Raw genomic sequence first — 57,058 nt, forward strand, 5'->3', positions numbered from 1 at the left:
GGCGCCAGGAACGCGCTAGGCGCGATGCAGAATGACTTCGAGCACGAAGCGGCTGCCCACGTATGCCAGCAGCAGGATCGCAAAGGCCGCCATCACCCAACGCAGCGCCACACGCCCGCGCCAGCCGCGAAAACGCCGACCGATCAGGATGCCGCCGAACATCGCCCACGACAGCACGGCAAAGATGTTCTTGTGGTCGAAATGGAAGGCGCTGTGGAACAGCTGTTCGGAGAACAGCACGCCCGAGGCGATCGTCAGCGTCAGCAGAATGAAGCCCGCCCCGATCAGCCGGAACAGCAGTTTCTCAAGCGTGAGCAGCGGCGGCAGCAAATCCAGCCAGCGACTGAACCAGCTTGCCTCCGGGCGGTTGATCGTGTGCAGTCGGCGCTCCGCAGCCAGCATGAGGATCGCGTGGAATGCCGCCAGCGTGAACAGCCCGTAGGCCACGTTGGCAATAGCGAAGTGCAGCTTGAACAGCGGGCTGGCCGCATAGCCGAGAATTTGCGTGCCAGGGAAGGCCACCGGCAGCAGGCTTCCGACCAGCGCCACTGGCATCACGAGCAGGCCGAGGCCGGCCAGCGAGAAGAAGAGGCTTTCGATCCAGAAAATGCCCACGCCCAGCCACAGCATGGCCGACAACGCATAGGCAAAGCCAAATACCATGGCACTGGCCGGGAAGATCGTCTCGTGCAGCAGGAACCCGTGCGCGATCAAGGCGGCCAGCAAACCCCAGCGCCACCAGGCCGGGACAGTGTCGGCGGCCCCCGGAGGCGGCGGAACGAGCACCGTGGCGCCCGGCGATTGACCGCCTGCCGCCATGGCTCCGGCCGGGGCCTGGGCGCCCAGTCCACCGCGTCGCGCCCACGCTACCGAAGCGAGGGTGCCGTAGAGAAGCGCCGTCAGCGCATACAGTACAATTGCCATTTGCACAGTTTACCGCAGCGCACCCCGGTTTTGGCTGGGGCCCGCCCCCGCCGAAAGCCTCGTTGGGCGGGAACGCAACATGCGCGCAATAAGCACATTCCTAGCCGGTGCAAGCGAAACGCGCGCCGGCCTCCTCTTCATCCCGTCCCCAATTCCGGATCCCTGTCACTGTCATGCTGGATAACCTGACCCAACGGCTCGCGCGCGTGGTCAAGACCATGCGCGGCGAAGCGCGCCTGACCGAAGCCAATACCGCCGAGATGCTGCGCGAAGTCCGCCTGGCACTGCTTGAAGCCGACGTGGCGCTGCCGGTCGTGCGCGAGTTCATTGCCCGCGTCAAGGAAAAAGCGCTCGGCGAAGACGTCATCACAAGCCTTTCGCCTGGCCAGGCGCTGGTCGGCATCGTCCAACGCGAACTGACGGCCATCATCGGCGGCCAGGAAGCGCTGGAAGGCGTCGGCAGCAACATCATGGGCGGCCGCGCGGCAGAGCTGAACCTCAACGTCACGCCGCCCGCGATCATCCTCATGGCCGGTCTGCAGGGCGCGGGTAAGACCACCACGGTCGGCAAGCTCGCCAAGTGGCTCAAAGAGAACAAGAAGAAGAAAGTGCTGACGGTGTCGTGCGACGTGTATCGCCCCGCCGCCATCGCGCAGCTGAAGACCGTTTCCGAGCAGGTGGGCGCAGAGTTCTTCCCCTCGCAGCCGGACCAGAAGCCGGTGGACATTGCCGCCGCAGCACTGGATTGGGCCAAGAAGCACTACCACGACGTGCTGATCGTGGATACGGCCGGCCGCCTTGGTATCGACGAGGCGATGATGCAGGAGATCGCCGCGCTGCACGCCACGCTCAAGCCGGCCGAAACGCTGTTCGTGGTCGACGCGATGCTCGGCCAGGACGCCGTCAACACCGCCAAGGCCTTCAACGACACCCTGCCGCTGACCGGCGTGGTGCTGACCAAGCTCGACGGCGATGCGCGTGGCGGCGCGGCGCTGTCGGTGCGTCACATCACGGGCAAGCCGATCAAGTTCGTCGGTGTGGCCGAAAAGCTCGACGGGCTGGAGCCGTTCTACCCCGACCGCATGGCCCAGCGGATTCTGGGCATGGGCGACATCCTTGCGCTGGTGGAAGAAGCCCAGCGCGGTGTCGACATGGAAGAGGCGCAGAAGCTTGCGGCCAAGATCAAGAAGACCGGCGGCTTCGACCTCGAAGATTTCAAGGCCCAGATCGGCCAGATGAAGAAGATGGGCGGCCTGGGCAGCCTGATGGACAAGCTGCCGGCGCAGTTCGCGCAACAGGCGCAGGGTGCCAACATGGACCAGGCTGAAAAGCAGGTCCGCCGCATGGAAGGCATCATCAACAGCATGACGGCTGCCGAGCGCGCCAAGCCCGAACTCATCAAGGCGAGCCGCAAGCGCCGCATCGCCGCCGGTGCGGGCGTGCAGGTGCAGGAAGTCAACCGTCTGCTCAATCAATTCGAGCAGATGCAAGGCATGATGAAAAAGCTCAAAGGCGGCGGCATGATGAAGATGATGCGCGCCATGGGCGGCATGAAAGGCGGCATGAAGGGGCTGTTCGGCGGCCGCTGAGCGGGCTACCCTCCTTACTGAATCGCACCCTTGATCGACACACCGAACCGTTTCACCGAACCGACACGATGCTGAGCGCAGAACAGGCCCGCGAACTCTGGGCCAACTCCGAAGAAATCGTCAGCGAAGACGCCGTGCGCGGCTCGCTGGACCGCATGGCCGAAGAGATCACCGAGAAGATCGGCGACACCTTCCCGATGGTGCTGTCCGTGATGGGCGGCGCGGCCGTCTTTACCGGCATGCTGCTGCCCAAGCTGGCCTTCCCGCTGGAGTTCGACTACATCCACCTCTCGCGCTACAACAACAAGACGGTGGGCGGCGAGATGCAGTGGCGCGTGGCGCCGCGCGAGTCGGTCAAGGGCCGCACGGTGCTGGTGCTGGACGACATTCTCGACGAAGGCGAAACGATGGCCGCCATCCGCTCGCGCATCATCGACATGGGCGCAGCCGAGTTCTACTCCGCCGTGCTGTGCGAGAAGACGCTCAGCAAGTCCAAACCGCTGTACCCGGACTTCTGCGGCTTCAACGTGCCAGACCGCTACGTGTTCGGCTGCGGCATGGACGCCAAGGGCTACTGGCGCAACCTTCCGACCATCCGCGCGCTAAAGAACACCTGAGGCGGCACCGCGGCAAACAAAAAAGGGCGACATCTCAGTCGCCCTTTTTGTTGCCCGCGCGGGGTTCAGAGTTGATGCGCGAAGGTGCGAATGCCCTTGAGGAGCATCTCCACCGAGATCGCCACCAGGATCAGCCCCATCAGCCGCTCGAACGCCATCACCGTGCGCTCACCCACGAGGCGCTGGATGTGCGTGGCACTCAGCAGCACCACAGCGCACACGGCCATCGTCGCGCACAGCGAGCCGACCCACGTCCACATGCGCCCGGGCGCCTGCGACACCAACAGCATCACCGTGGCCATCGCCGACGGCCCGGCGATGGCCGGGATCGCCAACGGCACGATGAAGGGTTCGCCGGTGGGCTGCGACTCGGCCGCACCTTCACGCGGGAAGATCATCCGCAGTGCGATGAGGAACAGCACGATGCCGCCTGCAATCTGCAGCGACATGTCGGTCAGGCTCATCATGCGCAGGAAGCTCTCGCCAAAGAACATGAAGACGAGCAGCAGCACGAATGCAATGCCGACCTCGCGCAGCACGACGCGGTTCCGGCGCTCGGGGGCCACCGGCCGCAGCGCCGAGATGAAGATGGGAATGTTGCCGAGCGGATCGGTGATCAGCACCAGCAGCACGGTCGCCGAGAGAAAGGTGTATTCCATCGCCTGATGTCGATCAGGCGCCGCGACGGTATGGGCGTTCACGCAGCCATTTGGTGGCGATCCATTTCTCGCCACGCTCGACCGGCAGGCCGGCATGCAGCGTGTCTTCGTCCAGCGTGCCGTCCGGGCGCTTGTAGACGAAGAAGACGGCGTTGCCCTTGACCGGCGCCACCTCCAGTCCGAGCTTCGGAAAGCCAGTCGCGCCGCCCGCCTGCACGCTGTTCAGGTAGATGACCATGGTGGCCACGCGCTGGCCGCCCACTTCAAGCTGGCGCGCCTCGCCGCTACGGCCCGGGTTGAAGAAATCGAAGTGCGGCTGGTATTCGCCGCCGGGCTGGTAGTTCAGCACCTGGAAGCCTTCGCCGTGTTCGACCGGTACGCCCACGGCCTGTGCGATGCGCGCTTCGATCTTGGCGATCAACGGATGCTCGCCGACCTGGAACATCCCGCCCTGGCTTGTGCGGGCCGAGATCAGGTTTTCCTCGCCCGTATCGGGGTTCACGACGGGCGAGCGCTTGAGGCGGTTGCGCCCGATCGCGATCAGCTCGTCACACTCTGCGTCCGACAGAAAGTGCTGGAACAGCACGATGCGCGGCGTCTCGAGTGCAAACAGGATCGGAATGTCGCCGTCGGCGGTATGCACGGCATTGCTGTTTTCAACCGCCTGGTCGGCAGCAGGTGTCGGCGCGGGCGCCACAACGGGGGCGGGCGCGCGAGCGGTCAGCGCCTCATCGACGACACGGCGCGCGAAAGCGCGGTCGTAGCCGGATTGCACCATCGACGCCACCAGGGATTCGGCCTCGAAACCTTCGGTCACGTGACGCTGCAGCCAGTCGCGCAGCGCGTCAGACATCGTCGCGTACGGTTGGGGGGTGGACATGCGGGATGGAGATGCGGGCGAACGAGAGATGGCCCTATTGTAGGCCCACCGTTCGCCGACAGAAGATCAGGAACCGCCTGCCGGACCGCCAGCAATACGTAGTGGCGAGAAAGGATTGCGCGCCGGCACTTCAGGCAATGCCTTGGCACGCGCAGCGGGGACAACGGGCTCGGCCGGCGCAGACACCGTCATCGCGCTCGACTCCTGATACTGCCAGCGCTTCCACGCAGCGAGCACGGCATTCGGATATTGCGGCTGGCCCCGGCTGCCGTTGTAGCGGCCCAGCGCCAAATACAGATTGCCGCCTTCCATGTCGAGGTAGTGACGCAGGATCGTGCAGCCGTAGCGCAGGTTGCTCTGCAGATGGAAAAGCTTGCGCGAGTCGTTGTCGCCGATGCTGCGCGTCCAGAACGGCATCACCTGCATCAGGCCCATCGCACCGGCACTGCTGATGGCGTATTTGCGAAAGCCGCTTTCCACCTGGATGAGGCCGAGTACCAGCGCCGGGTCCAGGCCAGCGCGCTTGGCTTCGTAATACGCCGTCTCGATCAGTTCGACGCGTACCGACGCCTGCGGAATCTTGCCGGACATGCGCACCGACATCTCGGCCAGCCAGCGCAGGTAGCCGAGTTGCTCGTCATTGCTGGCAAATACCGGGCGCAGCGGGCGGCTGTCGGCCACGGCAGCAGACAGCGCGCTGCGCACGGAATCCGCCAGGTATTCCTCTTTCTGGGCGCCTGCCCACGCCGCCTGCGTGCCCGCGAGCAACGTCCCCGCGCACAGCGCAGTGGCGATCAGGCGAGCAGAAAACAGGCGGCGCATGCAGGTCGGTCCTGTTGTTGCGTTATTGCGCGAGACGCGCCTTCAGCGTCGCCAGCACCTCGGCCGGTGCCACGGCGGTCGCGGCTTCGTCGCGGCGGCCCTGGAATTCCAGCTTGCCTTCCTTCAGGCCGCGGTCACCCACCACTACGCGGAACGGCACGCCGATCAGTTCCCAGTCGGCGAACATCGCGCCGGGGCGCTCGCCGCGGTCGTCCAGCATCACATCGATGCCAGCGGCAACGAGTTCGGCGTGCAGGCGATCGGCTTCCTCGCGCACGGCGTCGGAGCGGTCGTAGCCCACGGGGCAGATCACCACCTGGAACGGCGCGATCGAGGCCGGCCAGATGATCCCGCGCGCATCGTAGTTCTGCTCGATGGCCGCACCCAGGATGCGCGTGATGCCGATGCCGTAGCAGCCCATCACCATCGGCTGCGTCTTGCCGTTTTCATCGAGGAACGTGGCGTTCATCGCCTCGGAGTAACGCGTGCCCAGCATGAAGACGTGACCGACTTCGATGCCGCGGCAGATGGCCAGCGTGCCCTTGCCATCCGGCGACGGATCGCCTGCCACCACGTTACGCAGGTCGTAGACCTCGGGCTCGGGCAAGTCGCGGCCCCAGTTCACGCCGGTGAAGTGGTAATCCTCTTCGTTCGCGCCAACCACGAAATCGCTCATGGCGGCCGCCGTGCGATCGGCCACCACCCTCACGGGCAGCTTGGTGCCGATCGGGCCGAGATAACCCGGCCGCGTGCCGAACACGCGCAGGATTTCGCCTTCGGTGGCAAAGCGGAAATCGGCCAGGCCGGGCACCTTCGATGCCTTGACCTCGTTGAGTTCATGATCACCGCGCAGCAGCAGCAGCCAAATCTGGGGCTCGCCGCCCTCGACGTCAGTGGCCAGCACGATGGATTTGATCGTGCGCTGCAGCGGAATCCCCAGTTGCTCGGCAACAGCCTCGCACTTTGAGCGACCAGGCGTATGCGTCTTGGTGAGCGCCTCCACGGCGGCACCACGCGGTTCGGCCGGAGCCACGGCTTCCGCAGCCTCGATGTTGGCGGCGTAGTCCGAATCCGGGCAATAGATGATGGCGTCTTCGCCGGTGTCGGCAATCACGTGAAATTCGTGCGAACCCGAGCCACCGATGGCGCCGTTATCAGCGGCCACGGCGCGGAATTCCAGGCCGAAGCGCTGGAAGATGCGCGTATAGGCGTCGTACATCTTCTGATACGACACCTTCAGGCCTTCGGCGTCGCGGTCGAAGGAGTACGCGTCCTTCATGGTGAATTCGCGGCCGCGCATGATGCCGAAGCGCGGGCGGCGCTCGTCACGGAACTTGGTCTGGATCTGGTAGAAATTGACCGGCAGCTGCTTGTACGAGCGGATTTCGGTACGGGCGATGTCGGTCACCACCTCTTCCGACGTCGGCTGCATGACGAAATCGCGCTCGTGGCGATCCTTGAAGCGCAGCAGTTCGTCGCCCATCTTGTCCCAGCGGCCGGTCTCCTGCCACAGCTCGCCCGGCTGCACCACCGGCATCAGCACCTCCACCGCGCCGGCGGCGTTCATTTCCTCACGCACGATCTGCTCGACCTTGCGGATCACACGCAGCCCCACGGGCATGTACGTATAGAGGCCCGCGCCAAGCTTCTTGATCATGCCGGCACGCATCATCAACTTGTGCGAGACGATCTCCGCGTCGGCGGGCGCTTCCTTGAGCGTGGAAATGAAGAATTGGGACGCTTTCATGCGACTGACAATAAGGGATGACGCGGCCAACCAAAGCCGCGAAAACAAGGGCAAAAGCCACCGGAATCAGGAGATGAGACGAGGCGCCTAGCGCACATTCGCGCAATCGACGCCCCTCCCCCAGGAGGCGCGAGTGAGCGGCAACATTTCGGCTTCTGTGACAGCCGAGCGACGGGCCGCTCTATAATCGGCGTAATTCTAAAGTATTCGAGGTGCAGTCATGCTCGATCGTGAAGGCTTCCGCCCGAACGTCGGCATCATCCTCATCAACGCAAGAAACGAGGTGTTCTGGGGCAAGCGCATTGGCGAGCACTCCTGGCAGTTTCCACAAGGCGGCATCAAGTACGGCGAGACGCCCGAACAAGCGATGTTCCGCGAACTGCACGAAGAAGTCGGCCTGTTGCCAGAACACGTCCGGATCGTCGGTCGCACGCGCGACTGGCTGCGGTATGAGGTGCCGGACAAGTTCATCCGCCGCGAAATACGCGGCCACTATCGGGGCCAGAAACAGATCTGGTTCCTGCTGCGCATGGTCGGTCGCGACTGCGACATCCAACTGCGCGCCACCGAGCATCCGGAATTCGATGCGTGGCGGTGGAGCCAGTACTGGGTGCCGCTCGAGGCCGTCATCGAGTTCAAGCGCGAGGTGTATCAGCTGGCGCTGTCGGAGCTTTCGCGCTTCGTGCAGCGGCAGGCGCGCGCACCGCTCTCGCCCTACGGGCGCGGCGGGCAGCACCGTGAGCGTGACGGACGTGATGCGCGCGATCACCGTGAACGTTCCGGCGGCCAGAGCGGCCGGAACGAGCCGTACGCCCAGCCGGCCCTGACCGTCACCACCACGACGGTCATCGTTGAAACGGTGAGCGTATCCGCGCCGACCGCCCCCTCCCCCAACCCTGACGACACGGCTCCCAAGGACAATTCGTGAATCTGATGACGACGACACGTGGAGCGCACCGCGCTCTCGTGCCGCTCGCGCTGGCGGCTGCGCTGGCGTTGACGGCATGTGGCCATAACCGCACCGGCGACCTCGAAGACAAGCTGTTGATGGACCCGTTCAACGACAAGCCCTTCAAGGAAGACGCTGTGACCTTCCCGGCCCCGCCGGTCGATCGTGATGCCGTGCCGTTCGATGTGGGCGGCCGCACTGATTCGCCGCTGCGTTTTGCCATCGATCCGAAATCGGTGTCGATCGGCAAGGACAACGTGGTGCGCTACACCGTGCTGATCACGAGCAAGACCGGCGCGCGCAACGTGAACTACGAAGGCCTGCGCTGCGACACAGCCGAGCGACGCATCTATGCGACGCTGCGCAATGACACCAACCAATGGATCAGCAACCGCGCGGTGGACATGAACGAAACCGCGAATACCGAGTCCGCCAGCATGAATGCGTACAAGCCCGCCACGGATTGGCAGCGCGTTGGCAATGGCGGTCCGACGGACTATGCGTCGGCGCTGATGCGCTCGTACTTCTGCGACGTGCGCTCGGTAGCTGGAGATGGAAAGGCCTCTACGCTGGTGCAACGGTTGGGACAGGGCGGCCGGTATTTCGGGCCCTGAGCGGCAAACGTCGGCGTACTGCATTATCTGCCTCAAACACAAAGGCCAACCCTGCAAGGTTGGCCTTTTGTTTTGACACGCCGCCGAGCGACTGAATCAGAGCAGCACCAGGTTGTCCCGGTGCACCAGCTCCGCGGCGCTTACGTAGCCAAGCACCGACTCGATCTCGGAGGATGCCCTGCGCGCGATGAGCCGGGCCTCGGCCGACGAATAGTTCGTCAGCCCGCGCGCCACTTCACGGCCCGCCGTATCCACGCAAGAAATCACCTCGCCGCGCGCGAATTCGCCCTGCACTTCCGTCACACCGATCGGCAGCAACGACTTGCCACCGGCCGTGAGTTTTTCCACTGCACCGGCATCCAGCACCACGCGACCGCGCAGTTGCAGGTGATCGATCATCCATTGCTTGCGTGCCGCCATCCGCCCCGTCGGCGCGCGAAGTTGCGTGCCGATGGCCTCGCCATTCGCCAGCCGCGCAAGCACGTCGGGCTCGCGCCCCGAAGCGATGATGGTGTGCGCACCCGATTTGGCCGCACGCTTGGCCGCCAGAATCTTCGTCAGCATGCCGCCCTTGCCGATGCTCGAACCGGCGCCGCCGGCCATCTGCTCAAGATCTGGCGTGCCAGCCTGTGCCTCGTCGACAAAGCGGGCGTCCGGGTCTTTGCGCGGGTCAGCGGTATACAGGCCGCGCTGGTCTGTCAGGATGATCAGCGCATCACCTTCGATCAGGTTGGTGACCAGCGCGCCCAGCGTGTCGTTGTCGCCAAACTTGATCTCGTCGGTGACGACCGTGTCGTTCTCGTTGATGATCGGCACGACACCGAGGCTCAGCAGCGTGAGCAGCGTGGAACGTGCGTTGAGGTAGCGCTCGCGATCGGCCAAATCGCCATGCGTGAGCAGCACCTGCGCCGTGCGAATGCTGTGCCGCGCGAACTCGGATTCGTACACCTGCGCCAGCCCCATCTGCCCCACGGCCGCTGCGGCCTGCAACTCATGAATCTCCTTCGGACGCTTGGCCCAGCCCAACCGCTGCATGCCCTCGGCGATGGCACCGGAGCTGACCAGCACGACTTCCTTGCCCGCCGCCCGTAACGCCGCGATCTGCGCGGCCCAGCGGGCAATGGCGGCCTGGTCGAGGCCACGGCCATCGTTGGTAACCAGGCTGGAACCGACCTTAACGACAAGGCGGCGCGCATCGGCAATCAGCGAATGCAGGGCCATGGTGGGCGTGTCTCCGAAGGGTGTTTGTTGTGTTCAGGCTTGACCGTCGTGGTCGACGTTGTGCAGGCTCGGGTCCAGACGCTGGTCGGGCGCGGCCGCTGCGGCGTCCTCTTCGGCGCGCAGCTCGTCGAGGTATTCCTGGATCGCGTGGACAAGCGCCTGCGTGCCGTCGTGCGTCAACGCAGAAATGCGATGCACCGGGCCCTTCCACTTGAAGCGCTTCACGAAGTCCTTCACGCGCGCTTCGCGTTCGTCCTCGGGCACCATGTCGAGCTTGTTCAGCACGAGCCAGCGCGGCTTGTCGAAGAGTTCAGCGTCGTATTTCTTCAGTTCGCCGACAATCGCCTTGGCTTCGGCCACCGGGTCCACGCTTTCGTCAAACGGGGCAAGATCCACCACGTGCAGCAGCACGCGTGTGCGTTGCAGGTGGCGCAAGAACTGATGCCCCAGACCGGCGCCTTCCGCTGCGCCCTCGATCAGGCCTGGAATGTCGGCCACCACGAAGGACTTCGACGGGCCCGTCCGGACCACGCCCAGATTCGGGTGCAGCGTCGTGAACGGGTAGTCGGCAATCTTCGGGCGCGCATTGGAAATGGCGGTGATCAGCGTCGACTTGCCGGCATTCGGCATGCCGAGCAGGCCCACGTCGGCCAGCACCTTCAACTCGAGGCGCAGGTTGCGGCGCTCACCGGCCTTGCCGTCGGTCTTCTGGCGCGGCGCGCGGTTGGTGCTCGACTTGAAGTGGATGTTGCCCCAGCCGCCCTCGCCGCCCTGCGCCAGGCACAGGCGCTGCCCGTCGACGGTCAGGTCGGCGATCAGCTCTTCCGTGTCGGCGTCATAGATGGCGGTGCCCACAGGCATGCGCAGCGTAATGTCGTCGCCAGCGGCGCCGTAGCAGTCGGCACCTCGGCCGTTTTCGCCGTTGCGCGCGAGATGCTTCTTGGCAAAGCGGTAGTCAATCAGGGTGTTGATGTTGCGGTCAGCCACGGCCCACACGCTACCGCCGCGCCCACCGTCGCCGCCATCCGGTCCGCCAAACGGGACGAATTTCTCGCGGCGCATCGAGGCGCTGCCGTTGCCGCCGTCACCAGCGATCACTTCAATCCGGGCTTCGTCGATGAACTTCATGGAGGGTCTCCGCCCGTGCGGCGTGCGCACGGCAGGTAAAAAGAAATCGGCGCCGCTCGCGCCATTGCTAACAGAACGCGCCTGGAAACAAGCGCCAAGAAGCAGCGTACCGCCCAGGATCAGGGTCGCGTTTTGTTAGCAGCCAGAAACGAAAAAGCCCCGCACGGGTGCGGGGCCTTTTGACTACAAGGCTGAATCAGGCCGCCGGAACAACGTCGACGAACTGCTTCTTGCCTTCGCCGCGGTTGGCGAACTTCACGTGGCCATCGACCAGCGCGAAGAGGGTGTGGTCCTTGCCCATGCCCACATTCACGCCAGCGTGCGTGCGGGTGCCGCGTTGGCGAACGATGATGCCGCCAGCGTTGATGGCTTGACCACCGTACACCTTCACGCCCAGGCGCTTCGACTCGGAATCGCGGCCGTTCCGTGTGGAACCGCCGCCTTTTTTCTGTGCCATGACTGAACTCCTATCCGGTTACGTAGACGACGCAGCCTTAGGCCACGATCGAGTCGATACGCAACTCGGTGTAATTTTGACGATGCCCTTGGCGCTTTTGATAGTGCTTACGACGGCGCATCTTGAAGATGTGCACTTTGTCGTGACGACCGTGGGAGATGACGGTGGCTTTGACGGCAGCCCCGCTCACCAGCGGCGCACCAACCTTGAGTTGGTCGCCGGCGCCCACTGCGAGCACCTGGTCAAGCGTGATTTCTGCGCCAACGTCCGCCGGTATCTGTTCTACTTTCAGTTTTTCGCCAGCAGCAACCTTGTATTGCTTACCGCCGGTTTTTACGACCGCGTACATTGTCGGACCTCGATAAAAGAACTAAAACGTGACTCTTGTGCCACTTGCCGCCCGCATACGCAGACGACGGACACAGAGAACTCGCAACTATACAAGAAAAACCCAAGCAAATCAAAGACTAATCGCCTGATCGGGTGCTGCGCCCGCGCAACGGCCCGCCACGTCAAGCCTGGGGCGCCGCGCCATCGGGCAAACCGCCTGGTTGCTCTATAATCTCGCGGTTTTTTGCGCAGCATCGCTTCCCGCGCAAGTCGACCATCAGCCACACGCCTTCTGTCGGAATTCGCCTTGACCCAGACCTCCGCCTCCGTCCTGCTCGCTCCTGTCGCTGAAGACATGCGCGCCGTCGATGCCGTGATCCGCCGCCGCCTAGGCTCGGAGGTGGTGCTGATCAATCAGATTGGCGAATACATCATCAGCGCCGGCGGCAAGCGGCTGCGCCCGGTGATCCTGCTGCTGGTGGCAAATGCGCTCGGCTACAAGGGCGAGCATCAGCACGAGCTGGCTGCCGTGGTCGAGTTCATCCACACGGCCACGCTGCTGCACGACGATGTGGTTGACGAATCCGACTTGCGCCGCGGCCGAAAAACCGCCAACGCCGTGTTCGGCAATGCGGCCAGCGTGCTGGTGGGCGATTTCCTGTACTCGCGCGCCTTCCAGATGATGGTGCAGGCCGACAGCATGCGCATCATGCAGATCCTCGCCGACGCAACCAACATCATTTCCGAAGGCGAGGTTCTGCAACTGCTGAACATGCACGACCCGGACGTGACGGAAGAGCGCTACCTGCAGGTCATCCGCTACAAGACCGCCAAGCTGTTCGAGGCAGCCGCCCAGATCGGCGCGGTGCTTTCGGGCGCCGACGCCGCCACCGAAGAGGCCGCTGCTGAATACGGCCGCCGCATCGGCACCGCGTTCCAGATCGTCGATGATCTGCTCGACTACACGTCCACCGCCGACCAGATGGGCAAGAACGCTGGCGACGACCTGCGCGAAGGCAAGCCGACCCTGCCGCTCATCCATCTGCTGTCGAACGGCACGGAAGAACAGCGTGCACTGGTGCGCCAAGCCATCGAGCAAGGCGGCACGGAACATTTCGATGCGATCTTCGCTGCCATTCAGACTTCCGGGGCGCTGGAGTACACGCGCCAGGCCGCCGAACGCGAAGCCGCTGCAGCCGAAGCAGCTGCAAACGCATTACCCCCTTCCCTTTTCCGCCAGACGCTGATAGACTTGTGTGCTTTCTCGCTGCAACGTCAGTCCTGACACGCACGAGATCTGCGAAGAAGCATCGGGGTGTAGCTTAGCCTGGTAGAGCGCTACGTTCGGGACGTAGAGGCCGGAGGTTCGAATCCTCTCACCCCGACCAGAAATTCCCTTGTCGATCAAGGACATCAAGCCCAGCAATTGCTGGGCTTTTTTGTTTCTTAACGACCCTCTGCTGGGGAGATCTACGCTAGCGGCATGCGCTACGGCCGCGCGCATCGGCACGCCAAACCCCTCTGTTATAGTGGGCGCTTCGCCGTCCTTCCCCTCCCGCTTTGGACTCTTGGCCGCTCTGGGCACAAATTGGCGCCGTCGTGCTGCTGTTGTGCTGCTCCGCCTTCTTCTCGATTTCCGAAACCGCGATGATGGCGCTCAACCGCCATCGCCTGCGGCATCTTGCCAAGTCCAACGTATCGGGCGCGCGCAATACGCAGCAATTGCTCGGTCAAACCGACAAGTTGCTCTCGCTCATCCTGATCGGCAACAACCTGATCAACACCGCTGTGCCGGTGCTGATTACGACGCTGGCGATCCATTACTTCGGCAACAACGGAACGACGCTGTCGATCGCCACGGCCATCGTCGCGTTTCTCATCATCGTGTTCGCCGAGATCGCCCCCAAGATCGTGGGCGCGACCTACCCAGAACGCGTTGCTTTCCCGGCCAGCTTCATCATCAAGCCGCTGATGCAGATTTCGACGCCGCTGGTCGCGGTGGTCAACGCGTTTGCCATGGGTGTGCTGCGATTGGTGCGGATCAACACACGCAAGGCGCCTGAGCAGCGCATGTCGACCGAGGAACTGCGCACGCTTGTGCTGGAATCAGGCAACTTCATTCCGCACAAGCACCGCAGCATCCTGCTCAACCTGTTCGATCTGGACGCCATCACCGTGGACGACGTGATGACGCCGCGCGCGCGGGTGGAATCGCTGGATCTGTCGCGCCCGATTGAAGAGGTCATCCAGCAGCTCGAGACCTGCTACCACAATAAGCTCCCGGTGTTCGAGCAAGACAGCGATCAAGTGATCGGCATCCTGCATGTGCGCAAGGTCCTGTCACTGCTGGGGCACACCGAACTTACGCACGACGATTTCCGCGGCCTGCTCGCCGAGCCGTATTTCGTGCCGAGCGGCACACCCGTTTTCCGCCAGTTGCAGTACTTCCAGGAGAACCGCCGCCGCATCGGCCTGATCGTCAATGAATACGGCGACATGCTGGGGCTGGTGACGCTGGAGGACATCATCGAAGAGATGATCGGCGAGTTCACCACCACGCTTCCGAACGCCGGCAAGCTCGCCTGGGACAAGGAAGACACTTATCTTGCGGATGCGGGAATGTCGTTGCGCGACCTGAACCGGCGCCTGGGCCTGAGCCTGCCAACCGACGGCCCGAAGACACTCAACGGGTTGCTACTGGAAGTGCTGGAAGAGATTCCCGAGGCGACGGTCAGCGTGAAGATTGCGGGCTGCGTGATGGACATCGTCCAGATGGACAGCCAGTCCATCCGCACGGTGCGGCTGCACCAGCCGCCGCAGCCCAAGCGCAGCTGACGCCACACTCGAGAGCAAACGCTTCAGTTAGAACCGTTTTCTGCCGATGTGGCACAAATGCAAGCTGCGCTTTGATGCGCGCTTTACAAATGCAGGGGCGGTCGGCAAACTGCCCCGGTTCCGGGCACCACCCCCCACGAATGGGTGGGGTACCGGCGGCAGAACATAAAACAATCGCCTTGGGGGGCGAGCGCACGCTGGAGGCGGTGGGGCCCGGCGCGCGCTGAAATGGTCAGCTTCAGCCTGACGGACTGGACTCATGACACTCGGACTCGCTCTAGCGCAGAGCAGGCGGATCGCGCCCACGCTACTCACCCAGCTCGAACAGAGCGCGCGTGAAAAACGCACGCAGCTGATCGACGAGCTGGTGGGCAGCGGGATCATGAGTGCGCACGACCTCGCCGTGTTTGTCGCCGGCAAGTACCAGATGCCGCTGCTGGACCTCGCCCAGTACAAGCTCGATACCGTACCGGCCGTGCTGTCGGCCAATAAGCACTTCGCACAGTTGCGCTTGTTGCCGCTGGGCCGTCGCGAAAACCGTCTCATCCTCGCCACGTCCGACCCAAGCGATCCGAAGCCAATCGAAGAGCTGCGTCAGAAGATGAACGTGGCTATCGAAACGGTCATCGTCGAGCACGACAAGCTGGTACGCCAGCTGAGCCTCTCCAATGAGGCGCCGGCCGAAATCAAGTCGCTCTTCCCCAAGCAGGAAGCCACGCAGATCGAGTACGACCCGGGCGCTGCTGCAGCCTCGCGTCGCACCACCACCGATGGCATCGACGATGCCCCCGTGGTGCGCTTCCTGCAGAAGCTCTTTACCGAGGCCCTGTTGCGCGGCGCGTCGGACTTGCATTTCGAGCCTTTTGAAACGTTTTACCGCGTGCGTTTCCGCATCGACGGCATCCTGGCGCAGGTCGCACAGCCGCCGCTGGATATCCGCGACAAGATCGCGACCCGCATCAAGGTGCTCTCGCGCCTCGACATCTCAGAAAAGCGCGTGCCGCAAGACGGCCGCATGAAGCTGCTCATCACCGTCCCGAAAGACCGCAAGGACAAGGACAACAAAGAGACGATCGAGCGCGCCATCGACTTCCGGGTGTCGACGCTGCCGACGCTGTTCGGCGAGAAGATCGTGATCCGGATTCTAGAGTCGTCCACCGAGCGGCTCGATATTGATCAACTCGGCTACGAGCCGGAGCAAAAGCAGTTGCTGCTCGACGTGATCAAGCGGCCGTACGGCATGGTGCTCGTGACGGGGCCAACCGGCTCGGGCAAAACGGTGTCGCTGTACACGTTCCTGAACAGGCTGAACCAGGGCGACATCAACATTTCCACGGCCGAAGACCCGGCGGAAATCCAGTTACCCGGCATCAACCAGGTCAACGTGAACGACAAGGCGGGGCTGACCTTTGCGGCGGCGCTGAAGTCGTTCCTGCGGCAGGATCCGGACATCATCATGGTGGGCGAAATCCGGGATCTGGAAACGGCCGACATCTCGATCAAGGCTGCGCAGACCGGTCACCTCGTGTTTTCCACGCTGCACACCAACGATGCCCCGACCACGCTGACCCGCCTGATGAACATGGGGGTGGCGCCGTTCAACATCGCGTCATCGGTGCTCCTGATCACGGCGCAGCGCCTGGCGCGCCGGCTGTGCAAGGAATGCAAGAAGCCGGGGCCGCTGCCCAAGGAAACGCTGCTCGACGCGGGCTTTACCGAAGCGGACGTCGACGGCTCCTGGCAGCCGTATCACCCGGTCGGTTGCGAAACCTGCAACGGCAGCGGCTACAAGGGCCGGGTCGGTATCTACCAAGTCATGCCGATCACCGAAGCGATCCAGGAGATCATCCTGACGCATGGCACTGCGCTGCAGATCGCCGAGCAGGCGCGTAAAGAGGGCGTACTGTCGCTGCGCGAGTCGGGCTTGCGAAAAGTGAAGCAGGGGCTGACTTCCCTAGAGGAAGTGCTGGCCACAACAAACCAATAACCTTCTCGATCAATCGTTCCCATACCGGGGGGTAGGAACCAACCATGGCTACACGAGCACCTGCCGCAAGATCGGCCCCAAAGAGCGCGGCGGCCGCGCCAGCGCGAAAGACCGCCAAGACAAAGGCGCCCACGCAGTACATCTTCGAGTGGGAAGGCAAAGATCGCAAAGGCAAGATCTTCAAGGGCGAGATGCGCGCCGAGAGCATCACCGAGGTGAATGCCGTCCTGCGCAAGCAAGGCCTGTCGATCACCAAGTCCAAGCGCCGCCGTGCGGCCCGCGGCAAGAAGATCACGCCGAAGGACATCGCCTACTTCACGCGCCAGCTCTCAACCATGTTGAAGGCCGGCGTCCCGCTGCTGCAGTCGGTCGACATCATCGCGAAGGGCCACGCCAATCCGAATTTCACGCAACTGCTGACGGAAATCCGTTTCGATATCGAGTCGGGCAGCAGCATGGCGCAGGCCTTCCGACGCCATCCGCAGTACTTCGACACGCTGTACTGCAACCTGATCGACGCGGGCGAACAAGGCGGTATTCTGGATGCGCTGCTCGAGCGGCTTTCGCTGTACATGGAGAAGTCGATCGCGCTGAAGGCGCAGATCAAGTCGGCGATGATCTATCCGATCTCGGTGCTGACGGTGGCCTTCTTGGTGACCGTAGTGCTGATGGTTTTCGTGGTGCCGTCCTTCAAGAGCGTATTCTCAAGCTTTGGCGCCACACTGCCCGCGCCGACTTTGGTCGTGATGGGCATCTCCGACTTCTTCGTGCAATGGTGGTACATAATCGTCTTCGCGCCCCTCATTGCCATTACGCTATTCGTCCGGGCATTTAAGCGCTCGGAGAACGTCCAACGCTCCACACATCGCTGGATTCTGCGCATGCCGATCTTCGGCAGCATCATCCGCAAGGCCACCATCGCCCGCTGGACGCGCACCCTGGCCACTATGTTTGCAGCCGGCACGCCGCTCGTGGAATCGATGGAGTCGGTGGCTGGCGCAGCCGGCAACTGGATTTATTACGATGCCACGATCGAGATCCAGCAAGCCGTGCGCATCGGTACCAGCCTGACCAACGCCATGCAAGCCACGCATGTGTTCGACAACATGGTGCTGCAGATGACCCAGATCGGTGAGGAATCCGGTGCCCTCGACAGCATGCTGCTCAAGGTGGCCGAGTTCTACGAGCGCGAGGTCGATGACGCCGTGGCCAACATATCCACGCTGATTGAACCGCTCATCATCGTGATTCTCGGCGTGCTGATCGGCGGCATGGTCGTGGCGATGTATCTGCCGATCTTCAAGCTGGGTCAGGTGGTCTGATGCCGGAGTTGTTTGTCATTCCCACGCTGGCGCAACTGCCAGCGTGGTTTGTCATTGCGGCCGGCGGGCTGGTTGGCTTGCTGGTCGGCAGCTTCCTCAACGTGGTGATCCACCGCCTGCCGCGCATGATCGAGCGAGAGGAAGCCAACTACATCGCCGAGCTGCGCGAAGAGCCGCTCCCTCATCCCGACGCGTACAACCTGATCGTGCCGCGCTCGGCGTGCCCGTCGTGCGGTCATCAGATCAAGGCGATCGAGAATATTCCCGTGATGAGCTGGCTGGCGCTACGCGGCCGCTGCAGTGCCTGCAAGACACCTATCTCGTGGCGCTATCCCGCTGTGGAACTGGTGACCGGCCTGCTGACGGCGGCCTGCCTGTGGCACTTCGGCCCGACCTGGGTGGCAGTCGCGTCGGCTGTGCTGCTGTGGTTCCTGATCGCCGGCACGATGATCGACGCCGACACGCAACTGTTGCCCGACGCCATCACCCAGCCGCTGCTCTGGCTTGGGCTGGGCGTGAATCTGTTTGGCATGTTCACGCACCTGTACGACGCCGTGATTGGTGCGATGGCCGGCTACCTGTTCCTGTGGTCGATCTACTGGGCCTACAAGCTTCTGCGCGGCCGTGAAGGCATGGGCTACGGCGACTTCAAGCTGATGGCTGCACTCGGCGCGTGGTTCGGCTGGCAGGCGCTGCCTCTGCTGGTGCTGCTCTCGTCGGTCGTGGGACTGGTGTTTGGGCTCGTGCGGATTGCGCGGGGTGCGACTAGCGAATCGCCGTTCTCGTTCGGGCCATTCATTGCCGGGGCTGGCGTGATCGCCCTGCTGGCCGGCCCGCAATTGCTCATGATGGCGGGCTTCGGTCCCCTGCTTGCGCCATAGGGGCATGGCCAGCATGCGTGTGATCGGCCTGACCGGCGGCATCGGCAGCGGCAAGAGCTACGTGGCGGACCGCCTGGCGGAGCGCGGCGCCGCCATTGTCGACACCGATGCCATTGCCCACGAGATCACCGCGCCGGGCGGCGCCGCCATTCCCAAGCTGGTCGAGACCTTCGGCGCCGGCATCCTGCGCGCAGACGGTGCCATGGACCGCGATGTCATGCGCGCCCTCGCCTTCTCGGACGCCACCGCCAAATCGCGACTGGAGCAGATCACGCACCCGCTCATCCGCGAGATTGCGCTGGCGCGCGGGGCCGCCGCCCAGGCATCGGCCGCGCATCCGTACCTTGTCTACGTCGTCCCCCTGTTGGTGGAATCCCTCGCCGGGCATCAAAGTTGGCGCACGCTGGTCGACCGCATTCTGGTGGTCGACTGCCCGGTTGAGTCGCAGATTGCCCGCGTGATGGCCCGCAACGGGTTGCCGCGCGCGCAGGTGGAAGCCATCATCGCGCGCCAGGCTTCACGCGAGGCCCGCCTTGCCGCCGCCGACGACGTGATCGACAACAGCGGCACGCTGGCCGACCTGCTGCCGCAGATCGATCGTCTGGACCTAACCTACCGGTCGAATTGAAACGATCTGAAAGCGGCCGTCACAACCCTTTGCATTGTGATGAACGAGGGTCTCGCATAGAATGCGGGCAGATCGAGGCCAAATGGGCTTCGGGGCCGCATATGCCAGCGGGCCAGCACACCGGGCACCCAAGTTTTGATCCTGTACGAATATCCCTTCAACGAACGCATTCGGACGCTGCTGCGCCTCGAAGACCTGTTCGAGCGGCTGGATTTCTTTCTCGTGCAGGAACATCCGCTGCAGCACCATGTAGCGCTGACCACCCTGTTCGAGGTGGTGGACGTAGCCGGGCGAGCCGACCTCAAATCCGATCTGCTGAAAGAACTTGATCGCCAACGCCAGACGCTCACCGCGCTGCGTGCCAACCCGCAGATCGATCAGGACGCGCTCGACGCCGTCATCAGCGAGTTGGAAACCGCCTCGGGCAATCTCACTGCCACGCACGGCAAGGCCGGCCAACTCATCGCCGACAACGAGTGGCTGACGAGCATCCGCAGCCGCGCAATCATCCCCGGCGGTACGTGCGAGTTTGATCTGCCGGCGTATTTTGCTTGGCAGCATCACCCCGCCGAGCGCCGCCGCGCCGACATCATCAAATGGGCCCAACCGCTGGTGCCGCTGCGCGACGCCACGATGATCGTGCTGCGCCTGCTGCGCGAATCAGGCCAGAGTGGCAAGGTGATTGCTAACGCTGGGAGCTATCAGCAGATGCTGTCGGGCCGCGTGTACCAGCTGATGCAGGTGCGCCTGGATGAGTCGGCGCTGGGGTTCATTCCCGAGATCAGCGCCAACAAGTACATGCTCTGGGTGCGCTTCACCCAGCAGGATGGCGACCTGCGACCCAAGCCGGTCGATGCGGATATCCCGTTCCAGCTGAAGCTCTGTAATTTCTGAGCCGCACCATGAATGTGAAGACCGTCAAATGCCCCAGCTGCGGCAAGCCCGTACCTTGGGTGCCGGAGAGCCGCTACCGTCCCTTCTGCTCCGAGCGCTGCAAGCAGATCGACCTGGGGGCCTGGGCCGCCGAGCAGTACACCATCCCCGTGGTCGAAGAAGACGACCTGCCCGACGCACCTGGCGGGGATACGACCGGCAAGCTCAACTAGCCGTCGCTTCCTCGCGCATCCATTCGAAGACGGGCAACGTTGCCGGCAGCACCGGATCGACGCTGATCGGCAGCGTCTGCCAGGCGAAATCCTGGCCTTCCAGCGGGCGCAATGTCCCATCCCAAGCCGTTACCTTGCAGAAGTGCAGGCGAACGTACGCGTGCGGGTAGTCGTGCTCGATGGTGTGCCAGGGCACGCAAGCGCGTAGCGTTACGTCCAGCTCTTCCTTCAGCTCACGCGTGAGCGCGGCTTCCACCGATTCGCCCGCTTCAAGCTTGCCGCCAGGAAATTCCCAGTAGCCCGCGTAAGGCTTGCCTTCTGGACGCTGGGCCAGCAAGAACTGGCCGTCCGGCTGCACCAGCACGCCAACGGCCACTTCGGTGATCTTGCGGCCGTCGGGCGTGTGCGTGGGTGGCACTTGCGTCAGATTGTCAGTCGACATGCTGCCGCCCATGCTTGCCGCCCCAGTCGCGGGCAAATTGCCATGCCACGCGGCCCGAACGCGAGCCACGCTCGAGCGCCCAGACCAGCGCGTCGCCACGTGCAGCGGCGATGTCCTCGTCGCTGCAGCCGAAATGCCGGAGCCAGTGGCCGACAATGGTCAGGTATTCGTCCTGCTTGGGCGGGTAGAACGACAGCCACAGCCCGAAGCGCTCCGACAGCGAAATCTTCTCTTCCACCACTTCGCCCGGATGGATTTCGCCGTCAGACGTGTGCTGATAGGTTTCGTTGTCCTTCATGTATTCCGGCAGCAGATGGCGCCGGTTGGACGTCGCGTAGATCAGCACGTTGTCTGATTGCGTTGCCACCGAGCCGTCCAGCGCAGACTTCAGCGCCTTGTAGCCCGATTCGCCTTCTTCAAACGAAAGATCATCGCAGAAGATCGCGAAGCGCTCGGGGCGCGCCGAGAGCTGCTCGACGATATCGCCCAGATCGGCCAGATCATCCTTGTCGACTTCGACCAGGCGCAGCCCGTCTTTCACGAATTCGTTCAGGCACGCCTTGATGAGCGATGACTTGCCGGTACCACGTGCGCCCGTGAGCAGCACGTTATTGGCCGGCAGCTTGCTGACGAACTGGCGCGTGTTGGCGACGATGGCGTCTTTCTGGCGTTCGATGTTGTGCAGATCGCTCAGGTGGATCGGCGGCAGTTGGCGGATCGGCGCGAGATAGCCGATATTGCCGAACAGGCTCTGACGTTTTCGCCAGCGGAAGGCAACGGCCTCGTTCCAATCCGCCTCGGTCAGTTCGGGCGGCAGCCATTGCTCGAGCCGCCCAAGAAAGCGGTCGAGCCGTGCGGAAAGGTCGGACGACATGGCGGCAGACTCCGGATTACGAACGGTAGTCCGCGTTGATCGACACGTAGTCGTGCGAGAAATCGCACGTCCACACGGTGGCGGTGGCGTCGCCGCGGCCGAGCGCGATGCGCACGGTGATCTCCGCCTGCTTCATCACACGCTGGCCGTCTTCTTCGCGGTACTCGGGGTTGCGGCCACCGTCACGCGCGACCCACACGTCGTCGAGCCACAGATTGACGCCGTTTACGTCAAGGTCCGTCACGCCAGCGTAGCCCACGGCCGCCAGGATGCGGCCGAGGTTGGGGTCCGAAGCGTAGAACGCGGTCTTGACCAGCGGCGAGTGCGCGACCGCATAGGCGATCAGGCGACACTCCTCAACGTTGCGGCCGCCCTCGACCTGGATGGCCATGAACTTGGTCGCACCCTCGCCGTCGCGCACGATCTTCTGCGCAAGCTCTTGCGCGAGGCCCGTCAGCGCATCGCGCAGCGCCGCGTAATCAGGGTGCGATTCGGAATCGATGCGCGGCGTGCCGGCGCGGCCCGTCGCGATGACGACGAACGAGTCGTTGGTCGACGTATCGCCGTCCACCGTCACGCTGTTGAACGAATGATCGGCGGTGTGGCGCACCAGACCTTGCAGCACAGCTTCGTCCACATTGGCATCGGTGGCGATGAAGCCCAGCATCGTCGCCATGTTCGGACGGATCATGCCCGCGCCCTTGCTGATGCCCGACATGCGCACCGTCTTGCCCGACAGCGTGCACGTGGCGGACGCCGCCTTGGGTACGGTGTCGGTGGTCATGATGGCCTCAGCGGCGGCCAGCCAGTTGTCCGGCTTGGCGTTCGCCTCAGCAGCAGGCAGTCCGGCGATGATGCGGTCGACCGGCAGCGGCTCCAGAATTACGCCCGTGGAGAACGGCAGCACCTGCTCCGCCGACACGCCCAGCAGTTTGGCCACGGCATCGCAGGTCTGGCGTGCATGCGCGAGGCCCGGCGCGCCCGTACCGGCATTCGCGTTGCCCGTGTTCACAACGATCGCGCGCGCCCGCTTGCCGCTCGCCAGATGCTCGCGGCACACCTGCACTGGCGCCGCGCAGAAACGGTTCTGCGTGAACACACCAGCGACCGCCGAGCCCTCGGCGATACGAACGAGCAGCACATCCTTGCGATTGGCCTTGCGTACACCGGCCTCGGCCCAGCCGAGTTCCACGCCGTCGATCGGCAACAGTGAGTCAGCGGCGGGCGCGACGAGATTCACAGCCATGGAGCACACCTTTCAAATGAGGATGCCCGCAGTGCGGGCATCGTGAATCAACAGAAAACGGAGCGAAGCAGCGTCAGACGAGTTTGCCGTGGCACTGCTTGTACTTCTTGCCCGAACCGCAGGGGCACGGGTCGTTGCGGCCAACCTTCGGCACTTCGCCGGCCAGTGCGGCAGCGGCGGCAGATGCCGCCGAACGCGGTGCGGCCATGGCCGGCGTTGCGCCATGGATCTCCGCATCGCCGGCGGCCACTTCGGCGAGTTCACTGAACTCGTCGTGCTTGTACTGCAGGTTGCTCAGCGCGGAAAGATCTTCTTCGATCTGCTCGGAAGCCTGCTCCAGCTCTTCCTGCGACTGGATACGCACCGTGAAGACAATACGCGTGACTTCGTTGCGGATGGTATCGAGCAAGCGGCCGAACAATTCGAACGACTCGCGCTTGTACTCTTGCTTCGGGTCCTTCTGCGCATAGCCGCGCAGGTGGATGCCCTGTCGCAGCATGTCGAGCGCAGCCAGGTGCTCACGCCAGTGCGTGTCGAGGCTTTGCAGCATCACCGAACGCTCGAAGCCGGCGAACGACTCGCGGCCCACTTGCGCCACCTTGCCTTCGTACACCGCTTCGGCAGCCTCCAGCACCATCTTGAGCAGGTCTTCGTCTTCGATCGACTGCGCGTCTTCCAGCGTCTTCACCAGCGGCTGGTCGACACCCCAGTCTTCGCGCAGAATCTTCTCCAGGCCGGCAACATCCCACTGCTCTTCCATGGTCTCGGCCGGCACATACGTGCGGAACAGCTCGGTGAACACGGACTCGCGCAGGTTCTTGACCAGATCGCCCACGTCCTGCGCTTCGAGAATCTCGTTACGCAGCTTGTAGAGTTCCTTGCGCTGATCGTTGGAGACGTCGTCGTACTGCAGCAGTTGCTTGCGGATATCGAAGTTGCGGCCTTCGACCTTGCGCTGCGCCGATTCGATCGAGCGCGTGACGATACCGGCTTCGATCGGCTCGCCCTCGGGCATCTTCAGGCGATCCATGATCGCGCGCACGCGGTCGCCCGCGAAGATGCGCAGCAGCTGATCGTCCAACGACAGATAAAAGCGCGACGAACCCGGATCACCCTGACGGCCGGCACGGCCCCGCAACTGGTTATCGATCCGGCGCGACTCGTGACGCTCGGTACCGACGATGTGCAGACCACCGGCGGCCTTCACCTGCTCGTGCAGCGATTGCCATTCGTCCTGCAGTTGCTTCACGCGTGCGGCCTTCTCTTCCTCAGAGAGCGATTCGTCCGCCATCACGAAAGCAGATTGCTTCTCCACGTTGCCGCCCAGCACGATGTCGGTACCGCGACCGGCCATGTTGGTGGCGATGGTGATCGCCTTCGGCCGGCCCGCTTCCGCGATGATGGCGGCTTCGCGCTCGTGCTGCTTCGCGTTGAGCACCTGGTGCGGCAGCTTGACCTGGTTCAGCAAGTTCGACAGCAGCTCGGAGTTTTCGATGGACGTCGTGCCCACCAGCACCGGCTGACCACGCTCGTAGCAATCGCGAATGTCGCGAATGACGGCGTCGTAGCGCTCCTTCGAGGTCTTGTAGATCTGATCCTGCAAGTCCTTGCGCTGCGGCGTGCGGTTGGTCGGGATCACCACGGTTTCAAGGCCGTAGATCTCCTGGAATTCGTACGCTTCCGTGTCCGCCGTGCCGGTCATGCCCGACAGCTTGTTGTACATGCGGAAGTAGTTCTGGAACGTGATGGTCGCCAGCGTCTGGTTTTCCTGCTGGATCTGCACGCCTTCCTTGGCCTCCACGGCCTGGTGCAGACCGTCGGACCAACGGCGGCCCGACATCAGGCGACCGGTGAATTCATCGACGATCACCACTTCACCGTTCTGCACCACGTAGTGCTGATCGCGGAAGAACAGGCTGTGCGCACGCAGGGCTGCGTACAGGTGGTGCATCAGCGTGATGTTCTGCGGCGCGTAGAGCGACTCGCCCTCGCCAATCAAGCCGGCTTGCAGCAAGATCTGCTCTGCCTTCTCGTGACCGGATTCGGTCAGGTAGACCTGGTGCGATTTCTCGTCGACGTAGTAGTCGCCCGGCTTCTCGACGCCCGTGCCATCCGACTTCTCTTCGCCGATCTGGCGTGTGAGCTGCGCGGGGATGCCGTTCATGCGGCGGTACAGGTCGGTGTGATCTTCGGCCTGGCCAGAAATGATCAGCGGGGTACGCGCTTCATCGATCAGGATCGAGTCCACCTCGTCGACGATCGCGTAGTTCAGCGGACGCTGCACGCGCTGGCCGGCGTCGTACACCATGTTGTCGCGCAGGTAGTCGAAGCCGAACTCGTTGTTGGTGCCGTAAGTGATGTCCGACGCGTAGGCGGCCTGCTTCTGGTCGTGGTCCATGGTGGTCAGGTTGACCCCCACCGACAGGCCCAGCCAGTTGTACAGGCGGCCCATCCACTCGGCATCGCGCTGTGCCAGGTAATCGTTGACCGTCACGACGTGCACGCCCTGGCCGGAGATGGCGTTCAGGTACACGGCCAGCGTCGCGGTCAGCGTCTTGCCTTCACCCGTGCGCATTTCGGCGATCTTGCCGTCGTGCAGCACCATGCCACCGACCAGCTGCACGTCGAAGTGCCGCATCTTCATCACGCGCTTGCTGGCCTCGCGGCACACGGCGAACGCTTCGGGCAACAGCGCATCGAGCGTCTCGCCCTTGGCAAAACGTTGGCGGAATTCCTCGGTCTTGGCCTGCAGCTCGGCATCGGAGAGCGCTTCGAACTTGGGCTCGAGCGCGTTGATCTGCGCCACCTTGCGGCGGTACTGTTTGATCAGCCGTTCATTACGGCTGCCGAAAATCTTCTTGAGAAGGCCCGTGATCATCGATGGCTAGGGCTGGTGAGCCACCCGGAAAGCGCGTCGAGGAGACCGCGAAACATAGGCAGCACAACGGCCCGGAAAGGGTTGGCGCAAAGGCGGGAGTTTAGCATGTGCAAAACTCCCGCTTGATGGCGGCAGACGCGCCGGATGTGGCAGGAACGCCGCACTCTGACGCCGCACCGAACGCCGTTCGGGCGGCTACACACTCACGCTGAACTGGGGACGGGCGCCCCCGATTGCAACCCGGGCCAGATCAATGGCCGGCCGCCGCCATGCTCTTTCCGATATCGGCCGCCGCAACTTTCGGCGCGGGCGCATTGGCCGCCATCTTGGGTTGCCCCGCGTTCTCCAGGAAAGCCACCGGATTCTGCGGGACGTCATTGACATGCACCTCGAAGTGCAGATGCGGGCCAGTGGCGCGGCCTGTGCGGCCGATCAGCGCGATGCGCTCGCCCGCCTTCACGATGTCACCGACCTTCACGAAGACCTTGGACGCATGCGCATAGCGCGTTTTCAGACCGTTGCCGTGGTCGATGTCGATCATGTTGCCGTATTCGTGGTGGAATTCGCTGGCCACCACCACGCCGCCAGCAGCCGCCACGATGGGCGTGCCGACGGGCCCGACAAAATCGACACCATCATGCTGCGTGCGCCGGCCCGTGAAAGGATCGATCCGCGTGCCAAACCCGGAGGAATCGTAGCCCGTGGCCACCGGGCGCACGGTGGGCATCATCTTGGCGTGGATCTGCCGGTCCATCAGGGTGCTCTCCAGCACGCTGAGGTAATCGGTGCGCTGGTCGGCCGAGCGCGTCAGGCGGTTCAGCTCGGACTGAATTTCCGGCATCGACATCGGCCGAGAGAATGCACCCTCCGGCCCGCCGCGGCTCGGCTGCGATTTGAAATCGAACTCGCGCGGCGGCACACCTGCCAGCCCTGACACACGGGCGCCCAGGGCGTCCAGGCGCGCGATCTGCGCCTGCATTTCGCCAATGCGCGCAGCCATCAGGTTGAGGTTTTCGCGGGTGACACGCTGGTCAGCGCCGGCAACCGCGGAAGCGGTTGCGCCAGGCAGCAGGCCTTGCTTGGCCGCCAGCCACGTCCCACCGACGGACAGAGCCGCCACGGTCAGCAGTGCCGCACCAATAGCCACGAAGACGCCGCGTCGCGACAGGTGCGTCGCGCCGGCCTTGCGTGGGTGAATCAGGATGATCTGCATCGCTCGTTTTCCGGACAAAAAAGCTGCCCACCGGCACGAAAGCGCGATGAAGCGCCCTACAATGCCGGCATGCGAATCTTTGTTCATCCCGCTCTCAAGACGCCTGTGGCAAAACCCGTCCAGGACTGGCTTTCGGGTGCCGGTTCGGTCGGCCCGCTGATGCAGGCGGCCAGGCAATTGGCGTCGTTGGAAGCGGAGGTGTTGTCGCTGTTGCCGCCCGGCTTGGGCGGTGGTGTGGCCATCGGCGGCATCAAGAACGATGCGCGCGATAGCCGGGAAGCGACTCTGGTGTTGCTCGCCGCACATAGTGCGGCTGCGGCGCGCTTACGGCAGGTGGTACCCACCTTGCTGGAGCGTCTGCAGCGCCGGGGATCGCAGATTACCGCAATTCGTGTACGGGTACAACCGCAGGGCGGCAGCGACAGTTTATGGCCACAAGAGACCGAAAAGCCGCCTAAACGCGCCAAGATGACGGCAGTTGGTGTCAACAGTCTGGCGGCGCTCGCCAACGAACTGCCCGATTCACCGCTGCGCCAAGCGTTGGCGGAAATGATTGCCCGGCACGTTCCACCTGCCGCCGGCCCCAAATAAAAAGCGCCCCGCGGGGCGCTTTTTTTCATGCAGACAACCGCGTCAGCCGTTCAAGAAAACGCAGGTTGCAACTGGGGCAGGAACGCGCGCGGCGCCTCTTCCGCCTTGTCGAATGTCACGATCTCATAGGCCGTTTCGTCCGCCAGCAGCGCGCGCAGCAGTGCGTTGTTCAGGCCGTGGCCCGACTTGTGCGCCGTGTACGCGGCAATCAGCGGATGGCCGACCACATACAGATCGCCAATCGCGTCGAGAATCTTGTGACGGACGAACTCATCGCCGTAACGCAGTTCGTCGTTGTTCAGCATGCGGTGCTCGTCGAGCACGATGGCGTTGTCGAGGCTGCCGCCGCGTGCCAAGCCGACCTCGCGCAGCATTTCAACTTCGTGCGCGAAACCGAACGTGCGGGCGCGGGCAATTTCGCGCGTGTAGCTGGTATCGGCAAAGTCGATTTCGAACGTCTGGCCGGTTTTATCGACGGCCGGATGGCGGAACTCGATGGTGAACGACAGCTTGAAGCCGAAGTATGGGTCGAGGCGGGCAAGCTTGTCGCCCTCGCGGATTTCCACCGGCTTGATCACGCGGATGAACTGCTTGGCTGCGCCCTGCTCTTCAATGCCCGCCGATTGCAGCAGAAACACGAACGAGGCTGCACTGCCGTCCATGATGGGGATTTCTTCGGCGTCGACGTCGACATAGAGGTTGTCGATGCCGAGGCCGGCGCAAGCGGACATCAAATGTTCGACGGTCGACACGCGAGCGCCGTCCTTCTGCAGCACGGACGCCAGGCGGGTATCGCCGATGGCGCTGGCGGTGGCGGGAATCTCGACGGCCGGGTCGAGGTCAACGCGCGTGAAGACGATGCCGGTGCCTGCGGCTGCCGGGCGCAACGTCAACGTCACCTTACGGCCCGAGTGCAACCCGATACCGACGGTCTTGACGAGGGACTTGATGGTGCGTTGTTTCAACATGGCCGCCCTCAACTCACGAAATTTCTACGATTGTTTTTATCTATGCAGTCTGCATAGGTGATAACCCTAAGCATACCATTTTCACATCCCTGCCTTCAAAACGACTTTTGTATCGGGATGTTAGGCGTCCTCATACTTTGCTCAACCTTAGCCCACGCACATTCAGCGCCACGGACCAGTCAGTTGCGCGGCGAGGCGGCATAGCGGGCGGTACTCCGCCTTTCGGGGGAGCCGCGCGGGTGGCGTCAGAGTATCGCCAGGATCGATTCGGCGCTGCTGACGGCGAACTGTCCGGGCGCTTCCACCTGTAGCGCTGTTACCACACCGTCCTTCACGACCATCGCGTAGCGCTGTGAACGCACGCCCATGCCGCGCTTGGAGAGGTCCTGCTCCAGGCCGAGCTTGATGGTGAACTCAGCACTACCGTCACCCAGCATGCGGATTTTGTCGTCCGTGCCCTGCGCGCGGGCCCAGGCCCCCATCACGAAGGCATCGTTGACGGACACACACCAGATCTCGTCGACGCCCTTGGCGCGCAGCGCGTCGAAGTGGGCAAGGTAGCCGGGCACATGCCGCGCCGAGCAGGTCGGCGTGAACGCGCCAGGCAGCCCGAAGATGACGATCGTCTTGCCCTCGGCCAGGAGCTGGACGGAGAAAGCGTTGGGGCCGAGCGCGCAGCCGTCCTTTTCCACTTCAAAGAACTCGTAGAGCGTTGCGTCGGGCAGCGGTTGACCAGGCTGGATCATGATCGTCAGGGAGCGTGCGCGGATATCGCGATCATAGAACTTGCCACGCGAGCGCGCAGCCGGTTCGAAAAAACAAGACCGCCCGCGTGAACGAACCACGCGGGCGGTCTTGGGAGACAACACCATCAGGCCGCTTGGGTCGGAACGCACCGCGCGCGGCACAACGAACGGATACACCCGCCGGGCGGGGTGAACCCTTCCGGGGAGGCGGCCAGAGGCCAACCTGCCCGGCGGCAACGACTGTGTCCGGTTCGTCGAGCGCTGTCGACTGGCGAGTGGCGGGCCATCACACAACGGCGATCGCGGGAGGGGAGCCGTGAATCGCGCGCGGCGTGTGGTGCCGCAGGCAGTCGGACGTGCGCGAGCGCTATCGAACCAACGCAGGCCCGATCAGTCCGCCTGCTTGCGCAGGAATGCCGGAATGTCGTACGTGTCGACGCCCTTCTCTTGCAGTGCTGCCACGTGAGCCGATGCCGACTCACGCGAGCTGCGCCACACGGCCGGGGTGTCGAAATTGCTGTAGTCCGGCGCAGCTGCCACCGAGTGACCGGCGCCACCGCCGAAAGCCACTGGCTGGTTGTCGGTACCGGTCTTCAGCAGCGTCATCGTCTGCTGCTGTTGTTGCTTGTTTCGAGCGGCGCGGCCCAGGCCCGTGGCAACCACGGTCACGCGCAGCGCGTCGCCCATGGCGTCGTCGTAGACCGTACCGAAAATGACGGTGGCATCTTCCGCGGCATAGCTGCGGATGGTGTTCATCACTTCCTTGGTCTCGGACAGCTTGAGCGAGCGGCTGGCCGTGATGTTCACCAGCACGCCACGCGCACCCGACAGGTCCACGCCTTCCAGCAGCGGGCTGGCCACGGCTTGCTCAGCGGCCAGACGCGCACGGTCGACGCCGGACACGGTGGCCGTGCCCATCATCGCCTTGCCTTGCTCGCCCATCACGGTCTTCACGTCTTCAAAGTCGACGTTCACCAGACCATCAACGTTGATGATTTCCGCAATGCCGGCCACCGCGTTGTGCAGCACGTCGTCGGCGCACTGGAAGCACTTGTCCATCTCGGCGTCGTCGCCCATGACTTCGAAGAGCTTTTCGTTCAACACGACGATCAGCGAATCGACGTTGCCTTCGAGGTCGTTCGCGCCATGTTCGCCAACCTTCGAGCGGCGTGCGCCTTCGAAGTCGAACGGCTTGGACACCACGCCCACGGTCAGGATGCCCATTTCCTTGGCCACCTGTGCAACCACCGGTGCTGCGCCCGTGCCCGTACCGCCGCCCATGCCGGCAGTGATGAAGACCATGTGCGCGCCGCGCAGTGCGTCAGCGATCTGCTCACGGGCTTCCTCTGCGCAGTGCTTGCCCACTTCCGGCTTGGCCCCAGCGCCCAGGCCGGTGCTGCCGAGTTGCAGCACGCGCGATGCGGTCGAGCGCTTGAGCGCCTGCGCATCGGTGTTCATGCAGATGAATTCCACGCCTTGCACGCCGCGGTTGATCATGTGCTGCACGGCATTACCGCCCGCGCCGCCGACGCCGACCACCTTGATGATGGTGCCGTCCTGCATTTCCGTTTCAATCATGTCGAAGTCCATCATTGCCTCCAGAAGTGATCAGTCCCAGACGATGCAGCCTCCCCGCCGCAACTCCTGGTTCCTGAACAAAAAACATCAAAACAAGAAACTCAACTTGCTCCCCCCAGGGAGCACATCGTCAACGCCTGGCACACGCGTGCTCAGAAGTTGCCGATGAACCATTCCTTCATGCGCGTCCAGATCTGCTTGGCCGACCCGGACTGCACGACGACCTTGCGCCCGCGCACGCGCTGCACGCGGCCTTCCTGCAGCAGGCCCATCACCGTGGCGTAACGCGGGCTCTTCACCACTTCGTGCAGATTGCCGCGGTACTCGGGCACGCCCACACGCACGGGCTTCAAGAACATGTCTTCACCCAGCTCGACCATGCCCGGCATCATCGCGGTACCGCCAGTGAGGACCACGCCGCTGGAGAGCAGTTCCTCATAGCCCGATTCGCGCACCACTTGGTGCACGAGCGAGAACAGCTCTTCCACACGCGGCTCGATCACGGCAGCCAGCGCCTGGCGCGAAAGCGTGCGAGGGCCGCGATCACCAACGCCCGGCACATCGATCATCTCGTCCGGATCGGCCAGCACCTGCTTGGCGATGCCGTACTGGATCTTGATGTCTTCAGCGTCCGGCGTCGGCGTGCGCAGGGCCATGGCAATGTCGTTGGTGATCTGGTCACCGGCGATGGGGATCACGGCCGTGTGGCGGATCGCGCCTTCGCTGAAGATGGCGATATCGGTCGTGCCGCTGCCGATGTCGACCAGCACCACGCCGAGTTCTTTCTCGTCTTCGGTCAGCACCGCCAGGCTCGACGCCAGCGGCTGCAGGATCAGGTCGTGCACTTCCAGGCCACAACGGCGCACGCACTTGACGATGTTCTGGGCGGCACTCACCGCGCCCGTCACGATGTGCACCTTCACCTCAAGCCGAATGCCGCTCATGCCGATCGGCTCGCGCACGTCTTCCTGCCCGTCGATGATGAATTCCTGCGTGAGGATGTGCAGGATCTGCTGATCGGTCGGGATGTTGACGGCCTTGGCGGTCTCGATCACGCGCGCCACGTCGGTGGAGGTGACCTCCTTGTCCTTTATCGCCACCATGCCGCTCGAGTTGAAGCTGCGGATGTGGCTGCCCGCGATGCCGGTGAAGACCTCGCTGATCTTGCAGTCGGCCATCAGCTCCGCTTCTTCGAGCGCTTTCTGGATCGACTGGACGGTCGCCTCGATGTTGACGACCACGCCCTTTTTCAGCCCCTTCGATTCGGTCTGGCCCATGCCGATGACCTCGTAGGCGCCGTCGGGGCGAAGCTCGGCCACCACCGCCACCACCTTGGAGGTGCCGATGTCCAGGCCGACCAGAAGATCCTTGTATTCCTTGCTCATCGCGTTTTCTCTGTGCTTCGCGTTGCTTTGTTGTTGGCCGCCGGCTTACCCCCCAGCGTGGCTTTCGGCTTTGCAGCACTGCTGGTGCCATTCGCGGTGCCAGGTAGCTTGCCCCCCTTGGCCAGCACCGCAGCCTGCGCATCGGTCAGGAAGCGCACACCCGCCGCCCGAACTGCGAATCCGTTGGGATACCGCAGATCGGCGTATTCGATCTGACCGCCCCAGCGCTTGGTTACCTCGGGCCAGGCACGCACAAAGCGGCGGGCACGCGCGGCCAACGCGGTGCGGTCATCGTCATTCAGTTCTCGGCCCAGCTCGATGACCGTGCCGTTGGACAACCGCGCGCGCCAGGCGTAGCGGTCGGTGAGCGTCACGCTCAGCGGCTCGACATTCATCGGCTTGAACCACTCGGTCATGGTCTCCAGCTTGTCGACCACGTCCTGCTCGGTTCCTTCGGGGCCAGCCAGCGCAACCAGGTCGGTGTCGTCTTCAGCTTCGGCCAGGTTGGCCACGAAGACTTCGCCATACGTGTTGACCAGCTTGCCGGACTCATTGCCGCCCCAGGTGCCGAGCGCTTCGTGTTCCTGCACTTCCACCAGCAGCCCGTTGGGCCACACGCGACGCACGCTCGCACGCCGCACCCACGGCACCGATTCGAACGCGGCACGTGCCTCATCCAGATTCAGCGAGAAGAAATTGCCGCGCAGCTTGGGCAGCGCATTAGCGCGCAGACTCGGTACATTCACGTGGCGCAACTCGCTGCCAGCCATCGGCATTACCCGCACCTGCTGCAGCTGGAACATCGGTCGCTGCATCAGCCAGACCGCCCCAACGCCCAACGCGCCAAGCGCGAGCAGCGCATACAGCGCACTCGCGACGGCGTTGAGGAGACGGGTGTTGTGCCACATAACGTTGTGTTGTCCGGTTTCGCTGACGTTGCGTTGATTACTCTGGTTTCCAGTCGGTGCTCGCGTGCAGCTCCAGCGATGCACTCGCCGCCAGTTGCAAGACGAAATCTTCATAGCTGATGCCGGCCGCGCGCGCGCCCATCGGCACCAGCGAATGGCCAGTCATGCCCGGCGACGTGTTCATCTCCAGCAGGAACGGCGCGTTGTCGGACTTGCGCAGCATGATGTCGGCACGGCCCCAGCCACGGCAGCCCAGCCCGCGATACGCCTGTACCACCAGCGCCTGCACGCGCGCGGCCACGTCGGCGGGAATCGGTGCCGGGCATTCGTAGCGCGTGTCGTCGGTGAAGTACTTGTTCTGGTAGTCGTAGTTGGCCTGCGGCGCGACGATGCGGATGAGCGGCAATGCCGTGGCGCTTTCGCCTTCACCGATGATCGGGCAGGTCAGTTCGTCGCCTTCGATGAACTGCTCAGCCATCACGTCGCGGTCCAGGCGCGCAGCCTTTTCGTAGGCGGCGGGCAGCTCGGCGGCGCTCATGACCTTGGTCAGACCGATCGACGAACCTTCGCGCGCCGGCTTGACGATCAGCGGCAGGCCAAGGCGGTCGGCCACGGCCTGCCAGTCGGCGCCGGCATGCAGCATCACGAAATCGGGCGTGGGCAGTCCGTGGGTCTGCCATTGGCGCTTGGTGGCTTCCTTGTCCATCGCCAGCGCAGACGCGAGTACGCCGCTGCCGGTGTACGGAATGCCGAATTGCTCGAGCAGGCCCTGGATCGTGCCGTCTTCACCAAAGCGGCCGTGCAGCGAGATCACCACGCGATCAAACCCTTGCTTTGCCAGATCGGCCACGGCCTGCAGGCCCGGATCGAACGGATGCGCATCGACGCCGCGCGCGCGCAGCGCAGCCAGCACGCCGTTGCCGGACATCAGCGAGATTTCGCGCTCGGCGGAACGGCCGCCCATGAGCACGCCCACCTTGCCGAGAGACTTCGGATCAATCGTCGGATTTGGAACAAACGGACCAGTCGTCATGCTGCGGCGCCTCCGTTCAGATCCACGACGTTGGCGGTGCGCACCTGCGCCTGCAACGCAACCACTTGACCGGGCACCTGCCCGATCGACCCAGCGCCCATGGTGATGACCACGTCGCCGTCCTGCGCCGCATCCAGAATCGCTTGCGGCATGTCTTCAATCTGTTCCACGAATACCGGCTCGATCTTGTTGGCCACGCGCAGCGCACGCGTCAGCGCGCGCCCGTCGGCGGCAACGATGGGCGGCTCACCGGCGGCGTATACCTCGGCCAGCAGCAGCGCATCTACGGTGCCGAGCACCTTCACAAAATCTTCGAAGCAATCGCGCGTGCGGGTAAAGCGGTGCGGCTGGAACGACAGCACGAGGCGGCGACCGGGGAACGCACCGCGCGCCGCGGCCAGCGTGGCGGCCATCTCGACCGGGTGATGGCCGTAGTCGTCGATGAGCGTGAAGCGGCCCTTGCCGTCCGCGGTCGGCACTTCGCCGTAGCGCTGGAAGCGACGGCCCACGCCGTTGAACTCGGCCAGCGCCTTGACGATGGCCTCGTCCGGCACTTCCAGTTCGGTAGCGATGGCGATGGCGGCCAGCGCGTTCTGCACGTTGTGCAGGCCCGGCAGGTTGAGCGTGATCGACAGCGGCGGCTCCGCATGGCCGTTGAGCTGGCGGATGACGGTGAATTCCATGCGGCCATCGACGGCGCGCGCATTGACGGCGCGCACCTGCGCGTCTTCGGCAAACCCGTAGCGCACGACAGGCTTGGAGACGAACGGCAGGATTTCGCGCACGTTGGGGTCATCCACGCACAGCACGGCAATGCCGTAGAACGGCAGACGCTGCGTGAACTCGATGAACGCCTGCTTCAGGCGCGCGAAGTCGTGCCCGTAGGTGTCCATGTGATCGGCATCGATATTGGTGATGACCTCGATCACGGGGAACAGGTTGAGGAACGACGCGTCGGATTCGTCGGCCTCGGCGACGATGAAATCGCCCGTGCCCAGCCGCGCGTTGGCGCCGGCCGAGTTCAGGCGGCCGCCGATCACGAAGGTCGGGTCCAGGCCGCCTTCGGCCAGCACAGACGCGACCAGGCTGGTGGTGGTTGTCTTGCCGTGCGTGCCCGCAATGGCGATGCCCTGCTTCAGGCGCATCAGCTCGGCCAGCATCACCGCACGCGGCACGATGGGGATGCGCTTGGCGCGCGCGGCCAGCACTTCGGGGTTGTCGCCGCGCACGGCGGTGGAGACCACCACGGCATTGGCGCCGATCACGTGCTCCGGCGCGTGGCCCTGCATGATCGTTGCGCCCAGCGATGCCAGACGCTGCGTAGTCGCGCTGCTGCCCAGATCCGAGCCTGTCACGCGGTAGCCCAGATTCAGCAGCACCTCAGCGATGCCGCTCATGCCTGCGCCGCCGATACCTACAAAATGGATGTTCTTGACGATGTGCTTCATATCGATTCGATTCCCTATGCCCGTGCCACCGCTACACACACGTCGGCGACACGCTCGGCCGCTTCGGGCCGTGCCTGCTCACGTGCTTTAGCCGCCATATCGGCCAATTGCGCACGCGTCAGGGACGCGAGTGTATCTGCCAGCGATGCCGGACCCAGTTCCTGCTGCGGCACCAACAGCGCTGCGCCGCGCTCGGAGAGGAAGCGCGCGTTGGTGGTCTGGTGATCGTCCACGGCATGCGGGAACGGCACGAACAGCGCCGCGACACCCGCCGCGGCCACTTCTGAAACGGTCATTGCCCCCGCGCGGCAGATCACGAGATCGGCGTGCGCATACGCAGCCGCCATGTCGTCGATGAAGGGCACGGGCTGCGCGTGGCCATCGTCAATGCCGGCGGCGGCATAGTTGGCGCGCAGCGTGTCGATCTGCTTGGCGCCGGCCTGGTGAATGACGATCGGGCGCGTATCGGCCGGCAGCAACGCCAGCGCCTTGGGCACCACGTCGTTGAGGGCCGCGGCGCCAAGGCTACCGCCCACGACCAGCACGCGCAGCGGGCCGGTTCGCTCGGCATAGCGCGCTTGCGGCGAAGCCAGCATGGCCAGGTCAGCGCGGATCGGGTTGCCAACCCACTCGGCGCCAGACAGCGCATTCGGAAACGCGCACAGCACGCGATCGGCCACGCGCGCGAGCACGCGGTTGGCCAGACCTGCGATGGAATTCTGTTCGTGCAGCACCAGCGGGCGCCCCAGCAGCGCGCTCATCATGCCGCCCGGGAACGTGATATAGCCGCCCATGCCCAGCACCACGTTCGGACGCACACGGCGGACCACGCCAAGGCTCTGCCAGAACGCGCGCAGCAGATTGAGCGGCAGCAGAAACTTGGTGACGAGGCCCTTGCCGCGCAAACCACCAAACTGCACCGACTCCAGCGGAAAGCCGTGCTTGGGTACGAGTTGGCCCTCCATGCCATTGGCGTTACCAAGCCACACCACCCTCCAGCCGCGCCCGGCCAGCAGCTTGGCCACCGACAGCGCGGGGAAGATGTGACCGCCCGTACCGCCGGCCATGACGAGGAGCGTGCGCGGCGCCAGATCGGCCGAAACGCGTGCCGTCATACCTTGCCCCCACGCATCAGCACGCGGTTTTCATAGTCGATACGCAGCAACAGCGCGAGCGCCACGCAGTTCATCAGGATGCCCGAGCCACCGTAGCTGACCATCGGCAGCGTCAGACCTTTGGTCGGCAGCAGACCGAGGTTCACACCCATGTTGATGAAGGCCTGCCAGCCGAGCCAGATACCCAGGCCCTTTGCGACCAGGCCGGCAAACGTGCGGTCTAGCTGCAGCGCGGTACGGCCGATCTCGAACGAGCGGCGCACCATCCAGTAGAACAGCAGGATCACGATCAGCACGCCGACAAAGCCCAGCTCCTCGCCGATGACGGCCAGGATGAAGTCGGTATGCGCCTCGGGCAGGTAATGCAGCTTCTCGATGCTGCCGCCCAGACCAACGCCGGTCCACTCGCCACGGCCGAAGGCGATGAGCGAGTGCGTGAGCTGGTACGCCTTGCCTTGCGCGTATTCCTCTTGCCACGGGTTGAGGTACGCGAAGATCCGCTCACGCCGCCAGGGCGACGCCACGATCAGCAGCGAGAAGGTCGAAATTGCCGTCAGCACCAGTCCGCCGAACAGCTTGCCGTTCACGCCACCCAGGAACAGGATGCCCATGGCCACGGCCGCGATCACCAGGAACGCGCCCATGTCCGGCTCCAACAGCAGCAGCGAGCCGACAAACGCCACGGCCACGCCCATCGGCAGGAAGCCCTTGCGCACGCTCTGCATCCAGTCCTGCTTGCGCACGGTGTAGTTGGCGGCGTACAGCACCACCGCCAGCTTCATCAGTTCGGACGGCTGGAAGTTCATGACGCCCAGCGGCAGCCAGCGCCGCGCGCCGTTCACGCCCTTGCCCACGTGCGGCACGAGCACGATCACCAACAGCACCAGCGCGATGATGAAAAGCTTCGGCGCGTACTTGTCCCAGAACTTGACCGGAATCTGGAATGCGACGATCGCGCCGATGAGCCCGATCACCAGCGAGAAAATGTGGCGAATCAGGAAGTGCCCGTTGCTGTAGTTGGCGTACTTGGGCGAATCGGGCAACGCGATCGACGCCGAATACACCATCACCAGCCCGAGGCCGAGCAGCACGATCGCCACCCACATCAGCGGCTGGTCGTACTCCATCATCTTGGAGCGCGTGGGCTTGACGCCCGAAACCGCATCGCGCAGACCCTCCCACGCATTGCCGATGGTCGCGCCGATGAAGCCGCTGCGCTTGATCTGGGTGTCGCTCATAGGAGGACTCCTCGGTCTGCCGCCAATGCGGCCACGGCCTCGTGGAACACCTGGGCGCGGTGTTCGTAGTTGCGGAACATGTCAAAGCTGGCACACGCTGGCGACAACAGCACGGCATCGCCGGGTTGAGCGAGCGCCGCGGCTTCTCGCACCGCAGCTTCCAGCGTCGGGGCATCGACCAGCGTGACGCCGGTATTCGCCAGCGCTTCGCGAATCAGCGGCGCATCGCGGCCGATGAGCACGACGGCACGCGCGTATTGCCCGACCGGCTCGGCCAGCGGCGAGAAGTCCTGACCCTTGCCGTCGCCACCTGCGATGAGCACAACATGCTTGGACAAGCCCGAAAGCGCAGCCACCGTCGCCCCGACGTTGGTGCCCTTGCTGTCGTCGAAGAATTCGATGTCGTCAAACGCGGCGATCAGCTCGACGCGGTGTGGCTCGCCGGCGTAGTCGCGCAGGCCGTGCAGCAGCGCGCTCACGGGCAGGCCGATCGCGCGGCACAGTGCCAGCGCAGCCATCGCGTTGGTCGCGTTGTGCAAGCCGCGGATGCGCAGTGCATCAGCTGGCATCAGGCGCTTGAGGCGCACCGGCACCGGCGCGGCGGGCGCGGTGTCACCCTTCTTGCGGCGCGTGGGCTTGGGCAGATCGTCCTCGTCGGTTTCGGCCAATACGATCCAGGGCATGCCGCCATCGCGCAGCAAGCCGAGCGCATCAGGCGTGCCCGGCTCGTCGATGCCGAACGTGACATCGCGACCGGTCTTGCTGGCGAATGCCATCACGCCGGCGTCCTGACGATTCAGCACCCGCACGGTGTTGCCGCCGAAAATGCGGCCCTTGGCTGCGGCATAGGCGTCCATCGTGCCGTGCCAGTCGAGGTGGTCCTGCGTGATGTTCAGGACGGTGGCGGCGTCTGCGTCCAGCGTATGCGTGGTTTCGAGCTGAAAACTCGACAGCTCAAGCACCCACACGTCGGGCAGCGTGTCGGCATCCACGCATTCGCTCAGCTTGTCCAGGGCCGATGGGCTGATGTTGCCTGCCACGCCGACGGTCTTGCCGGCGCGCTCCACCAAGGCACCCGTGAGCGCCGTAGTGGTGGTCTTGCCGTTGGTCCCGGTGATGGCCAGCACGCGGGGCGCATAGCCTTGCGCGGCCTTGAGACCCGCCAGCGCGCGCGCAAACAATTCGATCTCACCCCACACCGGCACGCTGTGCGCATTGGCGGCGCTCAGCAGCGCAGCGACGTTGGCATCCAGCGGTGACAGGCCCGGGCTGATCGCCACCAACGTCACACCGTCCAGCAGAGACACGGCGAACGGGCCGCCCACGAATTCGGCGTCCGGCACATGCGCGCGCAGCGCCGGTAGGTTGGCCGGGGCCTCGCGCGTATCAGCCACGCGCACTTGGGCGCCGTGACGGGCGCACCAGCGCGCCATTGCCAGCCCGGATTCACCGAGGCCGAGCACCAGCACCACCGGCGCGTCGAAGTCGCCGAACATGCGCGGCTCCTGCGCGGTTTCAGCAGCGGGCATCGGCTCGGCGGAATCGAGCGTCGCGATCACGGCGTCCACGGCGGCTTCAGGCTGCGTGGCGGCCACGTCGTCGTCCGGGTTGATGGATTCGGTCACGTCGGTCATGTCCGTGCTCACCGCAGCTTCAGGGTCGACAGGCCGATCAGCACCAGCATCATGGTGATGACCCAGAAGCGCACGACCACTTGCGTTTCCTTCCAGCCGGAGAGCTCGAAATGGTGATGCAGCGGCGCCATGCGGAACAGGCGCCGGCCTTCGCCATAACGTTTCTTGGTGAATTTGAACCACGTGACCTGCAGCATCACGGAGACGGTTTCGGCCACGAAGATGCCGCCCATGATGAAGAGCACGATTTCCTGGCGCACGATCACGGCGATGGTGCCCAGCGCACCGCCCAACGCCAGCGCGCCGACGTCTCCCATGAACACCTGGGCCGGATGCGCGTTGAACCACAGGAAGGCGAGCCCCGCCCCGGCCATCGCCGAGCAGAAGATCAGCAGCTCGCCCGCTCCCGGAATGTGCGGGAACAGCAGGTACTTGCTGTAGACGGCACTGCCCATCACGTAGGCAAACACGCCCAGCGCGCTGCCCACCAGCACGACCGGCATGATGACGAGGCCATCAAGGCCGTCGGTCAGGTTCACCGCATTGCTGGAACCAACGATCACGAGGTACGTCAGGATGATGAAACCGAATACGCCCAGCGGGTAGCTGATCTCTTTGAAGAACGGCACGATCAGGTGCGACTTGGCCGGCAGGTTGAGTGACAGGCCGCTGCGCACCCAATCCATGAACAGCTCGAGCACGCGAATGTTGCTTGTCTCCGATACCGAGAACGCCAGGTATGCCGCTGCAAAGAGGCCGATCACGGTCTGCCAGAAGAACTTCTCGCGCGAAGACATGCCTTTCGGATCACGGTGCACGACCTTGCGGTAGTCATCCACCCAGCCGATCGCGCCATAACCGAGCGTGACCAGGAGCACGATCCAGATAAAGCGGTTGCCCCAGTCGGCCCACAGCAGCGTCGACACGGCAATGCCGATGAGCACCAGCACACCACCCATGGTGGGCGTGCCGGCCTTGACCAGATGCGTCTGCGGACCATAGCTGCGCACAGCCTGGCCGACTTTCAGTTCCGTCAGGCGACGGATCACAAACGGCCCGAACCCGAGGCCGATCACCAGCGCCGTGAGCGATGCCATCACGGCGCGGAACGTCAGATAGTTGAAGACGCGCAGGAAGCCGTAATCGTTCTGCAACCATTGCGCCAATGCCAATAACATGGGTTCTTGCTTCCCTTAATGCTGCTGTTGTGTGCTGGAACCGGTCGGCAAATCCGCTACCGGGTCTTTCAAGACCAGCGCTTCCACAATGCGTTCCATCCGCATGAAGCGCGATCCCTTCACCAATACCGTCGCGGCCGGCGCAATGGCGGGCACGCCGTGTTCAATCAAATCCTCTGCCGACGCAAAATGCTGGGCGCCCGCGCCGAATGCGTCGACCGTGTGGCGCGCAAGCTCGCCGGTTGCCAGCACCGCGTCGATGCCGTGCGTGCGCGCATAGGCGCCGATTTCTTCGTGGAATGCCGGACCCTGCGAGCCAACTTCGCCCATGTCGCCCAACACCAAGCATCGCGGCGCCGGCAGCGTGACGAGCGCGTCGATCGCTGCCCGCATCGAATCGGGGTTCGCGTTGTACGTGTCGTCGATGACAAGGCCGCCGTGTCTGCCCTGCTTGCGCTGCAACCGCCCCTTGACCGGAGCAAAGTTGCCGAGCGCTTGCGCAATCACCTCCGGGGCAACGCCCGCAGCCAGCGCGCATGCCGTCGCAGCCAGCGCATTGCGCGCGTTGTGCAAACCCAGCAACGGCAAGGTGATGACGAAGCGCTGGCCTGGGGCCTGCACATCGATGCGTTGCCCGTCGGCAGTGTCCACCACCGTGCCGGTCACAGCCCCGGCCTCGATACCGAAATCGAGCACGCGGCGCGCACCGGCCGCTGCTTGCCACACCGGCGCATATTCGCCACCGTTGGCCGCATCACGCGGAAACACCGCCACGCCATCGACCGGCAACGCGGCCAGCACAGCGGCGTGTTCTTCAGCCACCGCTTCCACGCTCACCATGAATTCCTGGTGCTCGCGCTGGGCGTTGTTGATCATCGCGACGGTGGGCTGGGCAATGGCGGCCAGTACGGCCGTCTCGCCCGGGTGGTTCATGCCCAGTTCGAGCACGGCCAACTTGTGTTGCGCATTCAGGCGGAACAGCGTGAGCGGCAGGCCGATGTCGTTGTTGAAGTTGCCGGCGGTCGCCAGGCGGGCGTCTTCACCCACGGCCTGCGCGAAGATCGCCGAGATCATTTCCTTGACCGTCGTCTTGCCGTTGCTGCCGGTCACGGCGACGACCGGAATCGGGAACTGACGGCGCCACCCGGCCGCGAGTTGGCCGAGCCCGACACGCGTATCGGCAACGGTCAGCACAGCCACTTTGGTCACGTCCAGCGTGGCGGCCGGTGCGCGCGACACCAGCACGGCGGACGCGCCACGCGCCACCACCTCGGGCAGGAAATCGTGCGCATCGAAACGCTCGCCGATCAGCGCGACGAACAGGTCGCCGGGCTGCACTGCGCGGCTGTCGGTTGTCACGCGCAGGATGGCCGAGTCGGGGCCCGCCAGATGGGCGCCCGCCATCCAGGCAGCGGCGTCGGTGGCGTGCATCATCACGGTCGGGGCGATCATGCGTTCACCCCGCGGGCTGCAAGCGCAAGACGCACATGCTCCTGATCGGAGAACGGCCGCTTGCGACCCGCAATTTCCTGCGTCGATTCATGCCCCTTGCCGGCCACGACGATCACGTCATGCGCATCGGCGTGCCGCACGGCATGCAGGATGGCGGCCGCGCGGTCTTCGATCTGGGTGGCGGCACGCGGGTTGTCCATGCCGTCGGCGATCTCGTCGAGGATGTGCTGCGGATCTTCGCTGCGCGGGTTGTCGGAGGTCAGCACAACGTGCGGCGCCAGGCGCTCGGCGATAGCGCCCATCTGCGGACGCTTGCCGGGGTCGCGGTCACCGCCGCAGCCGAACACGGCCCACAGTTTCCCGCCGCGCGCCTCGGTAATCGGCGCGAGTGCGCGCAGCGTCTGCTCCAGCGCGTCCGGCGTGTGGGCGTAATCCACCACCACCAACGGACCGTCTTCGCCGCCGAAACGCTCCATACGGCCGCTCACGGGTTGCAGTTTTTCCAGGCGTGCGATGGCGTCCTGCCACGGCACGCCGGCCGCCAGCAGTGCGCCCAGCACACCGAGCAAATTCGATACGTTGAACAAACCCACCGTAGGCGCATGGACGGTCGCGTGGCCAAAGCTGCCATCTACGTCGAATGTCGTGCCGGTGCGGTGCGCGCGCACGTTGCTGGCGCGCAGCCATTGCTTGGCACCGTGCTGCGCCGCGGCTTCGCCGTCGATGCCGTATTCGATGGTTTCGACATCGGCGCGGGCGTTCTGCAGCAAGCGCACACCGGCGGCGTCGTCGCGGTTGATGACCGCGGCGCGCAGGCCCGGCCAGCCGAACAGGCGCGCCTTGGCGAGTTCGTACTCGGCCATCGTGCCGTGGTAGTCGAGGTGATCCTGCGTCAGGTTGGTGAACACCGCGATATCAAAGCAAGTGCCATCGACGCGGCCTTGCTCAAGGCCGTGCGACGAGACTTCCATGGCGATGGCGCGGGCACCCTCACGGTGCAGATCGGCGAGGCTGCGCTGGAGCTGGATGGCGTCCGGCGTGGTAAAGCCGGTAATGGCCAGCGCATCGACAAACCCGGTGCCAAGCGTACCCACCACTGCGCAACGCTGGCCGTGTTTGGTCAGCGCCTGCGCGATCCATTGCGAGCACGATGTCTTGCCGTTGGTACCCGTCACGCCAATCACACGCAATGCGTCCGGGCCGGGCACGCCGTACCACTGCGCGGCCAGCGGCCCGGCCAGTTCAGCCAGGCCGTCCACCGGCAGGATGCGCACGGGCGCGTCGGCGGGCATTGCGTAACCATGGGCTTCGGCCAGCACGGCGGAAGCGCCAGCCTCGATGGCTTGCGGAATATGCGGACGGCCATCGCCACGCTGGCGCACATTGCCGAGCACGTAGGCGACGAACACATCGCCGGTCTTGAGCTTGCGCGTGTCGCTGGTGAGGTCGGCACCTGCCGGCGCCTGGGCGCGCAGCCAATCCACCACGGGCGCAAGACGCGCGGCGATGGTCGGGCGGTCAGAAGTGGGCTTGGCTGTCATTGCAAGCCCCCCACCGGCTCTTCCGGCACGTCCGGCGTCATCACGAGCTGGCGCACCGGCGAATCCGGCGGCACGTTCAATGCCCGCAGGGTGCCGCCCACGATTTGAGAGAACACGGGGCCGGCCGCGCCGCCGCCATAGCGGTTACCCACGGTCGGCTCGTCCACGCTCACCGCCACGATGATGCGCGGGTTCGACATGGGCGCCAGACCAATGAACGAGGCGCGATACTTGGAGCGGTCATAGCCGCGCCCGGTGTGCTTCCACGCCGTGCCGGTCTTGCCGCCGACGCGGTAGCCCATCACCTGGGCCTGCGGTGCGGTGCCGCCGGGCGCCGTCACCGTCTCGAGCATTTGGCGGACCTGCCGTGCCACCTCCGGCGAGATCACGCGCTCGCCCTGCGGCGGCTGGCCGTCGGTGCGGTACATCGTGATCGGAATCAGCTCGCCATCGTGCGCGAAGATGGTGTACGCATGCGCAATCTGGAACAACGACACCGACAGGCCGTAGCCATATGACATGGTCGCCTGCTCGATGCGACGCCATTTGTTTGCCGGGCGCAGCCGCCCAGCCACCGCGCCCGGGAAGCCGATCTTCGGCGCCTGCCCCAAGCCAACGCTGGTGAACATGTCCCACATTTCCTGCGGCTTGAGCATCATCGCGATCTTGGTCGTACCGATGTTGCTGGAGTGCTGGATCACCTGGGCGACCGTCAACGTGCCGTAGTTGCCGGTATCGGAAATGGTCGCGCCTTCAAAGCTGTATTTGCCGTTGGTCTGCACCAGCGTGGTCGGCGTCACGCGCTTGAGCTGCAGGGCCAGGCTGATCGTGATCGGCTTCATCATCGAGCCTGGCTCGAAGGTGTCGGTCAGCACGCGGTTGCGCAGTTGCTCGCCCGAGAGGCGGCTGCGGTCGTTCGGGTTGTAGGTCGGGTAGTTGGCGAGCGCCAGCACTTCGCCGGTCTGGGCATCCAGCACGATCGCACTGGCGGCCTTTGCGCGGGTACGCTCGATGGCGGCCTTCAATTCGTTGAAGGTCAGGTACTGGATCTTGGCGTCGATCGACAGCGTTTGGTCATGCCCATCACGCGGGGCCTTGAGCACGCCAACGTCTTCCACAACGCGGCCCAACCGATCCTTGATCACCTGACGCTGGCCGGCGGCACCCGCGAGGTCGGACTCACGCGCCAGCTCCATGCCTTCCTGGCCTTTGTCCTCGACGTTGGTGAACCCGACGATGTGCGCCATCGCCTCGCCTTCCGGGTAGAAACGCTTGTACTCACGCGTCTGATAGATGCCTTCGATCTTCAGCGCGGCGATCTGATCGGCTACCTCGGGCAGCACCTGGCGCTTGAGATACACGAAGCCCTTGTCTTCGCCCAGCTTGCCCGAAAGCTCCTTATCGCTCATGCCGAGCAGCTTGGCGAGCTTCTTCATGTCTTCGCCAGGCACGTTGTTGGGCACGTCTTCGGGCACGGCCCAGATAGCCTTCACCGGCAGGCTCGTGGCCAGCACCAGGCCATTGCGATCGAGAATCTTGCCGCGCGTGGCCGGCAACTCCAGCGTGCGCTGGAAGCGCTTCTTGCCCTCGGCCTCATAAAAGCGGTTGCCAGGGCCTTGAATCCACAGCGCGCGGCCGATCAGCGCCAGGAACGCCGCGAACATCAGGAACACAACCAGCTTCGAGCGCCACATCGGCAGGCGCAGGCCCAGCACCGGGCTGGCGGAAAACTGGCCCGGACGCGCCCGCGCCGTGGTGCCGTTGGACTTGCGTGCGCCACTCATGGCTGTACTCCGGAAGCCGTGGGTGCGCTGGCCGCCGCCGAGGAAGCCCCGAAGGCTCCCCCTGCTGCCGGCAAATCGGCAAACCCCTGCAGATACTGCGTGCGCCCCGCCTGCGCGGGCGACATCTTCAATTGCTTGCTCGCGATATCGGCAATGCGAGCGCTCTTGCCCAGCGCGCTCTGCTCATATTGCAGACGCGACCAGTCGGTGTTGAGTTGCTTCTCGTCCGCCTGCGCGCGATCCAGCTCGACAAACAGCTGTCGCGCCTGATGCTGTGCGTTGACCAGCGACAAGGCGCACAGCACCAGCGCGGTCAGCAGGAACATGTTCAGGCGGTTCATGGAGGCGGCCCCGTCGGTCAGCAGCGTTCGGCCACGCGCATGATGGCCGAGCGCGCACGCGGGTTGGCCGACACCTCGGCCTCCGACGGCTTCACGCGGCCAAGCAGGCGCAACTGCGGCGCCGGCAGCTCATGCGCACGCAGCGGCGCCCGACGCAGTTCCGGCGCGGCGGATTGCTCCGGGCGCGCCAGGGCCTGCATGAAGCGCTTGACGATACGGTCTTCCAGCGAATGGAAGCTGATCACGACGAGACGTCCCCCCTGCTCCAGGCGTTCAAAGGCGGCCTTCAGACCGGTTTCGAGGTCCGCAAGCTCTTGATTGACGTGAATCCGTAAAGCTTGAAAGGTGCGGGTCGCAGGGTCTTGACCCTTCTCGCGTGTTTTGACGGCTTGCGCCACGAGCGCGGCAAGCTCGGATGTGCGATCGAGAGGACCTCGATCCCCGGATTGGCCCCGGCGAGCAACAATCGCCTTTGCAATCTGTACAGCAAACCGTTCTTCCCCATAGTCCCGTATCACCCTCGCAATGTCGCGCTCATCAGCCTCGGCCAGCCATTGGGCTGCGGTGATGCCGCGCGTGGTGTCCATCCGCATGTCGAGCGGGCCATCCATCCGGAACGAGAAGCCACGTGCGCCTTCGTCGATCTGCGGCGAGCTGATGCCGAGATCGAGCAGCACGCCGGCCACCCGTTCAATGCCGCGCGCATCCAGGGCCGAGGCCATCTGCGCGAAGCTGTCATGCTCAATAGCGAAGCGGGCATCCTCTACGGTGCCCGCTTCGGTGATTGCTGCTGGGTCCTTGTCGAAGGCGACAAGTCTGCCGCCGGGCCCCAGCCGTTCCAGGATGAGCCGGCTGTGCCCGCCTCTCCCGAAGGTTCCATCGATATAGATGCCGTCGTCGCGCCAGATGAGCGCATCGACCGCTTCGTCTAAGAGCACCGTCTGATGGCGCAGTCCCGTACTGGCTTGGGTTGTCATCGCGCGTCATCAAAAGGAGAAATTCTTGAGGGCGTCGGGCATGCCTTGCGCCATGGCGGCTTGCTCCTTCGCGGTGTACGTGGCGGCGTCCCAGACTTCGAAGTGGCTGCCCATGCCGAGCAGCATCACGTCACGTTCAAGGGAGGCAGCCGTGCGCAGTTCTGGGGTGATGAGGACGCGGCCGGCGGTATCGAGTTCGACATCGGCGGCGCTGCCCAGGAAGATCCGTTTCCACCAGTGGGCTTCCATCGGCAGCGCAGCGATGCGCTCGCGAAAGCGTTCCCACTCGGGGCGCGGAAACAGCATGAGGCAACCGTCCGGGTGCTTGGTCACAGTCACCCGGCCCTCGGCCTGCAGCTGGAGCGCTTCGCGGTGCCGCGACGGAATGGACATCCGCCCTTTGGCATCCAGCGTCAGCGCCGACGCACCCTGGAACACGTTGGTTTCTCTCTCCGTGCGGCGACTTGATCGCCACTTACCTTGCCGTCAACTGGCCCCGAAAACGGCCTCTTTGAACCACAAAACTACACTTTCTGACACTGTTTCCCACTTTAGAGGAACGACTTTAGACGGTCAAGGCTTGCGGAGGCCTGGGAGACGGAAAATTTGCAATCAGAACAATGACTTAGCGCACCCCGCCAGAGGCGCCACCTCACTTTTCCCAATCAAATGAAGGAGATAGCGTGGTTTATGTAGAAACCACGTGAGAGAACGACAAGCGGCCAGCGCCCCGGTTCGAGGCGCAGACCGCAGGCGGCAGAGGTCGGGCGAATGGAGGAGCGTGCGCCGTGTCGGCGGGCCGATCGACCCGCGCGACACGCGACACGCCCATCAGATGCGGTAGGCGGCGGTGGTCATGACGCGTGACGCGGCACGCATGGCTTGGCGGATCGGCGCAGGCAGATCAATGCCACCGGCTTGGCGCGCGTTGTCGCCGTGGCGGATTTCGTCGTCGCGCATCTGAGCGACGATGGCGCGCGACCGGGTGTCCTGCTCGGGCAATGTATCGAGATGGCCGTCGAGGTGATGCTCGACCTGGCGCTCGGTCTCGGCGACGAAGCCAAGGCTGATCTTGTCGCCGAGGCGTCCGGCCACCGCGCCGATGGCGAAAGCGCCGGCATACCACAGCGGATTAAGCAGGCTCGGGCGGTCGTTCAATTCCTGAAGGCGCTGGGCGCACCAGGCGAGGTGGTCTTCTTCTTCGCGTGCGGCTTCGTCGAGCTGAGCGCGGATGGCGGGGTCCCGGGCAAATAGCGCTTGCCCCTGATACAGAGCCTGGGCGCAAACCTCGCCGACATGATTCACGCGCATCAGGCCGGCTGCATGGCGGCGGTCGGCCTCGGAAAGCTTGGTCGCGCTGTCGGCCTTATCCGCGGAGGTGGCCACGATAACGGCGTCAGCAGGGTTCGGTCGGCTGGCGCGGGTGACGCCTGCCACAGCGCGCAAGGCGCGGTCGAATTCGGGGATGAAGCGGTCGAACATGATTGCGGGCGCCGCCGGCAATGGCGTGCGGCGCGATCGTCATTGTAAGGCCGACACCGCGCGGGACATTGCGTCCGGTCAGAACCCGGCCGACCAAACACTACTGTACGGGATAACCCTGTTGGCGCGCGGATCGCATCTAAAACCGCAAGGAATCGAGCCTGCCTATCGCCGATCTATTTCAAATTTGGAAACAGCCTGTTGCCGGGATCAGACAGCAAACGCGCGTTTACGAACATTCGTTCGCAAATTTCGACCGAGCCCAGTACCGCGTTGCTACATTAGTCAGCGACTTCGTTTGAAAGTCATGGGGCGGGAAGACGAGAACGGAGGGTCTGCCTGCCACTGAACTCAAAATTAAAGATCTGGAGACCGACCGATGAAGAAATCGCTGCTGGCATTGGCAGTGCTGGGCACGTTTGCGGGTGTTGCGCAGGCTCAGTCGAGTGTGACGCTGTACGGCGTGGTCGACGCGAACGTCGAATACGTCAACCATGAGCAGGCCGTGACTGCGGCGGGGGTTGCCATTCCGGGCAGCAGCGGATCGCGCCTTGCGATGCAGGCGGGCGGCCTGTCTTCCAACCGCTGGGGCTTGCGCGGCGTTGAAGACATCGGCGGCGGCCTCAAGGGCCTGTTCGTGCTGGAATCGGGCTTCGGCATGGACACCGGCACGCTGCAGCAAGGTGGCCGTCTGTTCGGCCGGCAGGCGTTTGTGGGCCTGCAGGGCAACTGGGGCAAGATCACGCTGGGTCGTCAGTACACGACGATCTTCGACATGATGGCGAACTTCTCGCCGAGCGGTTACGCCACGCAGTGGGAGCCGGTGGTCGGCCTGCTGGGTGCGAACTTCCGCGAAGACAACATGATCAAGTACGGCGCTGCATTCGGGCCGCTGACGGTCGAAGCCCACTGGGCGTTCGGCGAGCGCACGGGCAGCACCACGGCCAACTCGGCCTACGGCGCCGGGGCGAACTACTTCGCTGGCCCGTTTGGCGTGGGCATCGCGTATGACGAAGTGAAGGTGCTGACGGCCGCAGAAGCCCTGGGCCTGTCGGGCGGCAACGAATATGCCCGGGACAAGCGCGCTGCCATTGCAGCGAGCTACACCACGGGCCCCGTCAAGGTGATGGCAGGCTTCCGCTATGGCAACACGGAAGCGCCCTCCAGCGGCGCCACGGCAGCACTGACGCCGCACCGCGACGACCTCTACTGGCTGGGCGTGAACTACCAGGCCACCCCGGCACTGGGCCTGACGCTGTCGTACTACTACGACAACATCAAGGAAGCGACCATCGGCGGCGCCACGATCAACCCGCGCAACCCGCAGCAGTGGAACTTCATTGCCGATTACAACTTCTCGAAGCGCACCGACGTGTACCTGACGGCAGCGTATTCGCGCAATGGTTCGCTGAACTGGGATTCGATCGGCTACGTGACGAACCCGGCAACGGGTGCACAGACGTCGGTGGGTTATCTGCCCGCAGCATCGCAGACGTACTTCATTACGCCGAACTCGGAAAACCAGGTCGGTGTGGCAGTGGGTGTGCGCCACAAGTTCTGACGCACGCTTTGGTTTTTGCCCGCCGCCCCTCTCCTTGGCGGGCGCAGAAAGGCACCTTCGGGTGCCTTTTTGCATGGCCGCACGCTATGCTCCTGCGATCAAGCGCGCCGCCGGCCAGCAGAACATCGGCACGACAACGAGCGGCAATTCATAACGACAACAACGCCAACCTAACCGGAGACCCGCATGTCCTCTTCGACTTCTCCAACCATGGCGCCCGCCGCCCCCGGCGCGGCCGCCGACGCCAGCCGCTCGCGCATCGTCTTTGCGAGTTTCATCGGCACGGCCATCGAGTTCTACGATTTCTATGTCTACGCGACAGCCGCGGCACTGGTCATCGGCCCGGTGTTCTTTCCGCATGGCTCTGCTGCGGCACAAGCGCTCTCGGCGTTCGTCACATTCGGCATCGCGTTCATTGCGCGGCCGATCGGCTCGTTCCTGTTCGGCCACTTTGGCGATCGCATCGGGCGCAAGTCCACGCTGGTGGCCTCACTGCTGGTCATGGGTATTTCCACCACGCTGATCGGGCTGGTGCCGGGGTACGACAGCATCGGCACCCTTGCACCGATCCTGCTGTGCGTGCTGCGCTTTGGCCAGGGCATTGGCCTGGGTGGTGAATGGGGCGGCGCGGCCCTGCTGGCTACCGAGAACGCGCCGGCGGGCAAACGTGCCTGGTTCGGCATGTTTCCTCAGCTCGGCCCGTCGGTCGGATTCCTGGCATCGAACGGCCTCTTCTTCGGACTGGCGATCGCACTATCGGACGAGCAGTTCCGCAGCTGGGGCTGGCGCGTACCCTTCCTGGTAAGCGCAGTACTCGTGGCGCTGGGCCTGTATGTGCGATTGAAGATCGCCGAGACCCCGGCCTTCCAAGCCGCCATCGACCGGCAGGAGCGCGTGAAGGTGCCGGTCGCCACACTGCTGGCGCACCACTGGTGGCCGACGCTGCTGGGCGCGCTGGCCATGGTGGTCTGCTACACGCTGTTCTATATCTCGACGGTGTTTTCGCTGTCGTACGGCGTGAGCACGCTGCATTTCTCGCGCCCGAGCTTCCTGGGATTGCTGTGCCTGGCGGTGGTCTTCATGGGGCTGGCGACGCCGCTGTCAGCGTGGGCGTCGGACCGCTTCGGGCGCAAGCCGGTGCTGATCGTCGGCATCATCGCGGCCATCCTGTCGGGCTTTACGATGGCGCCGCTGCTGGGTAGTGGCCAAACGCCGCTGGTAGCGCTGTTCCTCATCATCGAGCTGTTCCTGATGGGCGTGACCTTCGCGCCGATGGGCGCACTGCTGCCGGAGTTGTTCCCAACCAACGTGCGCTACACCGGCGCCGGCGTGTCGTACAACCTGGGCGGCATTCTGGGCGCGTCGATTGCGCCGTATATCGCGCAGAAGCTGGCCGAGCAAGGCGGCCTGAGCTGGGTAGGCATGTATGTGTCGGCGGCCGCGGTGGTCAGCCTGATCGGCGTGCTCTGCATGCGCGAGACGCGCGATACCCGGCTGATGTAAGGGGCCGTGCCTATCGGCGCGATTAATCCCACGAGTGGCGACCCGAGCGACCCCGCTTGACGTCGCCACGCGCGCGCTTGCCTTCCAGACGGCGCGTCTTGGAAGCGCGCGTGGGCTTGGTGGCGATGCGCGACTTTGGCACCGAAAGCCCCGTCGCAATGAATGCGGCCAGACGTTCACGGGCATCCTGGCGGTTGCGGTCCTGCGTGCGAAAGCGTTGTGCATCAATCACAATCACGCCCTCAGCAGTCAAGCGGCGGTCGCGCTTGCCCAACAGGCGAGCCCGCAACGCCTCCGGCAACGACGGCGATTGGGCGATGTCAAAGCGCAACTCCACCGCCGTCGATACCTTGTTGATGTTCTGCCCACCCGGTCCGCTTGCGCGCACAAAGCGCTCGACCAGCTCGGACTCCGGAATGGACAATTGGGCGGTGATGGTGAGGTCAATGCCAGGCATTGGGGCATTGTAGGAAGAACCGGGTTTTTCTGGAGATCAGTGTATGTATCGTGGAGAACGATTCAACGGCTTCAGCCACCTGGCCGGGGCCATCCTTGCCGCGGGGGGCATGGCCGTTCTGGTAACGTCGTCCGCCCTGCACCACGACGCTTGGAAGGTGGTCAGTTCCGTGGTCTACGGCACGACGCTGGTCCTGCTCTACACAATCTCTACGCTTTATCACAGCCTGCGAGGCCCGGCCAAAAGCATCTTCCAGCGGCTGGACTATTGCGCCATCTACCTGTTGATCGCCGGCAGCTACACACCGTTTGCGCTGGTCACGCTGCGCGGCCCATGGGGCTGGGCGCTGTTTGGCATCAACTGGGCACTGGCAGCCATCGGCATTGCTCAGGAACTCTGGATCGGCCACCGCACGCGCCTGTTCTCACTGCTGATTTACGTGGTGATGGGCTGGCTGGTGCTGATTGCCATGGGGCCGCTGGCGGCCGCGTTGCCCGCACCAGGCCTGTGGTGGCTGGTTGCGGGGGGCGCGCTTTATACGACGGGCATCGGCTTCTTTCTCTTTGACGAGAAGGTGCGGCACTTCCACGGCATCTGGCATCTGTTTGTGCTGGCTGGCAGCGCTTGTCAGTTCGTCAGCATCCTCCTGTACGTGGGCTGACCGGCCACGCCTTGCTTGTACCGGACCAAAAAAAAGCCGCGACGAATCGCGGCTTTTTCTTTGCAGCTACGCAGACTCAGGCACGCTTCTTCATCGCCTCGTCGCGCAGTTCGCGGCGCAGGATCTTGCCGACGTTGGTCTTCGGCAGCTCGTTGCGGAACTCGATGAACTTCGGGCGCTTGTACCCCGTGAGCTGATCCTTGCAGAACTCCTGCAGCTTCTGCTCGGTCAGCGTCGGGTCGCGGCGCACCACGAACAGCTTGACCACCTCGCCCGAATGCACGTCGGGTACGCCCACGGCGGCCACTTCCAGCACGCCCGGGCACATCGCCACCACGCCTTCGATCTCATTCGGATACACGTTGAAACCCGACACCAAAATCATGTCCTTCTTGCGATCGACGATCTTGGTGTAGCCGCGCTCGTCCATCACACCCACGTCGCCGGTCTTGAAGAAGCCGTCGGCATACATGACCTTGGCGGTCTCGTCCGGGCGCTTCCAGTAACCGGCCATGACCTGCGGGCCACGGATGCAGATTTCGCCAGCCTGACCGATCGGCAGATCACGCCCCTCGTCGTCGCGGATGGCGATTTCCGTGGACGGGATCGGCAACCCGACCGTGCCCGAAAATTTGTCGGTATTCGTCGGATTGCAGATGGCCGACGGTGACGTTTCCGACAGGCCGTAGCCTTCGATGATCGGACACCCTGTCACTTCGAGCCATTTCTTGGCAACGGCTTCCTGCACCGCCATGCCGCCGCCGTTGGCCACGCGCAGATTGGAACAGTCGACATCCTTGAATTCGGGATTGTTCAGCAGCGCGTTGTACAGCGTGTTCACGGCCGGGAACATGTGGAAGCGGTACTGCTTGAGCACCTTGATGAAACCCGGGATATCGCGCGGGTTCGGGATCAGTACCGCCAGCCCGCCCTTGCGCATCGACAGCAGGCAGCACACCGTCAGCGCGAAGATGTGATACAGCGGCAGCGCGGTGATGGTGATGATCTCTTCGTCGGCGGCCAGCATGCGGCCGTCGCGGCCGGGCTTGGTGAGCGCCGGGTTCATCCACGCTTCCGATTGCAGCACGTTGGCGACGATGTTCCGATGCAGCAGCGTCGCGCCCTTCGATACGCCGGTCGTCCCACCCGTGTATTGCAGGAAGGCGACGTCGTCGGGGCCCACGGAGGTGGGCTTGAGCGTCTGCTTGGCGCCCTCTTGCAGCGCGGTGTTGAAGCGGATGCAGCTGGGCAGTTCCCACGCCGGCACCATCTTCTTGACGCTGCGCACGACGAAATTGACCAACATGCCTTTGAGCCCGCCGAGCATGTCGCCCATGCTGGCCACCACGATGTGCTTGATCGGCGTATTGGGCAGCACCTGCTGCAGCGTCGTCGCGAAGTTCTCCAGGATGATGATGGCTTCGGCGCCGCTGTCCTTGAGCTGGTGTTCCAGTTCGCGCGGGGTGTAAAGCGGATTGACGTTGACGACCACGTAGCCGGCGCGCAGCACGGCGGCCAGCGCCACCGGGTACTGCAGCACGTTCGGCATCATCAGCGCGACGCGCGCGCCCGGTGTCAGACCGCGCGATTGCAGCCACGCCGCCAGTTGGCGCGAGAGCGTATCCAGCTCGCCGTAGGTCAGCACCTTGCCCATGCATTCAAATGCACGGCGGTTGCGGTTCTTCTGGAAAGAATCCTCAAGCAGATGGGCCAGCGATCGATACTGCGATGCATCGATCTCGGCCGGCACCCCAGCGGGGTACTGCTTCAGCCACGGCTTATCCATGGGTGTGTCTCCTGGCGATTGTCGATTTTTTAGAATGGTCGTTCGTTTTTTTTCGGCATCCTACGCGGATGTCTTTGTCAAAACAATAACTTAGACAGTTCCCTCAGCCGGTTCAGACTGCCTGAAACTGGTGCAGAAAACGATCTTGGCATCACTTTTGCGTGATGCCCTCCGACTTGGCCATCGCCGCCGGCGCGAGCACCCTCAGTGCGACCTCGCGCTGTTGTTTCGATTCACGCGCCATGGCCTTGACGTCGGCATAGAAGCGCGCCCAGTCGCCGCCATCGCGGTGGTATAGCGCCGTGAACGCCGGCACCCATTCCAGGTAGCTCGCGACTGCCCCCAGATGCGCGTTCGACAGGGGCTGCGCAAACCAGCGGTCGTAACCGGTATAGCCGCCCCAGCTTGCTTTGAGCTTGGCGTAATCGGCCTGCAGGCTCGCGAAGATGGCGCGTTTTCCGGCGCGCTTCTCGTCGTCCGACACGGGGCTTGCATACAGCGTCTCAAGCCGGTTGCGGTACGCCAGCAGCAGGGCGCGGAATTGTACGCGCCGGGCGTCGTACGTGGCATATTCCGCGCGAATTTCCGGGGTGGCAGCATCGGCCAGCCAGCGTTCGACACCAATGGTTTCCACCGTGGTGGCGAACGATTCGTTGAACGCCGTATCGCCCTTGGCGTAGACGACCTGATGCGCCAGCTCATGAAAAATCAGCCGCGCCAGCTCGCCTTCGGGCAGGCCGACGAAGGTATTGAGCAGCGGGTCGTCGAAATAGCCCAGTGTGGAATACGCAGGAATGCCGGCCACATCCACGTCGAGGCCCTGGGCGCGCAGGGTGTCGGCATAGGCCATGGCGGCGTTGCGGTCGTAGTACCCGCGATACGTCACGCAGCCTACGACGAGGAAACACCATTCCTTGAGCTTGACCGACAGCTCAGGCGCGGCAAACACGTTCCACACCGCGAATGGCCGCTTGAGATTGGCGTAGACGCGATAGCTGCCGTTGTCGGGCAAGCCCAGTTCGCGCGAGGCATAGATGCGAATGCTGCGCGCGTCTTCCAGGCGCTTGGCGAGCTTGTCGTTGTGGGCCTGCCGCGCGTTGTCGATGGCCTGGTCGATCGACTCGCGCTGCGCCATCAGCGAGAGATGTCCGCTGACCGACTGGTAGTAATAGCCGACCGTGTCGCAGCCGACCAGCAATGCCGAACCGGCTACCGACAGCGCAAGGCACAGCGCGCGTGCGGCACGCATGATGGCCTCGTCAGGCGGCCTGTGCCAACGGCGCCACCTCGACCAGGCAATCGTAGAAGGTGGGCGCGCGCCCCATGTCGGTCAGGCGCTGGCTGGTCAGCTCGTTGGCGTTGGTGCCGTCGGGCGCGAGCTTCTTCCACCAGATCGACAGGCCGACGACCACGCCCCGCCGCGCACGGTCGGTCACGCGGGCGCGCGCCTGCATGGTGCCGCGATCGTTGAAGATGCGGACAAGCTCGCCATCGACGACGCCACGCGCATTCGCATCGTCGGGGTGGATGTCGAGATGCGGCTCGCCTTCGGTGTTGCGCAGGCTGTCGACGTTGACGAAGGTGGAGTTGAGGAAGTTACGCGCCGGCGGCGAGATCATCGACAGCGGATAACGCTTGGCCAGCTCCGGCGTGCTGATCGCCGACTCATGCGGCGGCACATAGCCGGGCAGCGGGTCGAGTCCGTCCTTGGCCATCTGTTCGGAATAGAACTCGCAGCGGCCAGACGGCGTGCGATAGCCGCCACGTGCCAGCGGCGCGGCCGGGTGTGACAGCTTCTGCCAGCCCTCGCGCTTGAGCGTCGCCCAGTCGATGTGCGCGGCGGCCGGGTCGTCACGGCGCACGGCCTGGGCGGCGATGTCGTCGTCCGAGTCGGCAAAACAGGTGTCGTTAAAACCCATGCGTTGCGCGAGACGGCGAAAAATCTCCGTGTTCGGCAACGATTGCCCCATCGGCGCAATGGCAGCGTTGTTGGCCAGCACGTAAGTGTGGCCGTAAGCCTTGTGCACATCGACGTGTTCGAGCTGCGTGGTGGCCGGCAGGAGGATGTCAGCGTAGTCGGCCGTGTCGGTCTGGAAATGTTCCAGCACCACGGTGAAGAGGTCTTCGCGCGCAAAGCCGGCGGCGACCTTGCGCGAGTCCGGCGCCACCGCCACGGGGTTGCTGTTGTAGACGACCACCGCCTCGACCTTCGGGCCGAACGATGCGTCGCCCGTATGCAGCAGCGCATCGCCGATGGTGCTCATGTTGATCGTGCGCGGCATGTTGGGCCAGCTCGGCAGCAGGTCAGGACGCTGCAGCTTTGCGGTGTCGATGGGGAAGAA

The 57,058-nt window shown here is 64.1% G+C and carries 51 protein-coding genes, 1 tRNA gene and 1 pseudogene (1 of these 53 cut by a window edge); 17 read left to right on the plus strand and 36 right to left on the minus strand.

Annotated features, from left to right (window positions below; genetic code table 11):
• Positions 1-15: 15 nt before the first annotated feature.
• Positions 16-924 (minus strand): cytochrome C assembly family protein, encoded by a 909-nt coding sequence (locus ACTJK6_RS16870; RefSeq protein WP_232041058.1) that lies wholly within the window; start codon positions 922-924, stop codon positions 16-18.
• Positions 925-1,097: 173 nt separating this feature from the next.
• On the opposite strand from ACTJK6_RS16870, the gene ffh reads away from it, so the two are divergent.
• Together ffh and ACTJK6_RS16880 are read left to right on the plus strand one after the other, a co-directional pair.
• Positions 1,098-2,513 (plus strand): signal recognition particle protein, encoded by a 1,416-nt coding sequence (gene ffh, locus ACTJK6_RS16875; protein ID WP_260802218.1) that lies wholly within the window; start codon positions 1,098-1,100, stop codon positions 2,511-2,513.
• 68 nt (positions 2,514-2,581) lie between these two features.
• A complete protein-coding gene (locus ACTJK6_RS16880; protein ID WP_232041060.1) occupies positions 2,582-3,130 on the plus strand; it encodes a hypoxanthine-guanine phosphoribosyltransferase in 549 nt (182 codons plus the stop codon).
• A 65-nt stretch (positions 3,131-3,195) separates the two neighbouring features.
• Here ACTJK6_RS16880 and ACTJK6_RS16885 read toward each other — a convergent pair whose 3' ends face one another.
• The 4 genes from ACTJK6_RS16885 to ACTJK6_RS16900 all read right to left on the minus strand — a co-directional run bounded on the left by ACTJK6_RS16885 (position 3,196) and on the right by ACTJK6_RS16900 (position 7,238).
• Positions 3,196-3,789: a MarC family protein gene (locus ACTJK6_RS16885; protein ID WP_012436452.1), complete on the minus strand. Its 594-nt coding sequence runs from the start codon at positions 3,787-3,789 to the stop codon at positions 3,196-3,198.
• 13 nt (positions 3,790-3,802) lie between these two features.
• Positions 3,803-4,669: a 2OG-Fe(II) oxygenase gene (locus ACTJK6_RS16890; protein WP_232041061.1), complete on the minus strand. Its 867-nt coding sequence runs from the start codon at positions 4,667-4,669 to the stop codon at positions 3,803-3,805.
• Positions 4,670-4,735: 66 nt separating this feature from the next.
• Entirely contained in the window at positions 4,736-5,491 is a 756-nt protein-coding gene (locus ACTJK6_RS16895; RefSeq protein WP_316871831.1) for a lytic transglycosylase domain-containing protein, read from the minus strand.
• A 22-nt stretch (positions 5,492-5,513) separates the two neighbouring features.
• On the minus strand, positions 5,514-7,238 hold the full coding sequence (locus tag ACTJK6_RS16900; RefSeq protein WP_316871832.1) for a proline--tRNA ligase: 1,725 nt from the start codon (positions 7,236-7,238) through the stop codon (positions 5,514-5,516).
• A gap of 220 nt (positions 7,239-7,458) precedes the next feature.
• Between ACTJK6_RS16900 and ACTJK6_RS16905 the strand changes: the two genes are divergently transcribed.
• Together ACTJK6_RS16905 and ACTJK6_RS16910 are read left to right on the plus strand one after the other, a co-directional pair.
• Positions 7,459-8,166, plus strand: coding sequence for an RNA pyrophosphohydrolase (locus tag ACTJK6_RS16905; RefSeq protein WP_316871833.1), 708 nt, complete (start codon positions 7,459-7,461; stop codon positions 8,164-8,166).
• A gap of 5 nt (positions 8,167-8,171) precedes the next feature.
• A complete protein-coding gene (locus ACTJK6_RS16910; RefSeq protein ID WP_260802222.1) occupies positions 8,172-8,801 on the plus strand; it encodes a CNP1-like family protein in 630 nt (209 codons plus the stop codon).
• Between the two features lie 96 nt (positions 8,802-8,897).
• Here ACTJK6_RS16910 and proB read toward each other — a convergent pair whose 3' ends face one another.
• The 4 genes from proB to rplU all read right to left on the minus strand — a co-directional run bounded on the left by proB (position 8,898) and on the right by rplU (position 11,956).
• Entirely contained in the window at positions 8,898-10,022 is a 1,125-nt protein-coding gene (proB, locus tag ACTJK6_RS16915) for a glutamate 5-kinase (RefSeq protein ID WP_260802223.1), read from the minus strand.
• Between the two features lie 33 nt (positions 10,023-10,055).
• Positions 10,056-11,150, minus strand: a complete 1,095-nt coding sequence (obgE, locus tag ACTJK6_RS16920; protein WP_232041067.1) for a GTPase ObgE — start codon at positions 11,148-11,150, stop codon at positions 10,056-10,058.
• A gap of 196 nt (positions 11,151-11,346) precedes the next feature.
• On the minus strand, positions 11,347-11,607 hold the full coding sequence (gene rpmA / locus ACTJK6_RS16925; protein ID WP_004633021.1) for a 50S ribosomal protein L27: 261 nt from the start codon (positions 11,605-11,607) through the stop codon (positions 11,347-11,349).
• 37 nt (positions 11,608-11,644) lie between these two features.
• The gene (gene rplU / locus ACTJK6_RS16930) at positions 11,645-11,956 is read right to left on the minus strand and encodes a 50S ribosomal protein L21 (protein WP_004633023.1); all 312 of its coding nucleotides are present in this window, start codon (positions 11,954-11,956) and stop codon (positions 11,645-11,647) included.
• Between the two features lie 336 nt (positions 11,957-12,292).
• Here rplU and ispB point away from each other — a divergent pair, with 336 nt between their 5' ends.
• The 9 genes from ispB (at position 12,293) to ACTJK6_RS16975 (ending at position 20,696) form a co-directional block, all read left to right on the plus strand.
• Positions 12,293-13,222 carry an octaprenyl diphosphate synthase gene (gene ispB, locus ACTJK6_RS16935; RefSeq protein ID WP_232043051.1) on the plus strand — a complete coding sequence of 310 codons (930 nt, stop codon included), beginning with the start codon at positions 12,293-12,295 and terminating at the stop codon, positions 13,220-13,222.
• A 26-nt stretch (positions 13,223-13,248) separates the two neighbouring features.
• Positions 13,249-13,325, plus strand: a tRNA-Pro gene (locus ACTJK6_RS16940).
• Positions 13,326-13,497: 172 nt separating this feature from the next.
• Positions 13,498-14,772, plus strand: coding sequence for an HlyC/CorC family transporter (locus tag ACTJK6_RS16945; RefSeq protein WP_440839601.1), 1,275 nt, complete (start codon positions 13,498-13,500; stop codon positions 14,770-14,772).
• Between the two features lie 259 nt (positions 14,773-15,031).
• Positions 15,032-16,759 (plus strand): type IV-A pilus assembly ATPase PilB, encoded by a 1,728-nt coding sequence (pilB, locus tag ACTJK6_RS16950; RefSeq protein WP_322017520.1) that lies wholly within the window; start codon positions 15,032-15,034, stop codon positions 16,757-16,759.
• Positions 16,760-16,803: 44 nt separating this feature from the next.
• Positions 16,804-18,081: a type II secretion system F family protein gene (locus ACTJK6_RS16955; RefSeq protein WP_433865366.1), complete on the plus strand. Its 1,278-nt coding sequence runs from the start codon at positions 16,804-16,806 to the stop codon at positions 18,079-18,081.
• Positions 18,081-18,962 (plus strand): prepilin peptidase, encoded by an 882-nt coding sequence (locus ACTJK6_RS16960; protein ID WP_440839602.1) that lies wholly within the window; start codon positions 18,081-18,083, stop codon positions 18,960-18,962. Before ACTJK6_RS16955 ends, ACTJK6_RS16960 begins: the two co-directional genes overlap by 1 nt.
• 13 nt (positions 18,963-18,975) lie before the next feature.
• Complete coding sequence (gene coaE / locus ACTJK6_RS16965) at positions 18,976-19,590, plus strand: dephospho-CoA kinase (protein WP_440839628.1); 615 nt, start codon at positions 18,976-18,978, stop codon at positions 19,588-19,590.
• A gap of 135 nt (positions 19,591-19,725) precedes the next feature.
• A complete protein-coding gene (zapD, locus tag ACTJK6_RS16970) occupies positions 19,726-20,484 on the plus strand; it encodes a cell division protein ZapD (protein ID WP_004633038.1) in 759 nt (252 codons plus the stop codon).
• Between the two features lie 8 nt (positions 20,485-20,492).
• A complete protein-coding gene (locus ACTJK6_RS16975) occupies positions 20,493-20,696 on the plus strand; it encodes a DNA gyrase inhibitor YacG (protein ID WP_232041073.1) in 204 nt (67 codons plus the stop codon).
• On the opposite strand, the gene ACTJK6_RS16980 is transcribed toward ACTJK6_RS16975, so the two are convergent.
• From ACTJK6_RS16980 to ACTJK6_RS17000, 5 genes are all read right to left on the minus strand, one after another.
• Positions 20,689-21,138 (minus strand): NUDIX domain-containing protein, encoded by a 450-nt coding sequence (locus ACTJK6_RS16980; RefSeq protein ID WP_232041074.1) that lies wholly within the window; start codon positions 21,136-21,138, stop codon positions 20,689-20,691. The genes ACTJK6_RS16975 and ACTJK6_RS16980 overlap by 8 nt on opposite strands.
• Complete coding sequence (locus ACTJK6_RS16985; protein ID WP_232041075.1) at positions 21,128-22,012, minus strand: ATP-binding protein; 885 nt, start codon at positions 22,010-22,012, stop codon at positions 21,128-21,130. Before ACTJK6_RS16985 ends, ACTJK6_RS16980 begins: the two co-directional genes overlap by 11 nt.
• A 16-nt stretch (positions 22,013-22,028) precedes the next feature.
• Positions 22,029-23,258, minus strand: a complete 1,230-nt coding sequence (argJ, locus tag ACTJK6_RS16990) for a bifunctional glutamate N-acetyltransferase/amino-acid acetyltransferase ArgJ (protein WP_440839603.1) — start codon at positions 23,256-23,258, stop codon at positions 22,029-22,031.
• A gap of 73 nt (positions 23,259-23,331) precedes the next feature.
• A complete protein-coding gene (gene secA, locus ACTJK6_RS16995) occupies positions 23,332-26,136 on the minus strand; it encodes a preprotein translocase subunit SecA (protein ID WP_440839604.1) in 2,805 nt (934 codons plus the stop codon).
• A 250-nt stretch (positions 26,137-26,386) separates the two neighbouring features.
• Entirely contained in the window at positions 26,387-27,349 is a 963-nt protein-coding gene (locus tag ACTJK6_RS17000; RefSeq protein WP_260802228.1) for a M23 family metallopeptidase, read from the minus strand.
• 69 nt (positions 27,350-27,418) lie between these two features.
• Here ACTJK6_RS17000 and ACTJK6_RS17005 point away from each other — a divergent pair, with 69 nt between their 5' ends.
• A complete protein-coding gene (locus ACTJK6_RS17005; protein WP_232043053.1) occupies positions 27,419-27,940 on the plus strand; it encodes a DciA family protein in 522 nt (173 codons plus the stop codon).
• A 50-nt stretch (positions 27,941-27,990) separates the two neighbouring features.
• Here ACTJK6_RS17005 and lpxC read toward each other — a convergent pair whose 3' ends face one another.
• The 18 genes from lpxC to coq7 form a co-directional block, all read right to left on the minus strand.
• The gene (gene lpxC, locus ACTJK6_RS17010) at positions 27,991-28,908 is read right to left on the minus strand and encodes a UDP-3-O-acyl-N-acetylglucosamine deacetylase (RefSeq protein ID WP_024979175.1); all 918 of its coding nucleotides are present in this window, start codon (positions 28,906-28,908) and stop codon (positions 27,991-27,993) included.
• 245 nt (positions 28,909-29,153) lie between these two features.
• Positions 29,154-29,654 carry a peroxiredoxin gene (locus tag ACTJK6_RS17015; protein WP_440839605.1) on the minus strand — a complete coding sequence of 167 codons (501 nt, stop codon included), beginning with the start codon at positions 29,652-29,654 and terminating at the stop codon, positions 29,154-29,156.
• 390 nt (positions 29,655-30,044) lie between these two features.
• A complete protein-coding gene (gene ftsZ / locus ACTJK6_RS17020) occupies positions 30,045-31,244 on the minus strand; it encodes a cell division protein FtsZ (RefSeq protein WP_012436466.1) in 1,200 nt (399 codons plus the stop codon).
• A 140-nt stretch (positions 31,245-31,384) separates the two neighbouring features.
• Positions 31,385-32,617 (minus strand): cell division protein FtsA, encoded by a 1,233-nt coding sequence (gene ftsA, locus ACTJK6_RS17025; RefSeq protein WP_024979178.1) that lies wholly within the window; start codon positions 32,615-32,617, stop codon positions 31,385-31,387.
• On the minus strand, positions 32,614-33,525 hold the full coding sequence (locus tag ACTJK6_RS17030) for a cell division protein FtsQ/DivIB (protein ID WP_232041080.1): 912 nt from the start codon (positions 33,523-33,525) through the stop codon (positions 32,614-32,616). The genes ftsA and ACTJK6_RS17030 overlap by 4 nt, the downstream gene beginning before the upstream one ends.
• Before the next feature lie 37 nt (positions 33,526-33,562).
• Complete coding sequence (locus tag ACTJK6_RS17035) at positions 33,563-34,558, minus strand: D-alanine--D-alanine ligase (protein ID WP_440839606.1); 996 nt, start codon at positions 34,556-34,558, stop codon at positions 33,563-33,565.
• Positions 34,555-36,006: a UDP-N-acetylmuramate--L-alanine ligase gene (gene murC / locus ACTJK6_RS17040; RefSeq protein WP_260802231.1), complete on the minus strand. Its 1,452-nt coding sequence runs from the start codon at positions 36,004-36,006 to the stop codon at positions 34,555-34,557. The genes ACTJK6_RS17035 and murC overlap by 4 nt, the downstream gene beginning before the upstream one ends.
• A 14-nt stretch (positions 36,007-36,020) precedes the next feature.
• Positions 36,021-37,121 (minus strand): undecaprenyldiphospho-muramoylpentapeptide beta-N-acetylglucosaminyltransferase, encoded by a 1,101-nt coding sequence (gene murG, locus ACTJK6_RS17045; RefSeq protein WP_440839607.1) that lies wholly within the window; start codon positions 37,119-37,121, stop codon positions 36,021-36,023.
• Entirely contained in the window at positions 37,118-38,359 is a 1,242-nt protein-coding gene (gene ftsW / locus ACTJK6_RS17050; protein WP_232041084.1) for a putative lipid II flippase FtsW, read from the minus strand. The genes murG and ftsW overlap by 4 nt, the downstream gene beginning before the upstream one ends.
• Positions 38,356-39,855, minus strand: coding sequence for a UDP-N-acetylmuramoyl-L-alanine--D-glutamate ligase (gene murD / locus ACTJK6_RS17055; RefSeq protein WP_440839629.1), 1,500 nt, complete (start codon positions 39,853-39,855; stop codon positions 38,356-38,358). Before murD ends, ftsW begins: the two co-directional genes overlap by 4 nt.
• 146 nt (positions 39,856-40,001) lie before the next feature.
• Entirely contained in the window at positions 40,002-41,171 is a 1,170-nt protein-coding gene (mraY, locus tag ACTJK6_RS17060; protein WP_232041085.1) for a phospho-N-acetylmuramoyl-pentapeptide-transferase, read from the minus strand.
• A 15-nt stretch (positions 41,172-41,186) separates the two neighbouring features.
• Positions 41,187-42,623, minus strand: a complete 1,437-nt coding sequence (locus ACTJK6_RS17065) for a UDP-N-acetylmuramoyl-tripeptide--D-alanyl-D-alanine ligase (protein ID WP_440839608.1) — start codon at positions 42,621-42,623, stop codon at positions 41,187-41,189.
• Positions 42,620-44,164: a UDP-N-acetylmuramoyl-L-alanyl-D-glutamate--2,6-diaminopimelate ligase gene (locus ACTJK6_RS17070; RefSeq protein ID WP_440839609.1), complete on the minus strand. Its 1,545-nt coding sequence runs from the start codon at positions 44,162-44,164 to the stop codon at positions 42,620-42,622. The genes ACTJK6_RS17065 and ACTJK6_RS17070 overlap by 4 nt, the downstream gene beginning before the upstream one ends.
• The gene (locus ACTJK6_RS17075; protein WP_232041088.1) at positions 44,161-45,948 is read right to left on the minus strand and encodes a peptidoglycan D,D-transpeptidase FtsI family protein; all 1,788 of its coding nucleotides are present in this window, start codon (positions 45,946-45,948) and stop codon (positions 44,161-44,163) included. Before ACTJK6_RS17075 ends, ACTJK6_RS17070 begins: the two co-directional genes overlap by 4 nt.
• Positions 45,945-46,289 (minus strand): cell division protein FtsL, encoded by a 345-nt coding sequence (gene ftsL, locus ACTJK6_RS17080; RefSeq protein WP_440839610.1) that lies wholly within the window; start codon positions 46,287-46,289, stop codon positions 45,945-45,947. The genes ACTJK6_RS17075 and ftsL overlap by 4 nt, the downstream gene beginning before the upstream one ends.
• A 17-nt stretch (positions 46,290-46,306) precedes the next feature.
• Complete coding sequence (gene rsmH, locus ACTJK6_RS17085; RefSeq protein WP_112183567.1) at positions 46,307-47,266, minus strand: 16S rRNA (cytosine(1402)-N(4))-methyltransferase RsmH; 960 nt, start codon at positions 47,264-47,266, stop codon at positions 46,307-46,309.
• 9 nt (positions 47,267-47,275) lie between these two features.
• Positions 47,276-47,704: a division/cell wall cluster transcriptional repressor MraZ gene (gene mraZ, locus ACTJK6_RS17090; protein ID WP_024979191.1), complete on the minus strand. Its 429-nt coding sequence runs from the start codon at positions 47,702-47,704 to the stop codon at positions 47,276-47,278.
• Positions 47,705-48,097: 393 nt separating this feature from the next.
• Positions 48,098-48,748 carry a 2-polyprenyl-3-methyl-6-methoxy-1,4-benzoquinone monooxygenase gene (coq7, locus tag ACTJK6_RS17095; protein WP_316871842.1) on the minus strand — a complete coding sequence of 217 codons (651 nt, stop codon included), beginning with the start codon at positions 48,746-48,748 and terminating at the stop codon, positions 48,098-48,100.
• A 379-nt stretch (positions 48,749-49,127) separates the two neighbouring features.
• On the opposite strand from coq7, the gene ACTJK6_RS17100 reads away from it, so the two are divergent.
• Positions 49,128-50,309, plus strand: coding sequence for a porin (locus tag ACTJK6_RS17100; protein ID WP_232041092.1), 1,182 nt, complete (start codon positions 49,128-49,130; stop codon positions 50,307-50,309).
• Between the two features lie 186 nt (positions 50,310-50,495).
• Positions 50,496-51,812, plus strand: coding sequence for an MFS transporter (locus ACTJK6_RS17105; RefSeq protein ID WP_232041093.1), 1,317 nt, complete (start codon positions 50,496-50,498; stop codon positions 51,810-51,812).
• Between the two features lie 22 nt (positions 51,813-51,834).
• Here ACTJK6_RS17105 and arfB read toward each other — a convergent pair whose 3' ends face one another.
• Complete coding sequence (gene arfB, locus ACTJK6_RS17110; RefSeq protein ID WP_343619582.1) at positions 51,835-52,269, minus strand: alternative ribosome rescue aminoacyl-tRNA hydrolase ArfB; 435 nt, start codon at positions 52,267-52,269, stop codon at positions 51,835-51,837.
• 43 nt (positions 52,270-52,312) lie between these two features.
• On the opposite strand from arfB, the gene trhA reads away from it, so the two are divergent.
• Positions 52,313-52,930: a PAQR family membrane homeostasis protein TrhA gene (gene trhA, locus ACTJK6_RS17115; protein WP_232041095.1), complete on the plus strand. Its 618-nt coding sequence runs from the start codon at positions 52,313-52,315 to the stop codon at positions 52,928-52,930.
• Between the two features lie 76 nt (positions 52,931-53,006).
• Here the strand turns inward: trhA and ACTJK6_RS17120 are convergent, their stop codons facing one another.
• The 3 genes and pseudogenes from ACTJK6_RS17120 to ACTJK6_RS17130 form a co-directional block, all read right to left on the minus strand.
• Positions 53,007-54,716, minus strand: a complete 1,710-nt coding sequence (locus ACTJK6_RS17120; protein WP_440839611.1) for a long-chain fatty acid--CoA ligase — start codon at positions 54,714-54,716, stop codon at positions 53,007-53,009.
• 77 nt (positions 54,717-54,793) lie between these two features.
• Positions 54,794-55,965: pseudogene (locus tag ACTJK6_RS17125) on the minus strand (aminopeptidase).
• Between the two features lie 10 nt (positions 55,966-55,975).
• Positions 55,976-57,058: the 3' portion of a molybdopterin-containing oxidoreductase family protein gene (locus ACTJK6_RS17130; RefSeq protein WP_440839612.1), read on the minus strand. 1,014 nt of this gene lie beyond the right edge of the window; only the last 1,083 of its 2,097 coding nucleotides appear in the window; the start codon falls outside the window, past its right edge; its stop codon occupies positions 55,976-55,978.

Source organism: Ralstonia sp. 22086, assembly GCF_052045975.1.
Taxonomy (GTDB): domain Bacteria; phylum Pseudomonadota; class Gammaproteobacteria; order Burkholderiales; family Burkholderiaceae; genus Ralstonia; species Ralstonia wenshanensis.

Coding starts and splice junctions, on each gene's coding strand:
- murG (WP_440839607.1), bottom strand. CDS start 37,121: ATGACGGCACGCGTTTCGGCCGATCTGGCGCCGCGCACGCTCCTCGTC.
- ffh (WP_260802218.1), top strand. CDS start 1,098: ATGCTGGATAACCTGACCCAACGGCTCGCGCGCGTGGTCAAGACCATG.
- ftsA (WP_024979178.1), bottom strand. CDS start 32,617: ATGAGCAAGGAATACAAGGATCTTCTGGTCGGCCTGGACATCGGCACC.
- ACTJK6_RS17015 (WP_440839605.1), bottom strand. CDS start 29,654: ATGATCCAGCCTGGTCAACCGCTGCCCGACGCAACGCTCTACGAGTTC.
- coq7 (WP_316871842.1), bottom strand. CDS start 48,748: ATGTTCGACCGCTTCATCCCCGAATTCGACCGCGCCTTGCGCGCTGTG.
- rpmA (WP_004633021.1), bottom strand. CDS start 11,607: ATGGCACAGAAAAAAGGCGGCGGTTCCACACGGAACGGCCGCGATTCC.
- ACTJK6_RS16975 (WP_232041073.1), top strand. CDS start 20,493: ATGAATGTGAAGACCGTCAAATGCCCCAGCTGCGGCAAGCCCGTACCT.
- ACTJK6_RS17075 (WP_232041088.1), bottom strand. CDS start 45,948: ATGAGTGGCGCACGCAAGTCCAACGGCACCACGGCGCGGGCGCGTCCG.
- ACTJK6_RS16880 (WP_232041060.1), top strand. CDS start 2,582: ATGCTGAGCGCAGAACAGGCCCGCGAACTCTGGGCCAACTCCGAAGAA.
- argJ (WP_440839603.1), bottom strand. CDS start 23,258: ATGGCTGTGAATCTCGTCGCGCCCGCCGCTGACTCACTGTTGCCGATC.
- rplU (WP_004633023.1), bottom strand. CDS start 11,956: ATGTACGCGGTCGTAAAAACCGGCGGTAAGCAATACAAGGTTGCTGCT.
- ACTJK6_RS17120 (WP_440839611.1), bottom strand. CDS start 54,716: ATGGATAAGCCGTGGCTGAAGCAGTACCCCGCTGGGGTGCCGGCCGAG.
- ACTJK6_RS16960 (WP_440839602.1), top strand. CDS start 18,081: ATGCCGGAGTTGTTTGTCATTCCCACGCTGGCGCAACTGCCAGCGTGG.
- murD (WP_440839629.1), bottom strand. CDS start 39,855: ATGTTCGGCGACTTCGACGCGCCGGTGGTGCTGGTGCTCGGCCTCGGT.
- ACTJK6_RS16955 (WP_433865366.1), top strand. CDS start 16,804: ATGGCTACACGAGCACCTGCCGCAAGATCGGCCCCAAAGAGCGCGGCG.
- ACTJK6_RS16870 (WP_232041058.1), bottom strand. CDS start 924: ATGGCAATTGTACTGTATGCGCTGACGGCGCTTCTCTACGGCACCCTC.
- pilB (WP_322017520.1), top strand. CDS start 15,032: ATGACACTCGGACTCGCTCTAGCGCAGAGCAGGCGGATCGCGCCCACG.
- ACTJK6_RS17000 (WP_260802228.1), bottom strand. CDS start 27,349: ATGCAGATCATCCTGATTCACCCACGCAAGGCCGGCGCGACGCACCTG.
- murC (WP_260802231.1), bottom strand. CDS start 36,006: ATGAAGCACATCGTCAAGAACATCCATTTTGTAGGTATCGGCGGCGCA.
- ACTJK6_RS16980 (WP_232041074.1), bottom strand. CDS start 21,138: ATGTCGACTGACAATCTGACGCAAGTGCCACCCACGCACACGCCCGAC.
- ACTJK6_RS16890 (WP_232041061.1), bottom strand. CDS start 4,669: ATGTCCACCCCCCAACCGTACGCGACGATGTCTGACGCGCTGCGCGAC.
- lpxC (WP_024979175.1), bottom strand. CDS start 28,908: ATGTTGAAACAACGCACCATCAAGTCCCTCGTCAAGACCGTCGGTATC.
- proB (WP_260802223.1), bottom strand. CDS start 10,022: ATGGCCCTGCATTCGCTGATTGCCGATGCGCGCCGCCTTGTCGTTAAG.
- ACTJK6_RS16885 (WP_012436452.1), bottom strand. CDS start 3,789: ATGGAATACACCTTTCTCTCGGCGACCGTGCTGCTGGTGCTGATCACC.
- ACTJK6_RS17100 (WP_232041092.1), top strand. CDS start 49,128: ATGAAGAAATCGCTGCTGGCATTGGCAGTGCTGGGCACGTTTGCGGGT.
- secA (WP_440839604.1), bottom strand. CDS start 26,136: ATGATCACGGGCCTTCTCAAGAAGATTTTCGGCAGCCGTAATGAACGG.
- ACTJK6_RS17070 (WP_440839609.1), bottom strand. CDS start 44,164: ATGACAGCCAAGCCCACTTCTGACCGCCCGACCATCGCCGCGCGTCTT.
- ftsL (WP_440839610.1), bottom strand. CDS start 46,289: ATGAACCGCCTGAACATGTTCCTGCTGACCGCGCTGGTGCTGTGCGCC.
- ftsZ (WP_012436466.1), bottom strand. CDS start 31,244: ATGGACTTCGACATGATTGAAACGGAAATGCAGGACGGCACCATCATC.
- ACTJK6_RS16895 (WP_316871831.1), bottom strand. CDS start 5,491: ATGCGCCGCCTGTTTTCTGCTCGCCTGATCGCCACTGCGCTGTGCGCG.
- obgE (WP_232041067.1), bottom strand. CDS start 11,150: ATGAAGTTCATCGACGAAGCCCGGATTGAAGTGATCGCTGGTGACGGC.
- mraY (WP_232041085.1), bottom strand. CDS start 41,171: ATGTTATTGGCATTGGCGCAATGGTTGCAGAACGATTACGGCTTCCTG.
- ACTJK6_RS16985 (WP_232041075.1), bottom strand. CDS start 22,012: ATGTCGTCCGACCTTTCCGCACGGCTCGACCGCTTTCTTGGGCGGCTC.
- ftsW (WP_232041084.1), bottom strand. CDS start 38,359: ATGAGCGACACCCAGATCAAGCGCAGCGGCTTCATCGGCGCGACCATC.
- ACTJK6_RS17030 (WP_232041080.1), bottom strand. CDS start 33,525: ATGTGGCACAACACCCGTCTCCTCAACGCCGTCGCGAGTGCGCTGTAT.
- rsmH (WP_112183567.1), bottom strand. CDS start 47,266: ATGACAACCCAAGCCAGTACGGGACTGCGCCATCAGACGGTGCTCTTA.
- ACTJK6_RS16900 (WP_316871832.1), bottom strand. CDS start 7,238: ATGAAAGCGTCCCAATTCTTCATTTCCACGCTCAAGGAAGCGCCCGCC.
- ACTJK6_RS17105 (WP_232041093.1), top strand. CDS start 50,496: ATGTCCTCTTCGACTTCTCCAACCATGGCGCCCGCCGCCCCCGGCGCG.
- ACTJK6_RS17035 (WP_440839606.1), bottom strand. CDS start 34,558: ATGACGACTGGTCCGTTTGTTCCAAATCCGACGATTGATCCGAAGTCT.
- ACTJK6_RS17065 (WP_440839608.1), bottom strand. CDS start 42,623: ATGATCGCCCCGACCGTGATGATGCACGCCACCGACGCCGCTGCCTGG.
- ACTJK6_RS16910 (WP_260802222.1), top strand. CDS start 8,172: ATGACGACGACACGTGGAGCGCACCGCGCTCTCGTGCCGCTCGCGCTG.
- trhA (WP_232041095.1), top strand. CDS start 52,313: ATGTATCGTGGAGAACGATTCAACGGCTTCAGCCACCTGGCCGGGGCC.
- arfB (WP_343619582.1), bottom strand. CDS start 52,269: ATGCCTGGCATTGACCTCACCATCACCGCCCAATTGTCCATTCCGGAG.
- coaE (WP_440839628.1), top strand. CDS start 18,976: ATGCGTGTGATCGGCCTGACCGGCGGCATCGGCAGCGGCAAGAGCTAC.
- ACTJK6_RS16905 (WP_316871833.1), top strand. CDS start 7,459: ATGCTCGATCGTGAAGGCTTCCGCCCGAACGTCGGCATCATCCTCATC.
- ispB (WP_232043051.1), top strand. CDS start 12,293: ATGCGCGCCGTCGATGCCGTGATCCGCCGCCGCCTAGGCTCGGAGGTG.
- ACTJK6_RS17005 (WP_232043053.1), top strand. CDS start 27,419: ATGCGAATCTTTGTTCATCCCGCTCTCAAGACGCCTGTGGCAAAACCC.